50 protein-coding genes and 2 pseudogenes (1 of these 52 running past the window's edge) are annotated in these 56,900 nt (G+C 71.4%); 34 read left to right on the forward strand and 18 right to left on the reverse strand.

Annotated elements, in window-relative coordinates; all coding sequences use genetic code 11:
• Window positions 1–167: pseudogene (locus ACIP94_RS36025) on the reverse strand (aldehyde dehydrogenase); the annotation flags it as partial.
• 304 nt (window positions 168–471) lie between these two features.
• On the opposite strand from ACIP94_RS36025, the gene ligD reads away from it, so the two are divergent.
• The 3 genes from ligD to ACIP94_RS36040 all read left to right on the forward strand — a co-directional run bounded on the left by ligD (window position 472) and on the right by ACIP94_RS36040 (window position 3,733).
• Window positions 472–1,497 (forward strand): non-homologous end-joining DNA ligase, encoded by a 1,026-nt coding sequence (ligD, locus tag ACIP94_RS36030; RefSeq protein ID WP_402435558.1) that lies wholly within the window; start codon window positions 472–474, stop codon window positions 1,495–1,497.
• Between the two features lie 131 nt (window positions 1,498–1,628).
• Window positions 1,629–2,567, forward strand: a complete 939-nt coding sequence (locus ACIP94_RS36035) for a multicopper oxidase domain-containing protein (RefSeq protein WP_402435561.1) — start codon at window positions 1,629–1,631, stop codon at window positions 2,565–2,567.
• A gap of 110 nt (window positions 2,568–2,677) precedes the next feature.
• Entirely contained in the window at window positions 2,678–3,733 is a 1,056-nt protein-coding gene (locus tag ACIP94_RS36040) for a LacI family DNA-binding transcriptional regulator (RefSeq protein WP_402435564.1), read from the forward strand.
• A gap of 60 nt (window positions 3,734–3,793) precedes the next feature.
• Here the strand turns inward: ACIP94_RS36040 and ACIP94_RS36045 are convergent, their stop codons facing one another.
• Together ACIP94_RS36045 and ACIP94_RS36050 are read right to left on the reverse strand one after the other, a co-directional pair.
• Complete coding sequence (locus tag ACIP94_RS36045) at window positions 3,794–5,002, reverse strand: glycoside hydrolase family 64 protein (protein WP_402435567.1); 1,209 nt, start codon at window positions 5,000–5,002, stop codon at window positions 3,794–3,796.
• A 256-nt stretch (window positions 5,003–5,258) separates the two neighbouring features.
• Window positions 5,259–6,053 (reverse strand): VOC family protein, encoded by a 795-nt coding sequence (locus ACIP94_RS36050; RefSeq protein WP_402435570.1) that lies wholly within the window; start codon window positions 6,051–6,053, stop codon window positions 5,259–5,261.
• Between the two features lie 275 nt (window positions 6,054–6,328).
• Between ACIP94_RS36050 and ACIP94_RS36055 the strand changes: the two genes are divergently transcribed.
• Both ACIP94_RS36055 and ACIP94_RS36060 read left to right on the forward strand, forming a co-directional pair.
• Window positions 6,329–6,583, forward strand: a complete 255-nt coding sequence (locus tag ACIP94_RS36055) for a WhiB family transcriptional regulator (RefSeq protein ID WP_402435573.1) — start codon at window positions 6,329–6,331, stop codon at window positions 6,581–6,583.
• Window positions 6,584–6,744: 161 nt separating this feature from the next.
• Window positions 6,745–6,960, forward strand: a complete 216-nt coding sequence (locus ACIP94_RS36060) for a hypothetical protein (protein ID WP_311694183.1) — start codon at window positions 6,745–6,747, stop codon at window positions 6,958–6,960.
• 43 nt (window positions 6,961–7,003) lie between these two features.
• On the opposite strand, the gene ACIP94_RS36065 is transcribed toward ACIP94_RS36060, so the two are convergent.
• The 4 genes from ACIP94_RS36065 to ACIP94_RS36080 all read right to left on the reverse strand — a co-directional run bounded on the left by ACIP94_RS36065 (window position 7,004) and on the right by ACIP94_RS36080 (window position 11,566).
• The gene (locus ACIP94_RS36065) at window positions 7,004–7,471 is read right to left on the reverse strand and encodes a hypothetical protein (protein WP_402435576.1); all 468 of its coding nucleotides are present in this window, start codon (window positions 7,469–7,471) and stop codon (window positions 7,004–7,006) included.
• 189 nt (window positions 7,472–7,660) lie between these two features.
• A complete protein-coding gene (locus tag ACIP94_RS36070) occupies window positions 7,661–8,635 on the reverse strand; it encodes an acyl-ACP desaturase (RefSeq protein ID WP_402435579.1) in 975 nt (324 codons plus the stop codon).
• A 228-nt stretch (window positions 8,636–8,863) separates the two neighbouring features.
• Window positions 8,864–9,640 carry a dimethylargininase gene (gene ddaH, locus ACIP94_RS36075; RefSeq protein WP_402435582.1) on the reverse strand — a complete coding sequence of 259 codons (777 nt, stop codon included), beginning with the start codon at window positions 9,638–9,640 and terminating at the stop codon, window positions 8,864–8,866.
• A 297-nt stretch (window positions 9,641–9,937) separates the two neighbouring features.
• Entirely contained in the window at window positions 9,938–11,566 is a 1,629-nt protein-coding gene (locus tag ACIP94_RS36080; RefSeq protein WP_402435585.1) for an ABC-F family ATP-binding cassette domain-containing protein, read from the reverse strand.
• Between the two features lie 348 nt (window positions 11,567–11,914).
• On the opposite strand from ACIP94_RS36080, the gene ACIP94_RS36085 reads away from it, so the two are divergent.
• Window positions 11,915–12,589 (forward strand): GPP34 family phosphoprotein, encoded by a 675-nt coding sequence (locus tag ACIP94_RS36085; protein ID WP_402435588.1) that lies wholly within the window; start codon window positions 11,915–11,917, stop codon window positions 12,587–12,589.
• A gap of 46 nt (window positions 12,590–12,635) precedes the next feature.
• Here ACIP94_RS36085 and ACIP94_RS36090 read toward each other — a convergent pair whose 3' ends face one another.
• Window positions 12,636–13,391, reverse strand: a complete 756-nt coding sequence (locus tag ACIP94_RS36090; protein ID WP_402435590.1) for a helix-turn-helix domain-containing protein — start codon at window positions 13,389–13,391, stop codon at window positions 12,636–12,638.
• A gap of 173 nt (window positions 13,392–13,564) precedes the next feature.
• Between ACIP94_RS36090 and ACIP94_RS36095 the strand changes: the two genes are divergently transcribed.
• Both ACIP94_RS36095 and ACIP94_RS36100 read left to right on the forward strand, forming a co-directional pair.
• The gene (locus ACIP94_RS36095; RefSeq protein WP_402435595.1) at window positions 13,565–14,821 is read left to right on the forward strand and encodes a prolyl oligopeptidase family serine peptidase; all 1,257 of its coding nucleotides are present in this window, start codon (window positions 13,565–13,567) and stop codon (window positions 14,819–14,821) included.
• Between the two features lie 104 nt (window positions 14,822–14,925).
• Window positions 14,926–15,237, forward strand: a complete 312-nt coding sequence (locus ACIP94_RS36100; protein WP_402435598.1) for a hypothetical protein — start codon at window positions 14,926–14,928, stop codon at window positions 15,235–15,237.
• A gap of 61 nt (window positions 15,238–15,298) precedes the next feature.
• On the opposite strand, the gene ACIP94_RS36105 is transcribed toward ACIP94_RS36100, so the two are convergent.
• Complete coding sequence (locus ACIP94_RS36105) at window positions 15,299–15,712, reverse strand: SsgA family sporulation/cell division regulator (RefSeq protein WP_402435601.1); 414 nt, start codon at window positions 15,710–15,712, stop codon at window positions 15,299–15,301.
• A 265-nt stretch (window positions 15,713–15,977) separates the two neighbouring features.
• On the opposite strand from ACIP94_RS36105, the gene ACIP94_RS36110 reads away from it, so the two are divergent.
• From ACIP94_RS36110 to ACIP94_RS36120, 3 genes are read left to right on the forward strand one after another with little or no spacing between them, the layout of a single operon-like run.
• Window positions 15,978–17,069: a WD40/YVTN/BNR-like repeat-containing protein gene (locus tag ACIP94_RS36110; protein ID WP_402435604.1), complete on the forward strand. Its 1,092-nt coding sequence runs from the start codon at window positions 15,978–15,980 to the stop codon at window positions 17,067–17,069.
• A gap of 55 nt (window positions 17,070–17,124) precedes the next feature.
• Window positions 17,125–17,448 carry a plasmid stabilization protein gene (locus ACIP94_RS36115; RefSeq protein ID WP_402435607.1) on the forward strand — a complete coding sequence of 108 codons (324 nt, stop codon included), beginning with the start codon at window positions 17,125–17,127 and terminating at the stop codon, window positions 17,446–17,448.
• Between the two features lie 32 nt (window positions 17,449–17,480).
• Complete coding sequence (locus ACIP94_RS36120) at window positions 17,481–18,188, forward strand: endonuclease V (protein ID WP_402435610.1); 708 nt, start codon at window positions 17,481–17,483, stop codon at window positions 18,186–18,188.
• 30 nt (window positions 18,189–18,218) lie between these two features.
• Here ACIP94_RS36120 and ACIP94_RS36125 read toward each other — a convergent pair whose 3' ends face one another.
• The gene (locus ACIP94_RS36125; RefSeq protein WP_402435612.1) at window positions 18,219–19,394 is read right to left on the reverse strand and encodes a saccharopine dehydrogenase family protein; all 1,176 of its coding nucleotides are present in this window, start codon (window positions 19,392–19,394) and stop codon (window positions 18,219–18,221) included.
• 247 nt (window positions 19,395–19,641) lie between these two features.
• On the opposite strand from ACIP94_RS36125, the gene ACIP94_RS36130 reads away from it, so the two are divergent.
• From ACIP94_RS36130 to ACIP94_RS36145, 4 genes are read left to right on the forward strand one after another with little or no spacing between them, the layout of a single operon-like run.
• Window positions 19,642–20,781, forward strand: coding sequence for a CaiB/BaiF CoA transferase family protein (locus tag ACIP94_RS36130; RefSeq protein WP_402435615.1), 1,140 nt, complete (start codon window positions 19,642–19,644; stop codon window positions 20,779–20,781).
• Window positions 20,778–20,972, forward strand: coding sequence for a hypothetical protein (locus tag ACIP94_RS36135; RefSeq protein ID WP_402435618.1), 195 nt, complete (start codon window positions 20,778–20,780; stop codon window positions 20,970–20,972). Before ACIP94_RS36130 ends, ACIP94_RS36135 begins: the two co-directional genes overlap by 4 nt.
• Entirely contained in the window at window positions 20,969–22,183 is a 1,215-nt protein-coding gene (locus tag ACIP94_RS36140) for an acetyl-CoA C-acetyltransferase (protein ID WP_402435621.1), read from the forward strand. The genes ACIP94_RS36135 and ACIP94_RS36140 overlap by 4 nt, the downstream gene beginning before the upstream one ends.
• Window positions 22,184–22,225: 42 nt before the next feature.
• Window positions 22,226–24,406, forward strand: coding sequence for a 3-hydroxyacyl-CoA dehydrogenase NAD-binding domain-containing protein (locus tag ACIP94_RS36145; RefSeq protein WP_402435624.1), 2,181 nt, complete (start codon window positions 22,226–22,228; stop codon window positions 24,404–24,406).
• 48 nt (window positions 24,407–24,454) lie between these two features.
• Here ACIP94_RS36145 and ACIP94_RS36150 read toward each other — a convergent pair whose 3' ends face one another.
• Window positions 24,455–25,180 (reverse strand): MerR family transcriptional regulator, encoded by a 726-nt coding sequence (locus ACIP94_RS36150; RefSeq protein WP_402435627.1) that lies wholly within the window; start codon window positions 25,178–25,180, stop codon window positions 24,455–24,457.
• 256 nt (window positions 25,181–25,436) lie between these two features.
• On the opposite strand from ACIP94_RS36150, the gene ACIP94_RS36155 reads away from it, so the two are divergent.
• Entirely contained in the window at window positions 25,437–26,903 is a 1,467-nt protein-coding gene (locus tag ACIP94_RS36155; protein WP_402435630.1) for an amino acid permease, read from the forward strand.
• A 147-nt stretch (window positions 26,904–27,050) separates the two neighbouring features.
• On the opposite strand, the gene ACIP94_RS36160 is transcribed toward ACIP94_RS36155, so the two are convergent.
• Window positions 27,051–28,544, reverse strand: a complete 1,494-nt coding sequence (locus ACIP94_RS36160; RefSeq protein ID WP_402435633.1) for a M1 family metallopeptidase — start codon at window positions 28,542–28,544, stop codon at window positions 27,051–27,053.
• Window positions 28,545–28,759: 215 nt separating this feature from the next.
• Here ACIP94_RS36160 and ACIP94_RS36165 point away from each other — a divergent pair, with 215 nt between their 5' ends.
• Window positions 28,760–30,715: a Xaa-Pro dipeptidyl-peptidase gene (locus ACIP94_RS36165; RefSeq protein WP_402435636.1), complete on the forward strand. Its 1,956-nt coding sequence runs from the start codon at window positions 28,760–28,762 to the stop codon at window positions 30,713–30,715.
• A gap of 287 nt (window positions 30,716–31,002) precedes the next feature.
• The gene (locus tag ACIP94_RS36170; protein WP_402435638.1) at window positions 31,003–32,643 is read left to right on the forward strand and encodes an ABC-F family ATP-binding cassette domain-containing protein; all 1,641 of its coding nucleotides are present in this window, start codon (window positions 31,003–31,005) and stop codon (window positions 32,641–32,643) included.
• Window positions 32,644–32,989: 346 nt separating this feature from the next.
• On the opposite strand, the gene ACIP94_RS36175 is transcribed toward ACIP94_RS36170, so the two are convergent.
• Window positions 32,990–33,856, reverse strand: a complete 867-nt coding sequence (locus tag ACIP94_RS36175; RefSeq protein WP_402435641.1) for a LysR family transcriptional regulator — start codon at window positions 33,854–33,856, stop codon at window positions 32,990–32,992.
• Window positions 33,857–33,963: 107 nt separating this feature from the next.
• Here ACIP94_RS36175 and ACIP94_RS36180 point away from each other — a divergent pair, with 107 nt between their 5' ends.
• The gene (locus ACIP94_RS36180) at window positions 33,964–34,962 is read left to right on the forward strand and encodes a 4,5-dihydroxyphthalate decarboxylase (protein WP_402435644.1); all 999 of its coding nucleotides are present in this window, start codon (window positions 33,964–33,966) and stop codon (window positions 34,960–34,962) included.
• Between the two features lie 208 nt (window positions 34,963–35,170).
• Here ACIP94_RS36180 and ACIP94_RS36185 read toward each other — a convergent pair whose 3' ends face one another.
• On the reverse strand, window positions 35,171–37,555 hold the full coding sequence (locus tag ACIP94_RS36185; protein WP_402435647.1) for a Tex family protein: 2,385 nt from the start codon (window positions 37,553–37,555) through the stop codon (window positions 35,171–35,173).
• A 327-nt stretch (window positions 37,556–37,882) separates the two neighbouring features.
• Window positions 37,883–38,749, reverse strand: a complete 867-nt coding sequence (locus tag ACIP94_RS36190; protein WP_402435652.1) for a hypothetical protein — start codon at window positions 38,747–38,749, stop codon at window positions 37,883–37,885.
• A gap of 214 nt (window positions 38,750–38,963) precedes the next feature.
• Here ACIP94_RS36190 and ACIP94_RS36195 point away from each other — a divergent pair.
• Window positions 38,964–39,598, forward strand: a pseudogene (locus ACIP94_RS36195) (DJ-1/PfpI family protein).
• On the opposite strand, the gene ACIP94_RS36200 reads toward ACIP94_RS36195, so the two are convergent.
• The gene (locus tag ACIP94_RS36200; RefSeq protein ID WP_402435655.1) at window positions 39,585–40,334 is read right to left on the reverse strand and encodes an enoyl-CoA hydratase/isomerase family protein; all 750 of its coding nucleotides are present in this window, start codon (window positions 40,332–40,334) and stop codon (window positions 39,585–39,587) included. The pseudogene ACIP94_RS36195 and the gene ACIP94_RS36200 sit on opposite strands and share 14 nt — an antisense overlap.
• A 291-nt stretch (window positions 40,335–40,625) precedes the next feature.
• Between ACIP94_RS36200 and ACIP94_RS36205 the strand changes: the two genes are divergently transcribed.
• Window positions 40,626–41,135 (forward strand): ATP-binding protein, encoded by a 510-nt coding sequence (locus ACIP94_RS36205; protein ID WP_402435658.1) that lies wholly within the window; start codon window positions 40,626–40,628, stop codon window positions 41,133–41,135.
• A 126-nt stretch (window positions 41,136–41,261) separates the two neighbouring features.
• On the opposite strand, the gene idi is transcribed toward ACIP94_RS36205, so the two are convergent.
• Entirely contained in the window at window positions 41,262–41,855 is a 594-nt protein-coding gene (gene idi / locus ACIP94_RS36210; RefSeq protein WP_402435661.1) for an isopentenyl-diphosphate Delta-isomerase, read from the reverse strand.
• A gap of 369 nt (window positions 41,856–42,224) precedes the next feature.
• Complete coding sequence (gene galE, locus ACIP94_RS36215; RefSeq protein WP_402435664.1) at window positions 42,225–43,205, reverse strand: UDP-glucose 4-epimerase GalE; 981 nt, start codon at window positions 43,203–43,205, stop codon at window positions 42,225–42,227.
• A 348-nt stretch (window positions 43,206–43,553) separates the two neighbouring features.
• Between galE and ACIP94_RS36220 the strand changes: the two genes are divergently transcribed.
• The 13 genes from ACIP94_RS36220 to shc all read left to right on the forward strand — a co-directional run.
• Window positions 43,554–45,434, forward strand: coding sequence for a DUF5941 domain-containing protein (locus ACIP94_RS36220; protein ID WP_402435706.1), 1,881 nt, complete (start codon window positions 43,554–43,556; stop codon window positions 45,432–45,434).
• Window positions 45,431–46,183, forward strand: a complete 753-nt coding sequence (locus tag ACIP94_RS36225; RefSeq protein ID WP_402435666.1) for a sugar phosphate nucleotidyltransferase — start codon at window positions 45,431–45,433, stop codon at window positions 46,181–46,183. The genes ACIP94_RS36220 and ACIP94_RS36225 overlap by 4 nt, the downstream gene beginning before the upstream one ends.
• On the forward strand, window positions 46,171–47,232 hold the full coding sequence (locus tag ACIP94_RS36230) for an iron-containing alcohol dehydrogenase family protein (RefSeq protein WP_402435668.1): 1,062 nt from the start codon (window positions 46,171–46,173) through the stop codon (window positions 47,230–47,232). Before ACIP94_RS36225 ends, ACIP94_RS36230 begins: the two co-directional genes overlap by 13 nt.
• Window positions 47,210–47,989 (forward strand): CDP-alcohol phosphatidyltransferase family protein, encoded by a 780-nt coding sequence (locus ACIP94_RS36235; protein ID WP_402435671.1) that lies wholly within the window; start codon window positions 47,210–47,212, stop codon window positions 47,987–47,989. The genes ACIP94_RS36230 and ACIP94_RS36235 overlap by 23 nt, the downstream gene beginning before the upstream one ends.
• An 8-nt stretch (window positions 47,990–47,997) precedes the next feature.
• Window positions 47,998–48,870, forward strand: a complete 873-nt coding sequence (locus ACIP94_RS36240) for a glycosyltransferase family 2 protein (RefSeq protein ID WP_402435709.1) — start codon at window positions 47,998–48,000, stop codon at window positions 48,868–48,870.
• Window positions 48,871–48,968: 98 nt separating this feature from the next.
• Complete coding sequence (locus tag ACIP94_RS36245; RefSeq protein WP_402435674.1) at window positions 48,969–49,898, forward strand: ABC transporter permease; 930 nt, start codon at window positions 48,969–48,971, stop codon at window positions 49,896–49,898.
• Window positions 49,891–50,679 carry an ABC transporter ATP-binding protein gene (locus ACIP94_RS36250; RefSeq protein ID WP_402435676.1) on the forward strand — a complete coding sequence of 263 codons (789 nt, stop codon included), beginning with the start codon at window positions 49,891–49,893 and terminating at the stop codon, window positions 50,677–50,679. Before ACIP94_RS36245 ends, ACIP94_RS36250 begins: the two co-directional genes overlap by 8 nt.
• Window positions 50,680–51,008: 329 nt before the next feature.
• Window positions 51,009–51,941, forward strand: a complete 933-nt coding sequence (hpnC, locus tag ACIP94_RS36255) for a squalene synthase HpnC (protein ID WP_402435679.1) — start codon at window positions 51,009–51,011, stop codon at window positions 51,939–51,941.
• Window positions 51,938–52,888 carry a presqualene diphosphate synthase HpnD gene (gene hpnD / locus ACIP94_RS36260; RefSeq protein WP_402435682.1) on the forward strand — a complete coding sequence of 317 codons (951 nt, stop codon included), beginning with the start codon at window positions 51,938–51,940 and terminating at the stop codon, window positions 52,886–52,888. Before hpnC ends, hpnD begins: the two co-directional genes overlap by 4 nt.
• A complete protein-coding gene (locus ACIP94_RS36265) occupies window positions 52,888–53,028 on the forward strand; it encodes a DUF6380 family protein (protein ID WP_402435685.1) in 141 nt (46 codons plus the stop codon). The genes hpnD and ACIP94_RS36265 overlap by 1 nt, the downstream gene beginning before the upstream one ends.
• Window positions 53,025–54,470 (forward strand): hydroxysqualene dehydroxylase HpnE, encoded by a 1,446-nt coding sequence (gene hpnE / locus ACIP94_RS36270; RefSeq protein WP_402435688.1) that lies wholly within the window; start codon window positions 53,025–53,027, stop codon window positions 54,468–54,470. The genes ACIP94_RS36265 and hpnE overlap by 4 nt, the downstream gene beginning before the upstream one ends.
• Before the next feature lie 2 nt (window positions 54,471–54,472).
• Complete coding sequence (locus tag ACIP94_RS36275; RefSeq protein WP_402435691.1) at window positions 54,473–55,603, forward strand: polyprenyl synthetase family protein; 1,131 nt, start codon at window positions 54,473–54,475, stop codon at window positions 55,601–55,603.
• A 188-nt stretch (window positions 55,604–55,791) separates the two neighbouring features.
• Window positions 55,792–56,900, forward strand: partial view of a squalene--hopene cyclase gene (gene shc / locus ACIP94_RS36280; protein ID WP_402435693.1) — the 5' portion only. 895 nt of this gene lie beyond the right edge of the window; the window shows 1,109 of its 2,004 coding nt (coding positions 1–1,109); its start codon is at window positions 55,792–55,794; its stop codon lies beyond the right edge, outside the window.

Consider the following 56,900-nt stretch of genomic DNA (forward strand, 5'->3'; position numbering starts at 1 on the left):
GTGCGGCCGGGCTCGAACGAGGTGCGGCCCTCGTACATGTGCAGGTCCGAACCGCAGATGTTGGTGGTGGTGATCTTGACGATGATGTCGCAGGGATGTTCGATCTTCGCGTCCGGTACGTCCTTCACGGCGACCGTTCGCGGGCCTTCATATACCGCTGCCTTCATAATTGCTCCCTTGGGTGCCGCGCGGCATGACCGCAGCGCGGCGGTGATTGGAGACGGCGCGGAGAGCCTGGCTCCCGCGAGTCCGTGCGACGGGGTCCGTGGCTCCGGCATGGTGCTGTGGGCCGTTCACCCGGTTCAGCTCGGGTGGCTCCGCCGCCGGGCCGTCAGGCGGAGCCCGGCGCTCCGGAGGCGTGCCGTCCGAGTCCCCCTCGGCCCCGCCCCCGAAACGACGACGCACCGATCCGGACACCGATACGAGAAGCCCGGTATGCGGGGTGTGTCCCGTGCGCCTACCGTGGCTCGCATGGGTGATGCGGTGGAGCTGGAGGTGGCCGGTCGGACCGTACGGTTGTCCAGTCCGGGCAAGGTCTTCTTCCCGGAGCGCGGCTTCACCAAGCTGGACCTCGCGCAGTACTACCTGGCCGTCGGCCCCGGCATTCTGCGCGCGCTGCGTGACCGGCCCACCACGCTGGAGCGCTACCCGGACGGCGTGACCGGCGAATCCTTCTTCCAGAAGCGGGCGCCCAAGAACATGCCCGACTGGATCCCCACCGCCCACATCACCTTTCCGAGCGGCCGCAGCGCCGACGAGATGTGCCCCACCGAAGTCGCCGCCGTGGTGTGGGCCGCGCAGTACGGCACGCTCACCTTCCATCCGTGGCCGGTGCGCCGCGACGACGTCGACCACCCCGACGAACTCCGCATCGACCTCGACCCGCAGCCCGGCACCGACTACGCCGATGCGGTGCGCGCCGCCCATGAACTGCGCGCCGTCCTCGACGAGTTCGGCGGGCTGCGCGGCTGGCCCAAGACCTCCGGCGGCCGGGGGCTGCACGTTTTCGTGCCCATCGAACCGCGCTGGACCTTCACCGTGGTGCGCCGCGCCGCCATCGCCGTGGGGCGCGAGCTGGAGCGCCGGATGCCCCGGCACGTGACCATCGCCTGGTGGAAGGAGGAGCGGGGCCAGAAGATCTTTCTCGACTACAACCAGACGGCGCGCGACCGCACCATCGCCTCCGCCTATTCCGTACGCCCCCGGCCGCACGCCCCGGTGTCCGCGCCGCTGCGCTGGGAGGAGCTCCCCGACGCGGTGCCCGAGGACTTCGACCTGGCGACCATGCCGGAGCGGTTCGCGCGCCTCGGTGATGTCCACGCGGACATGGACGACCATGCCTTCTCCCTGGAGGCGCTCCTCGATCTGGCCCGCCAGGACGAACACGACCACGGCCTCGGTGATCTGCCCTATCCGCCGGAGTATCCGAAGATGCCGGGCGAGCCGAAGCGGGTCCAGCCGAGCCGGGCCCGGCGGGACGGCACCCAGCCGACATAGGACAAGTGCTGATATGCGGGAAATGCAAGGTATTTGTCCTCAATGAGGATAAGATCCCTTCATGCCGCTACCGTTCAGGTGTGTCCCGGCGGCTCTTCTCCGTGAAATCGGTACAGGATGGGGAGTCCGGCATGGACAGACGCAGCTTCAATCGCCGGATGCTGCTGGGTAGTGCGGCCGTTGCGACATCGCTCTCCGTGACCCCGGAGGCCGCCGGTACGCCGCTGCGTACGGCGTCCCCCGGAGGCAGGGTCAGGCACATCACGCTGTACGCCGAGAGGTTGCCCGACGGGCAGATGGGCTACGGCCTGCAACCGGGGAAGGCCACCATCCCCGGTCCGCTGATCGAGCTGATCGAGGGGGACACGCTGTACATCCACTTCGTGAACACGATGGATGTCTCGGTGAGCCTGCATGTGCACGGCCTGGACTACCAGATCTCCCAGGACGGAACCCGCTGGAGCCGGAGCGCGGTACGGCCGGGCGGCACCCGCACCTATGTCTGGCACACCCACACCCCCGGCCGCCGTGCGGACGGCTCCTGGCGGGAGGGCAGCGCGGGCTACTGGCACTACCACGACCACATCGTCGGCTCGGACCACGGCACCGGCGGTATCCGCAGGGGCCTGTACGGGCCGGTGATCGTGCGCCGCGCGGGCGACATCCTCCCCCTCAGGACGCATACGATCGTCTTCAACGAGACCATGATCAACAACCGCACCTCGCGCTCCGGCCCCGACTTCACGGCGACGCTCGGGGACCGCGTCGAGTTTGTGATGATCACGCACGGCGACGCCTTCCACACCTTCCATATGCACGGCCATCGTTGGGCACACAACCGCACCGGTCTGCTGAACGGACCCAACGATCCGAGCCCGATCATCGACAACAGGGCCGTGGGCCCCGGAGACTCGTTCGGCTTCCAGGTCATCGCGGGGGAGGGCGTCGGGCCGGGGGCGTGGATGTACCACTGCCACGTGCAGCACCACGCCGACAAGGGCATGGCCGGGCTGTTCCTGGTGAAGAACCCGGACGGAACGATTCCGACCTATGAGGAGCACCAGCACTAGAGGGCTCCGGAGGGCTGGGCGGTACCGGCCGTGCCCGGCGAAGAGCGCCCTCAGCGGGCGGAGCGGCGCGGGCTATCCTGATCCGCGACCGCCGAGGGAGGGGGCACCACGTGACCGAGTCCGCGCCGCGTCCCACCCTGGAGGCCGTGGCCGCCCGGGCCGGGGTCTCGCGGGCCACCGTGTCCCGGGTCGTCAACGGCGGGGACGGCGTGCGCCGGCCCCTCGTCGAGCGCGTGCGCCGGGCCGTCGAGGAACTCGGGTATGTTCCGAACCAGGCCGCGCGGAGCCTGGTGACCAGACGGCACGACGCGATCGCCGTCGTGATCGCCGAACCCGAGACCCGGGTCTTCGCCGACCCCTTCTTCGCCCTGCAACTGCGCGGTATCAGCAAGGAGCTGACGGCGCACGACTCCCAGCTCGTGCTGCTGCTGACCGAGGGACGCGCCGACCACGCCCGGGTCGGCCGGTATCTCGCCGGCGGCCATGTCGACGGCGCCCTCGTCTTCTCGCTGCATCTGGAGGACCCGCTGCCCGAGCTGGTCCGGCGTGCCGGGGTCCCGACGGTGTTCGGCGGGCGGCCCGGCTGGGGTGACGGCACGGGCGGCGCCGTGTACGTGGACAGTGACAACCGCGGCGGGGCCCGTGAGGCCGTACGCCATCTCGTGGGCCTCGGCCGACGCCGCATCGCCCACATCACCGGGGCGCTCGACCAGACGTCCGCGGTGGACCGGCTCGACGGGTTCCGGGACGTCATGGTCGACGCCGACCCGCGGCTGATCGCCGAAGGGGACTTCACCCCGGCCGGCGGCGAACGCGCCATGCGCCGGCTGCTGGAGGACTGCCCGGACCTGGACGCCGTGTTCGCCGCGAACGACCTGAGCGCGTCCGGCGCCCTCCGTGTGCTGCGCGCGCGGGGGCGGCGGGTGCCCGACGACGTCGCCGTCATCGGCTTCGACGACATGCTGCCGGTCGCGGAGCATTCCGACCCGCCCCTTACGACGATCCGTCAGGACACAGAGGGGATGGGGCGGCTGATGGCGCGGCTGCTGCTGTGCGCAGTGGACCGGCGCGGTGGCGCGCCGGACCCGGGCGGCGCGCCCGTCGAGGGGGAAACGCCGTCCAGTGTGGTGCTGCCGACGACCCTGGTACGGCGCGCGTCCGCGTGAGGGCGGGCCGGCATCGGCTTGCGGGGGCAGGACGGTTGCGAGCGGCGCGCGGATCGGGCGTCACGCGCCCACGGTCACCGTGAAGCGCCTCGGGTTGCCGTCGTACGCCGCCCCCGACACATCCGGCTGGCCGTCCGGGCGCACGTCGTCGTAGGGGAACGCGTATCCGATCGGAGTGTTCGCGTGCACGACCCGCGCCCAGTGGTTGGTCACCGGGCTCTGGTAGTAGTCGGCGGCGCTCACGCCGCCCGGCTGGTCGGGGTGAGTGAGCATGAGCGAGCGGTTGAAGCCGGCGGCGAGGCGGGCGAGCAGCGCCTTGCGGTCGTCCGGGTCGCCCGGGTTGTTGGCGAAGGGACCGTGATTGCAGGTGAAGATGTCACGCGAGGTGGGCTTGGCGAAGCTGTGCCCGCCGGTGAAGGTGAGGGTGTCCCCGCTGACCCGTCCGGTGAACACGCCCCTGCCGCCCTGCAGATCGATGCGCAGATCGGTGCCGCGGTACTTCTGCCAGACCTGGTCGACGTAGGCGGTCCACAGGTCGCGGAAGGGCATCCTGTCGGGCTGGTCGAAGTACGGCGCCATCAGGCTCTGCGGGGAGATGACCCGGAGCACCTTCCCGTCGGAGCCACGGACCACGAGCCGATCCCAGGGCTGTCCGTCCTTCGCGGCCTGGGCCGTCAGGTCCGAGGCGATCCGGTCCACCGCTCCGTTCGGCAGCGGTGCGACCGTGTGCGTGGCGTCGCCCTCCAGGGTGAGCCCGATCGGGAGCGCGGTGACCAGGTCGACATAGCTGATGTTGGCGTAGAGCTGGCTGGAGTTGAAGGTGAACTCGCAGAACGACCATGTCTTGCCGTAGTTGGGATCCGCGGGCGTCGCGAACGCCGGCTCGACCAGGGCGGGGCCCGGGTTGAGGAAGAAGGTGAGGGTGTCGTCGCGGACGAAGTAGATCCGGGCGCCGTACATCTGAGGCAGGGTCAGCACCTTCGGGGACGAGCCCGCGGGGCCCAGCGGGATGGCGCAGTCGACGGGCAGCGGGGTCCCGGGCGCGGGGGGCGAACTCGGGCGGTAGACACTGCCGTCCGCCCGAAGGAGCAGCCATCCGCCCGTCGACTGCTCGTGCCCGGTCACATAGGCGCGGACGGTGCCCGGCAACGAGGCGTTGCTCAGGGCGAGTTGGCAGGTGGCGGGGGCCGCCTGGGCGGCCTTGGAGGCGAGGACCCCGGAGGCCGCGGCTGTGGCGGCTCCGGTCAGAAACACTCGACGCGATATCACCGGTCGTCTCCCGGAGGTGTGGGGGTGAGGACCGCAGGGACGGTCGGGGGGAGGGGGTCCCTGCGGTGCGCTCCACTGTTCCCAGAGGACGTTGAGGCGTCAAGGGTTATGACTGAGAGCGCTCTCGAAAATTTTATGTGTTCAAGAAGTGATGGCAACTCCCGTGAAACACATGCGGCGTTGGGGCCCCGCCCGTCCCTGGCGCTTGGGCGGTGGTCCCGGGCGTTCACACCCGACCCGGCCCGCCCCGGCAGGATCAGCCCTGCTGTCGAGGGGCGCTCTTCAGCACCGCGAAGTGCGCTCCGTAGGGGTCGGTGAGCCTGGCGACACGGCCCACCCCTTCGAGGTCCGTCGCCGGCATCCGGACCGTGCCGCCGAGCTCCAGGGCCCTGCTCGCCGTCGCGTCCGCGTCCGTGACGGCGAAGTACGGCAGCCAGTGGGCGTCGGACCCCGCTTCCAGGGGATCGTCGGCCAGCGGTACGAGGCCGCCGAACATGGTGTCCGCGTCCGCGCCCTCGGGAGTGATGCAGGTGTAGGTGCCGCCGGGGAAGGGCACGCCCTCGGTCTCCCAGCCGAGCACCCGGTGGTAGAACGCGGCGGCGCGGGCGATGTCCGGGGTGTACAGCTCGACCCAGCACAGCGCCCCGGGGGAACCGGCCACCTCGATGCCCTTGGTCCGCGCCGGCTGCCAGATGCCGAAAGGCACGCCCGCGGGGTCGGCGAGAATGGCCATGTGGCCCTCGCCCATGACATCCATGGGCTGGACACGCACACTCCCACCGGCCTGCTCGGCCGCCTTCACCGTGGCCTCCGCGTCGGAGCTCTGGAAGTAGATGGTCCAGGAGGGCGGCCCCTGCTCCTCGGTGATCTCCATACCGCCGGCCGCCGTCCTGCCGGAGAGCTGGAAGAAGCCGTACTCCCCGGCCTCGGGGCCCGCCGACTCGAACTGCCAGCCGAAGAGGCCGCCGTAGAAGGAGACGGCGCCGTCGATGTCCGGGGTGCCGACATCCAGCCAGTTCGGGACGCCGTCGACGAAGCGGGTGGTGAGCATGACTGCCCTCCTTCGAGGGTCCCCGGTGCCTGCACTGCCGAGTCTTGCACCGCCCACTGACAATTGCCGCCGCAGTTGCGGGTTCGGTCCCGGTGACGGTCGGTGACCGGTAGAGTGGGTTTGCGTGGCGGCCCTTTGCTCGCGCACGATGCCGCGCGCCGCCGTGCGTCGCCCCCTTCGGCGAGGCCACCATGGGAGCCGTGGACGGGGCCCCGGGGACAAGCGTTGATCGCGCGTTGATCAGACGTTTTTCGCGGCGCGACACGCTCTCGGCCATGCACATCGAAGCGAGCACTGCGTCCGACATCGCCTGGCAGGAGCAGGCGCTGTGCGCGCAGACGGGGGCCGATTTCTTCTTCCCGGAGCCGGGCAGTTCGGTGCGGGAGGCCAAGCGGATCTGTGGACTGTGCGCGATCCGTTCCGCGTGTCTCGAGTACGCGCTCGCCCATGACGAGCGGTTCGGAGTCTGGGGCGGGCTGTCCGAGAAGGAGCGGCTGCATCTGCGGCGGGGGCGGGAGAACAACGGTTGAGGGCCGGCCGGACCGTCGTGGGAGACGGCGGACCGGCCCGCCGGGCGGCGCGCGGGTGCCGTCAGGTGCGACGGCGTGGGAGTGTCGTCGGATACGAGCGGCGGTCGTCGCCCGGGGCCCGTCCGGATGCGCGTCCGGGCGCGCGGGACGATGCTGGAGACATGTCCGGACGGGCTCCTGTCATCGTTCATCCACCGTCGGGCACCGGCGGCCGACGAGTGACCGCGCGCGGGGAGAGTCTGGGGCTGGCGTTCTCGGACGAGGACGTGATCGAGTTTCTGGGCCGGGCGGGCCTGCCCGATGCCGAGGACCTGCTCGACGATCCCGCATGGGTGAAGTGGCGCGGAGCGGAGGCGCACCACTACGAGGCCGTGTAGGGATCTTCACCAAGCCGTGCGGGACTCGCCGGCCACCGGTCCGCTAGTCCTCGCCGAGCGGAGTGAGTATCGCGAGCGTCTCGTAGGCCTCGCGCAGCGCCAGTCGCAGCAGGAGCGGCTGATGCAGGGACCCGCACGCGTCCGGGGGAACGATCCACTCCAGGGAGCGGGCCGTCCGGTGCGGCGGGGGCACCGCGACCCACGCCCCCCTGCCCACATGCCGGACCCCCTCCCCGGACCAGTGGCCGGCGGGATCCGGTGGCACGAGGAAGCCCACCCGCTGCGCCGCCGAGTCCACCAGCGTCGGACCGGGGGTGTGCACCGGGTCGTACCACAGGATGTCCAGGGTGATCAGGCCGAGTTGGCGGGGGACGCTCACCAGGTCCCAGTGGTGCCCGGCCTCCATCAGCACCGTTCCGTCACCCGAAAGCCACGCCCGCTCGTCCGCCCGAGGGTCCGGCGTGGCGGTCGCACGCCACTCCACGCCGTGTGTCCACATCGCATTCGTCATGAGCAGCTCCAGGGGCTCACCCGGCCCGACCAGGCGTAGTAAAGGACTGGGCCGGGGTGAATGCCCTCGGGAACACCAACCGGCATATTCATGCTGGGGGATGGTGCTCCCGGGCAAAAGGGTGGCGCGGCCTGGCGTTTGCCGCGGAAACGTCACGGCATCGTGAGCGGCGGGCGCCGGCCACCCGCGCTACGCCCCCGCGCGCGCCGCCATGCGAGCCTTGCGCGCCGCCAGCCGCTCGTCGAACTTCAGGGCCTCGGCGTTGAGCCCGTCCAGGTACAGGCCGAGTTCCTCCTGGGCCCGGCGGCCCTCGGGGCCGAGACCGTCGATCTCCAGCACCTTCAGAAAGCGCAGCACCGGCTGGAGCACGTCGTCGTGGTGGATGCGCAGGTTGTAGACCCCGCCGATCGCCATCTGCGCGGCGGCGCGCTCGAAGCCGGGGATGCCGTGGCCCGGCATGCGGAAGTTGACCACGACATCCCGGACGGCCTGCATGGTGGGGTCCGGCGCTATCTCGAACGCGGCCTTCACCAGGTTCCGGTAGAAGACCATGTGGAGGTTCTCGTCGGTCGCGATACGGGCGAGCATCCGGTCGCAGACCGGGTCGCCGGACTGGTGGCCGGTGTTGCGGTGCGAGATGCGGGTGGCCAGCTCCTGGAAGGCGACGTACGCGACGGAGTGCAGCATCGAGTGCCGGTTGTCCGACTCGAAGCCCTCGCTCATGTGCGCCATGCGGAACCGCTCCAGCTGGTCGGGATCGACCGCGCGCGAGGCGAGCAGATAGTCGCGCATCACGATGCCGTGCCGGCCCTCCTCGGCGGTCCAGCGGTGCACCCAGGTGCCCCAGGCCCCGTCACGTCCGAAGAGGGTGGCGATCTCGTGGTGGTAGCTGGGGAGGTTGTCCTCCGTCAGCAGATTGACGACCAGCGCGATCCGGCCGATGTCGGTGACCTTGGACTGCTCCTTCTCCCAGGCCGTGCCGTCCTCGAAGAGGCCGGGGAAGTTGCGGGCCTCGCTCCACGGCACATACTCGTGTGGCATCCAGTCCTTGGCGACCTGCAGATGGCGGTTCAACTCCTTTTCGACCACTTCCTCCAGGGCGTGCAGCAGCCGGGCGTCGGTCCAGGCGGACGGGCTGCCGAGGTCGGGGGAGGTGATCGTCACGGGAACTCCAGGGGACGCTGAACAATCCGGCGAGGGGCTGCCGGGAACCTACGGGATCGTAGGCTACGAGGCCGTAGGTTACGAACCCGTAGGTTAAGCGCGCTGTAAAATCGTGCTCCGGCGGGGGTCGTCATGAGGCGTCAGACGGGGAACGCGGCTGCCGACGGGCATGCCGGGGACCCGTGGGAGCGGGGACCGCGGGGCCGGGGAGACAGTCTGCTCGGCGGGTCAGCTGTACAACCCCCGCAGGCGTACCGAGAGGCATGTCACACAGCCCTCGAGCTTCTCGAACTCGCTGATGTCCACGAGGACCGGCTCGTGCCCGAGGTCGGCGAGCAACTCGGCCGTCCTCGGGGCGCTGTCCGCCATGAGCAGCTTGCCGCCGCCCAGCAGGACGACATGCGCACCGGACTCCTCCGGCACCGGCAGGAAGCGCGGGAACAGCGCCGGCTTGTCCACGAGCGGCACATGGCCGATGACGGTGCCGTCGGGCAGCGCGGTGACCGCCGACTTCAGGTGCAGCACCCGGGTGACCGGCACGGCGACCACCCGGGCGCCCAGCGGTTCGAAGACCGCGCGCGCCTGCTGGATCGCGGCCCCGTTGGTACGGCCGCTGCGGCCGACGTAGATCGTGTCGTCGACCTTGAGGATGTCGCCTCCGTCGAGGGTGCCCGGCTCCCAGATCCAGTTCACCGAGCAGCCGAGCCGGGCCACGGCCTCCTCGACGCCCGCCGTCTCCCCGCGCCGGGACTCGGCGCCGGGCCGGGCTATCAGTGCCACGTTCTTGTACATCACCACCGCGTCCTCGACGAACACCGAGTCCGGGCAGTCGTCCGCGGGTTCCACCTCCACGGTCTCCCAGCCGTGCGTGCGCAGAGCCTCCGTATACGCCTCCCACTGCTCCAGAGCACGGTCGACGTCGACCTTCTCCCGCTGGACGTGCGTGACCAGCCCCTCGGCGAGGCGGGGGCTCGGTCGGCGGACGAGGGCCTTCTTGCTCGGCACGTGGAACTCCGTCTCGGCTGATGGTGTCGCCCACCATCATGCGGGGCCGTTCCCCGGGCACAAAGCCCCCGGTTCGCACCTCCTCCTGCCCGGCACACCACCCGCACACGCATCGGCTACGCGCCTGCCCACGCGCCCGCGCGCCCTGTGGCGGTGCGTGGGAGGACTCGGAGCCCCGCACACGCCGGGGAGGACTCGGAGCCCCGCACATCCCGGGGAGGTGCGGAGCGCCGCACCCCCGGGGGCTGGGCCCCACGGCCCGGTGTCCCTGCGCACCCGGGCCCGGCGGCCCCGCCCCTACCCCGGTCGCCCGGCGGCCTCCGGCGTGGTCTCCGTGAGTTCGCCGTCGAGCAGCAGCCAGCGCGTGATGCCGATCGACTCCAGGAACGGCATGTCGTGCCCGGCCACGATCAGCGCCCCCTCGTACGACTCCAGGGCCGTGGTGAGCTGCCGCACGCTCGCCATGTCCAGGTTGTTGGTGGGCTCGTCCAGCATCAGCAGTTGCGGCGCCGGCTCGGCGAGCATCAGCGCGGCCAGGGCGGCACGGAAGCGTTCGCCGCCGGACAGGGTCCCGGCCGGCTGGTCGGCCCGCGCGCCACGGAACAGAAAGCGGGCCAGCCGGGCCCGGATCCGGTTGTCGGTGGCGCCCGGCGCGAACCGCGCCACGTTCTGCGCGACCGTCAGCCCGTCGTCGAGGACGTCCAGCCGCTGTGGCAGGAAGCGCAGCGGCACATGCGCCCTCACCTCGCCCGACATCGGCTCAAGCTCGCCGGCGATCGTCCGCAGCAGGGTGGTCTTGCCCGCGCCGTTGCGCCCGATCAGCGCGATCCGCTCGGGACCGTGCAGATCGAGGCTGCCGGCCACCCGCGCGCCGTACGTCAGTTCCAGATCCCTCAGCGTGAGCACCGACCGTCCCGGCGGGACCGCCGTGTACGGCAGGTCGACACGGATCTCGTCGTCGTCCCGTACCGCACCGGCCGCCTCGTCGAGGCGCTCCCTGGCCTCGGCGAGCCGGTCCTCGTGCAGGATGCGGTGCTTGCCCGCGGACTCCTGAGCCGCCCGCTTGCGCGCTCCCATGACGATCTTGGGTTCGCGTTTGCTGTCCCACATCCGCTGGCCGTACCGCTTGCGGCGGGCCAGCTTGACCTGTGCGTCGGCCAGTTCCCGCTTCTGCTTGCGGAAGTCCGCCTCGGCGACACGCACCATGCGCTCGGCCGCCTCCTGCTCGATCGCGAGCGCCTCCTCGTAGGCGGAGAAGGTGCCGCCGAACCAGACGATCTCTCCCGAGCGCAGGTCCGCGATCTGGTCGACCAGGTCCAGGAGTTCACGGTCGTGGCTGACCACGACCATCACCCCCGACCATGCCTCGACCGCCGCGTACAACCGTCGGCGCGCATACAGGTCGAGGTTGTTGGTGGGCTCGTCCAACAGGAGCACCTCGGGGCGGCGCAGCAGCAGCGCGGCCAGCCGCAACAGGACGGACTCGCCGCCGGAGACCTCTCCGATGGTCCGGTCCAGGCCGATGTGACCGAGACCGAGTTCGCCGAGCAGCGCCTCGGCGCGCTCCTCCACGTCCCAGTCGTCGCCTACGGCCGTGAAGTGTTCCTCAGCCACATCGCCCGCCTCGATGGCGTGCAGTGCGGCGCGCTTGGCGGCGATACCGAGCGCCTCGTCCACGCGCAGCGCGGTGTCGAGCGTGACGTTCTGAGGCAGACAGCCGACCTCGCCGGTGACGCGCACCGTGCCGCCGGAGGGGGCGAGTTCACCGGCGATCAGCTTCAGCAGGGTGGACTTGCCCGCTCCGTTGACGCCGACGAGCCCCGTGCGGCCGGAGCCGATGGTGAGCTGGAGGTCGTCGAAGACGGACGTGCCGTCGGGCCAGGAGAAGGACAGGGCGGTGCAGGTGATGGCAGGGGTGTGTGACATGCGGGCCTCGCGACTGCTCGAAGGGGGTGGGGCAACGCGTGTGAGACACCGCAGGGGGACGGCCCGTGGACACGGGAAGGGCCCCGCACCGGATGACGGGACGGCTCGTACGCCGAGGTCGCACGCGACGCACACGGGCGCGAACAGCGCTGTGTGACGCGGTGTCTCAGAACCTCAGACGAGCAACGTCCTTCTCCCATCGACGGCAACAGGACCGTGGTCCACGGTAGGAACGGGCCCCAGGGGTGTCAACGCATTAATGGCGGCCCCGCTCGCGTCCCGGCATTCGTAGGCGCGTCCGAACGGGGCACCCGTATTCCGCATCGAACCCGCGCGCAAGGAGGCCTCGTGTCCGACGGCTCCCCCTCGCTGCCCGCCCGCCTGTATCTGCTCGCCTGGGACCCCGGCCGGCGCAGGCCCGGCCGGGGTCCCGGGCTCGCCCCTGTGGTGCGGGCGGGCGCCCTCACCGAGCTGGCGTGGCGCGGGCTGCTCGTCGACGTGGACGGCGTGGCCACCCCGCGCGATCTCGACGCCCACAGCGGCGATCCCGTCCTGGACGGACTCCTCGAACTCGTCATGGAGTCCCGGCCCCGTCCCTGGGAGTCCTGGGTGACGTGCTACGCCGGCGTCACCCTCGACGCCGTCCCCGCGCAGCTCGCCGCCGCGGGCTTTCTGCGCGCCGACAGCAGGAGGGGGTTCGGGATTTTCCGGCCGGTGAACTACGCGCTGGAGCGGGCGCAGACGGTGGAGGCGCTGCAACGGCAGACGCGGCGGACGCTCACGGGCCCCGAACCCGTCGCCGAGGTCTCCCAGCGGGACGCGGCCCTCGTGGCCCTGGCCGCAGCGGCCGGAGTGCCGACGGTGGTGAGTCCCGCGGACCGCGAACGGCATGGGGAGCGGATCGCGGCCCTGACGCTGCGCGGGAGCGGCGCGGTGCCCGCGCTGGGGAAGGTCCTGCTCGGTGTGCGCACGGCTGGTGACGAGGCGGTCCGGTGGGATCGCGACGGGGTCGGCTCAGGGTGAAGGATCCGGCGCGGGCACGACGGGCCGTGACCGCCGGGACGGCTGTCTATCCGCGATCGGAGCTCGGCGTGGCGGTGCCGCCTGAGGTCGTTTGGGGTTTCGTGTAGAGGATGTCGCGGGCCTGCTCCGCGGCGCGGGCCATGCTCTCGGAGACGAAGTCGACGAAGCGGGCGATGTTCTCGAGGCGGGCGGCGGCCGGGGTGTCGGGGCCGAGGATGGAGACGCCCTGCCGCGCGGTCTCGGCGAGCTGGGCGTTGGACCGGGCGCTGGCGATCATTCCCTGGTACCAGACGTCGTTGTCGACGACGTAGCGCTCGCGGCGGCGCTCGTCGCGTTCCCGGCGGATGAGGCCCTGGCTTTCGAGGAACGTGATCGCCTTGGAGACGGACGCCGGGCTGACCTGGAGGTGCCGGACGAGTTCGGACGCGGTGAGGCTGCCCGCGTCGGTGGTGTAGAGGCAGGTCAGCACCCGGGACATCATCTTGGGCAGGCCCTGTTGCATGAGGAGGGTGGTGAACATCTCCTCGTACTCGCGCACGGCCTCGGCGTCGCGTCCGTGGGCCTGCGGGGGAGTCTGCGGGCCTCGGGGCGCGGCCCGTCTGCGCCGGTGTGCGCGGCGTTCGGTGGCGCGGTGGGCCAGGTCGGCACGGTAGGCGGTGGGCCCGCCGTTGCGCATCACCTCACGCGTGATCGTCGAGGTGGGGCGGTCGAGACGTCTGGCGATCTCCGCGTAGGCGAGCCCGTCGGCCACCCCCAGCGCGATCTGCTGGCGTTCCTGCTGGGTGAGCCTGCCTCCCGGCATCGCGATCTCCCTTCACGCTCCCTTGATGCGTCCAGCATAGCGTTCACTCCCAATCCAATGCAACGAACAGGGTGGCGGACGTTGCGTTGAAATCAAGTCTATTGCAATGAATGTTATGGCTCTACCTGCATCAACCTCAGTCGTGTGCAACGAGTTTGTTGCTGAATCCATGAATGCAACGTAGCGTTTCCCGGGTCAGAAACAAGCCGGACGGCTGGGGCCACCTGTACCGGTACGACCTGCGCACAGGCGCGCTGCTCGGGCAGGTCACCTCCGGGCAGTGGGCGGTGCGGCAGATCCTGCGTGTCGACGAGGCCGAGCGGGCGGTGTACTTCACCGCCTCCGGGCTGGTCGAAGAGGATCCGTACCGGCGTACGGTGTGCCGGGTCGGTCTGGACGGCTCCGGCTTCGTCAAGGTCACCGACGACGAGCTGGACCACGTCGTCACCATGCCGGACGACCCGGAGTACTTCATCGACTCCGCGTCCGCCGTCGACACCCCGCCGGTGACCCGAGTCCGTGACTGGGCCGGGCGGGTGCTGGTCGAGCTGGAGCGCGCCGACACCAGCAAGCTCACCGCCATCGGCTGGACACCGCCGGAACGCTTCCGCGTCAAGGCGGCCGACGGGGTGACGGACATCTACGGGGTGCTGTACCGGCCGCGGGGATTCGACCCCGCCCAGCGCTACCCGGTCGTGGACACCATCTACCCCGGCCCGCAGGTCAACCGGGTCGCCCCGTGCTTCGACCCCGGCGGCATGGGCCTTGACGCGGAACCCATCGCGGCACTGGGCTTCGTGGTGGTGGCGCTGGACGGGCGAGGCACCCCCGGGCGGAGCAAGTCCTTCCACGACGCCTCCTACGGCCGCCTGGCCGACGCGGGCTGCCTTGCCGACCACGCCGCGGCGCTGCGGCAGCTCGCCGAGACCCGGCCGTGGATGGACCTGGGCCGGGTGGGCGCGTTCGGCCATTCCGGAGGCGGGTTCGCCGCGGCACGGGCGATGCTGGACTTCCCCGAGGTGTACCAGGCCGGCGTCGCCCTGTCCGGATACCACGACGCCCGCTTCTTCAACCAGGCCTTCGTGGAGGCCTACGACGGCGCGGACAACCCCGAGGCCTGGGCCCGTACCTCCAACGTGGACATCGCGGACCGACTGGGGGGCAAGCTCCTGCTCATCCACGGCGAACTGGACGACCAGGTCCACCCGGCCCACACACTGCGGCTGGCCGACCGGCTCATCGCCGCCGACAAGGAATTCGAGCTGCTCATCGTGCCGGGGGCGGAGCACATGTTCATCGACTGCCTGGCCTACGTCCGCAAGCGCTGCTGGGATTTCCTGGTGCGCGAGCTGATGGGCGCGCAGCCACCCGCCTACCGCCCCACCCCCATCGCCCTCGGCCCCGAGTTGCTCGGCGAGCTGTTCGGCTGAGCGCGGCACCACGGCCTCACGCTGCTCGGTTACTTCCGGCCGGCCGTGAAGTCCAACCCGGCCCCGAAGTAACCACCAGGACGGCGCGGGCCGCCTCCCGCGCCTTGTCCCGCCCGAGGGCGGCGTACTCCGACACCGCGTCGGCGTACGCCGCTCCGTCGGCGTTCCCGGTCATCCGCCGGGCCGGCCCGCGGACGTCGTCGGCCAAAACTCCCCTGGCGCAGGCCGTCCATGGTCTCGTCCTCCGCGCCGCGCGGGAGCCGCCCGGCACGGGAACCTGCGGGACACCGGCCGGTGAACTCTCCTGCGACGAGCCGAACGAGCCGAAGGAACTGAACGAGCCGAAGGAACTGAACGAGCCGAACGAACTGGACGAACTGGACGAGCTGAACGACCTGCCGGGCACGTGCCGTTGAGCACCGTCCGCGGCACCTCTCCTGGGCGGCACGGGGCGCCCGGTACCGCCGCGGGGTGAGTTCACGCGTCCCGCATCAGTTCCGCCAGGTCGTGGTCCAGGTCCACCTGAAGATGCTCCAGACCGACCGGTACCAGCTCCGTGGTCCGCCGCAGGAAACGCCGGACCTCCTCGGAATGGACGTGCACCACGGCCGTGCCCTCCGGGGCGTGGAACTCCAGGACGGTGCGGTCGTAGCCGTAGGGCCGCACCCGGACGTCGCCGTGTCCCTCGGGGCCCTCCAGGCCGGCCGCGAGCAGCTCGCGGGCGAAGGTCCAGCAGACCTCGACGCCCTCCAGGGTGGCGGGGGCCGGGAAGGTCATACGGACGGCGAACGGGTCACGCCGGTCGTAGTGGAGCATGGCCGGAATGCTGGGCATCCTCGGCGCGGCGGCGACGAGACGGGCCTCCACGGGCTGCTCGATGAGGGTGGTCAACGCCTTGCTCCCTTGTGACGGCTGGACGGACTTGGGCGGATGGGGCCGGGCACCTGGAGAGACGATGGAATCGGCCAATCCGTGCACATGAATAGCGAGTGACCTCTGTCACCGAGACCATGCGCCTGAGGCGGGTGTTGTGATCGAGACGGTCCTGCGGTCCCCGGTACACCGGAAAGGACACCGGGCACGGATGCTCGGTTCCCCGGCGAGGCCATCTGGACGGCACCGGGCCGGTGGGCTAACTTCGCGCGCCATGACGGGCATGGGGAGCAGGGGACGTACGGGCCGGACGGTGGCCGCGGCAGTGTGTGTGTCGGCGCTCGCCGCGTTGTCGGCGGCACCCGCGCAGGCGCACGGGGCACGGCGGCCGGTGCCGCACTGGCAGCTCAAGGACACGGGCACGGACGTCCGCTTCCGCGGGCTGTCGGCGGTCAGCCGGGACACCGCCTGGCTTGCCGGGTCCAAGGGCACCGTGCTGCGCACCACGGACGGCGGCGCGCACTGGCAGAACGTCTCCCCGCCGGGCGGTGTGGATCTGGAGTTCCGTGACGTCGAGGCGTTCGACGCCCGGCACGCGGTGGTGCTGGCCATCGGCGAGGGCGAGGCCTCCCGGCTGCTGCGCACCGACGACGGCGGGCGGACCTGGACCGAGCCGTTCCGCAACACCGACGCCAAGGCCTTCTACGACTGCCTCGCCTTCTTCGACCGGCGCCACGGCCTCGCCGTGAGCGACCCGGTCGACGGCAGGTTCCGTCTCCTGTCCACCAGCGACGGCGGCCGCTCCTGGACGGTGCTGCCCGACGCGGGGATGCCCGCCGCCCAGGACGGCGAGGCCGGCTTCGCGGCCAGTGGCCAGTGTCTGGTCACCTCGGGGCCGCACGATGTGTGGCTCGCCACGGGCGGCGGTGAGCACGCGCGCGTGCTGCACTCCGCGGACCGCGGCGTGACCTGGACGGCCGCGGACACCCCGGTCCCGGCGGGCGATCCGGCACGCGGTGTGTTCGCCCTCGCCTTCCGCGACCGCACCCACGGCCTGGCGGTCGGCGGCGACTACCGCGCCGACCAGCCGTCACCGCGGTCAGCCGCGGTCAGCCGGGACGGCGGCCGCACCTGGACGCCCGCCGCCGAGCCCCCGCCGGCCTACCGCTCCGGTGTCACCTGGCTTCCGCACAGCCGCACGGCCGCGCTCGCCGTCGGCCCGTCCGGCACCGACCTCACCACGGACGGCGGCCGCACCTGGAGGACCGTCGACACGGGTTCGTACGACACGGTGAACTGCGCCGCCGACCGGGCCTGCTGGGCTTCCGGCGAGAAGGGCCGGGCCGCCCGTCTGGAGCCCAGCCCTGAACGGTGACCCCGCAGAACAGGGGTACTCGGCCGGCATCCGCACCGAGAGGAAGTGACCGGTCATGCCACGCGGCTCCAGCCCCAAGCGGGAACGTCAGTACGAGCACATCAAGGAGAGCGCGCTCGACCGGGGGGAGAGCAGAGATCGCGCCGAGGAGATCGCGGCGCGCACCGTGAACAAGGAACGCGCCCGCGCCGGCGAGTCCAAGACCGCGAGCCGCACGTCCCTCGAGGACATGTCGTCCGGCAGGCGAGGCGGACAGCGCTCCGGCCACGGCTCCCAGGGACCGACCTACGACCAGCTCTACGAGGAGGCCAAGCAGCGTAACATCCGAGGGCGTTCGGACATGAACAAGAGCGAACTGAAGCGTGCGCTGGGCAAGTGACACCGAGCCGCGACCGTACGCTCGACACCACCATGACGATCGTACGCATCCCCGCGGGATGGCCCGTGAGCGAAGAGGAAGCCCGGGCCGCACAGGACGAACTGCGCGGCCGGGTGGTCCTCGGCGAGCCGGGGCCGCCGCCCGGAACCGGCCGGGTGACCGGGGTCGATGTCGCCTACGACGACGAGCGCGGCGTCGTCGCGGCGGCGGCCGTCGTGCTGGACGCGGCCACGCTCGCCGTCCTCGCCGAGGCCACCGCCGTCGGCGAGGTCTCCTTCCCCTATGTGCCCGGCCTGCTCGCCTTCCGCGAGGTGCCCACCGTGCTGGCCGCCCTGGAGGCCCTCGACCAGGACCCCGGGCTGGTGGTGTGCGACGGCTACGGCCTCGCCCATCCGCGCCGCTTCGGACTGGCGAGCCACCTCGGCGTGCTCACCGGGCTGCCCACGATCGGCGTGGCCAAGAACCCCTTCGCCTTCACCTGCGAGGAGCCGGACGCGCCGCGCGGCAGCACGAGCCCCCTCCACGCCGGTGCGGAGGAGGTCGGCCGGGCCGTGCGCACCCAGGCGGGCGTCAAACCGGTGTTCGTCTCGGTCGGACACCGCGTCGGCCTCGACCACGCCTGCGCCCACACCCTCGCGCTGGCACCCAGGTACCGCCTCCCCGAGTCCACCCGGCGCGCGGACGCGCTGTGCCGCCGCGCCCTGAAGGAGACGGTGGGCCGAGCGGGCACGCCGGACTGATCGCGCCGCCGGGCTCCCGACGCTCCGGCGCTACTGTCGCGCCGCCACCCGGAAGGTGATGCCCGCCGCGCGGAGGCGCTCGATCAGGGTGTTGCCCAGGGCCTCGGCGGTCGTCACCTGGCCGGAGGTGGGCGGCAGATCGTCGAGCGCGAGCGACAGGGCCGACTCGGCGAACATCTTCGCCGTCTCGTCATAGCCCGGGTCCCCGCCCGCGACCTCCGTGAACACGCGCCGCCCCCCGCCCTCGCCCACGAACCGCACCGTGAACCAGCTCCTGGCCCGCTTCTCGGGATCCGGCCCGTCCCCGGGCCTCAGCCGGGTCGACAGCCACCGCCGGGCGGGCGGCAGCTGCGCGGCCGTGAACAGCGCGCCCACCGCCATGACCCCGCCCAGCGCGTAGGGGAGGGTCTCGACCGCCGCGTAGTGCCGGTAGCGGAAGTCGGGCCCGTACCGCTCCAGCACCCGGGCCGAGCGGCGCACCACCTGGGCGTCGACGGTGGGCAGCGGCAGCGCCCAGGCACCGACCTCCTTCGCGAACCGCGGTGCGCCGAGGGGAGCCTGCGCCCGCCGGCCCAGCAGCCGCGGCTCGTGGCGTCCGCGGTCCCGGGCCGCCGCCAGCAGCTGGGGCCCGCGCGCCATCTGGCCGAGCGCGGAGGCGAATGTGCCGCCCGAGAACATCGCCTCCGCGCGGACGAATCCGTCGACCCTCAGCGGCACCCCCTCGGGGAGTTGCTGGACGGTGAAGTACGCCCCCAGGTCGTGCGGAACGGAGTCGAACCCGCACGAGTGCACAAGGCGTGCCCCCGTCTCCCGCGCGCGTGCGTCGTGCCGCACATAGACGAGGTCGACGAACTCGGCCTCGCCGCTGAGGTCCAGATAGTCGGTGCCCGCGTCGGCGCAGGCGGCCACCAGTTCCTCGCCGTACTCCAGATAGGGCCCGACGGTGGTGGCGACCACGCGCGCGGAGCGGGCGAGTTCCCGCAGGGACTGAGGGTCCGCGACATCCGCCCGCAGCACTCCGGGCTCGGCCGACCCGGCCAGTCGCTCCCGCAGTCGCTCCAGTTTCCCGGTGCTGCGGCCCGCCAGGGCCCAGCGCAGCCCCTCCGGGGCGTGCGCGGCGAGGTAGTACGCGGTGAGCGTACCCACGAACCCCGTGGCGCCGAACAGCACGACGTCGTACGCGCGCTCCGTCTTCAGCCTGCCCATGACACCTCTCCGCCCGTGCCGTTGTCGGTGGCTGAGGCTAGCGTGAGAGCCGAGCCATCGAGCGACGAGGTCGGTGAGAGGCCCGCGACCAGGTGGTTCGCCCATCCGGGTGGCGGCCGGGGCGGCCGGCCGGAGGTTGCGTGATTCCATTCGACTAAGCGCTTGCTCGTCCAGGTATTGCCCGCACTGGAACACGTTCTTAACATCGGTGGTGTCACATCGGTGATGTCACGAGGCTGGGGGCCTGATGGCAGTGGCAGGATCGCCGGGGCAGGGGCCCCTGACCGGCGTGCGTGTCGTCGAGCTGGCGGGCATCGGCCCCGGCCCGTTCGCCGCCATGCTCCTGGCCGACCTCGGCGCGGATGTCGTACGGGTCGAGCGGCCGAACGGCTCGGGCCTCGCGATCAACCCCGACTTCGACGTCACCAACCGCAACAAGCGCTCGGTGATCGTCGACCTCAAATCCGGGCACGGCCGTGACAGCGTCCTCGACCTGGTGGAGCGCGCCGACGTCCTCATCGAGGGCTACCGCCCCGGCGTGGCCGAGCGCCTGGGCGTCGGACCCGAGACCTGCCACGCCCGCAACCCGAGACTCGTCTACGGGCGGATGACCGGCTGGGGCCAGGAGGGCCCACTGGCCCCGCGCGCCGGGCACGACATCGCGTACATCGCGGTCACCGGCACGCTCGGGCTGATCGGCGCCCCGGACGCGCCGCCCGCCATCCCCGCCAACCTCGTCGGTGACTACGCGGGCGGGTCGCTCTATCTGGTCGTCGGTGTCCTCGCCGCCCTCCACCACGCCCGCGCGACGGGCGCCGGACAGGTCGTGGACGCGGCGATCGTCGACGGGGCCGCGCATCTGGCCTCGATGATCCACGGCATGCTCGCGGCCGGTGGTTGGCAGGACCGCCGCGGCGTCAACCTCCTCGACGGCGGCTGCCCCTTCTACGGCACATACGAGACGGCCGACGGCCGGTACATGGCGGTGGGCGCCCTCGAGCCGCAGTTCTACGAGGAGTTCATGGATCTTCTGGGCCTCGGCGACCAGGCGCCGGCGCGCAAGGACGTGGCCCGCTGGGGCGCGCTGCGGGAGGCCGTCGCCGCCCGTTTCAAGACACGCACCCGTGACGAGTGGACCGCCCGCTTCGAGGGCTCCGACGCCTGTGTGGCGCCCGTCCTCTCCCTCCGCGAGGCCCCGGCCCACCCCCATCTCGCCGCCCGCGGCACCTTCACCGACCACGGCGGCATCACCCAGCCGGCGCCGGCACCCCGCTTCTCGGTCACCCCGACGGCGGTACGCGGCGGACCGGCACAGCCCGGCGCCGACACCGAGGAGGTCGCGCGGGACTGGGACGTACCCCGGCTCGTACGGGAGGCCGACGGATGACGCCCTGGAACGAGTCCCTGAGCGAGCCCCCGTACGAGCCCCTGAGTGAATTCCCGTACGAGCCCCTGAGCGAGCCCCCGGCCGGCACCGACGGCCGTATCCCGACCATCCACGACCGGATCACCGGGATCATGACGAGGACCTCCGGTCGTCCCACGCTCGGCCGACCCTCCCGAAAGGCGTACCAGTGAGCACCGAAGCGTATGTGTACGACGCGATCCGCACCCCGCGCGGACGCGGCAAGGCGAACGGCGCCCTGCACGGCACCAAGCCCATCGACCTGGTGACCGGACTCATCCACGAGGTCCGGCGGCGGTTCCCGGACCTCGATCCGGCCGCCATCGACGACATCGTGCTCGGAGTCGTGGGCCCGGTCGGCGACCAGGGCTCCGACATCGCCCGCATCGCCGCGATCGCCGCCGGGCTGCCCGACACCGTGGCCGGCGTCCAGGAGAACCGCTTCTGTGCGTCCGGCCTGGAGGCCGTCAACCTGGCCGCCGCCAAGATCCGCTCGGGCTGGGAGGACCTGGTGCTGGCGGGCGGCGTGGAGTCGATGTCGCGGGTGCCCATGGCCTCCGACGGCGGCGCCTGGTTCGCCGACCCGATGACCAACATGGCCACCAACTTCGTGCCGCAGGGCATCGGCGCCGACCTGATCGCCACCCTCGAGGGCTTCTCCCGGCGGGACGTCGACGAATACGCGGCGCTGTCCCAGGAGCGGGCCGCGGCCGCCTGGAAAGACGGGCGCTTCGAGAAGTCCGTGGTCCCGGTGACGGACCGCAGCGGCCTTGTCGTCCTCGACCACGACGAGCACATGCGGCCGGGCACGACGGCCGACTCGCTCGCCAAGCTGAAGCCGTCCTTCGCGGACATCGGCGAGCTCGGCGGCTTCGACGCGGTGGCGCTGCAGAAGTACCACTGGGTCGAGCAGATCGACCACGTCCACCACGCGGGCAACTCCTCGGGCATCGTGGACGGCGCGGCCCTCGTCGCCATCGGCTCGAAGGAGGTCGGCGAGCGCTACGGCCTGCGGCCCCGGGCCCGGATCGTCTCGGCGGCGGTGTCCGGCTCCGAGCCGACGATCATGCTGACCGGCCCCGCGCCCGCCACCCGCAAGGCGCTCGCCAGGGCCGGGCTGACGATCGACGACATCGACCTGGTCGAGATCAACGAGGCGTTCGCCGCGGTCGTGCTGCGCTTCGCGAAGGACATGGGCCTGTCCCTGGACAAGGTCAACGTCAACGGCGGCGCCATCGCCCTGGGACACCCGCTCGGCGCGACGGGCGCCATGATCCTCGGCACGCTGGTGGACGAGCTGGAGCGACAGGACAAGCGGTACGGGCTGGCCACGCTGTGCGTGGGCGGCGGCATGGGCATCGCCACCATCGTCGAGCGCGTCTGACCTTCCCCCAACGGATCGAACGGATCTTACGGAGCACCCCTGATGAGCACTGAGCCCACCACCATCCGCTGGGAGCAGGACGCCACCGGCGTCGTCACCCTCGTCCTCGACGACCCGAACCAGTCCGCGAACACCATGAACCAGGCGTTCAGGGAGTCGATCGCGGCGGTCGCCGAGCGCGCCGAGGCCGAGAAGGACTCCATCCGCGGCATCATCTACACCTCCGCGAAGAAGACCTTCTTCGCCGGCGGCGATCTCAAGGACATGATCAAGGCCGGCCCGGAGGACGCCCAGCAGGTCTTCGAGACCGGTCTGGCGATCAAGAGTTCCCTGCGCCGTATCGAGACCCTCGGCAAGCCGGTCGTCGCGGCGATCAACGGCGCGGCCCTGGGCGGCGGCTACGAGATCGCGCTCGCCTCCCACCACCGCATCGCCCTCGACGCCCCCGGCTCCAAGATCGGCCTGCCGGAGGTCACGCTCGGCCTGCTCCCGGCGGGCGGCGGCGTCACCCGCACGGTGCGCCTGATGGGTATCACCGACGCGCTGCTCAAGGTGCTGCTCCAGGGCACGCAGTACTCGCCCCGGCGCGCCCTGGAGAACGGGCTCGTCCACGAGGTGGCCGCCACCCCCGAGGAGATGCTGGACAGGGCCCGCGCCTTCATCGACGCCCACCCCGAGTCGCAGCAGCCCTGGGACAAGCCGGGCTACAGGATCCCGGGCGGTACGCCGTCCAACCCGAAGTTCGCCGCCAACCTGCCCGCCTTCCCGGCCAATCTGCGCAAGCAGCTGAACGGCGCCCCCTACCCGGCGCCGCGCAACATCCTCGCGGCGGCCGTCGAGGGATCCCAGGTCGACTTCGAGACCGCCCTGACCATCGAGGCGCGCTACTTCACCGAGCTGGTCACCGGGCAGACCGCCAAGAACATGATCCAGGCGTTCTTCTTCGACCTCCAGGCCGTCAACTCCGGCGCCAACCGCCCGCAGGGGATCGAGCCCCGCCAGGTCCGCAAGGTCGCCGTCCTCGGCGCCGGGATGATGGGCGCGGGCATCGCCTACTCGTGCGCCCGTGCCGGCATCGAGGTCGTCCTCAAGGACGTCTCCCAGGAGGCCGCCGCCAAGGGCAAGGGCTACTCCGAGAAGCTGTGCGCCAAGGCGGTCGCCAAGGGACGTACGACCCAGGAGAAGGCGGACGCCCTGCTCGCCCGGATCACGCCCACCGCCGAGGCAGCCGACCTCGCGGGCTGCGACGCCGTCATCGAGGCCGTGTTCGAGGACCCGGCGCTCAAGCACAAGGTGTTCCAGGAGATCGAGCACATCGTCGAGCCCGACGCGCTGCTGTGCTCCAACACCTCCACCCTGCCGATCACGGTGCTTGCCGAGGGCGTGGAGCGGCAGTCCGACTTCATCGGGCTGCACTTCTTCTCGCCCGTCGACAAGATGCCGCTCGTCGAGATCATCAAGGGCGAGCGGACCGGTGACGAGACGCTGGCTCGCGCCTTCGACCTGGTCCGGCAGATCAACAAGACGCCGATCGTCGTCAACGACTCACGCGGCTTCTTCACCTCCCGGGTCATCGGCCACTTCATCAACGAGGGCGTCGCGATGGTGGGCGAGGGCATCGAGCCCGCCTCCATCGAGCAGGCCGCCGCGCAGGCGGGCTATCCGGCCAAGGTGCTGTCCCTGATGGACGAGCTGACGCTCACCCTGCCGCGCAAGATCCGGGCCGAGTCGAAGCGGGCCGTCGAGGAGGCGGGCGGCACCTGGACCCCGCACCCGGCCGAGGCCGTCATCGACCGGATGGTCGACGAGTTCGGCCGCCCCGGCCGCAGCGGCGGCGCCGGCTTCTACGAGTACGGCGAGGACGGCAAGCGCGGCCGGCTGTGGCCGGGCCTGCGGGAGCACTTCACCAAGCCCGGGCACACGATCCCGTTCGAGGACATGCGGGAGCGCATGCTGTTCTCCGAGGCGCTGGACACGGTCCGGCTCCTGGAGGAGGGCGTGCTGACCTCCGTCGCCGACGCCAACATCGGCTCGATCTTCGGGATCGGCTTCCCCGGCTGGACGGGCGGTGTCCTTCAGTACATCAACGGCTACGAGGGCGGCCTGCCCGGCTTCGTAGCCCGCGCCCGGGAGCTGGCCGACCGCTACGGCGAGCGGTTCACGCCGCCCGCGCTGCTGGTGGAGAAGGCGGAGAGGGGCGAGCGCTTCACCGACGCGCGCTGAGCCGGCCAGGGGACTTCGGGGCCCGGTCGCTGCACCGGGCCCCGCCGTTCAGGACTCCCGCGCCTGCCCCTCGTCCGGGAGCCACTCGCGCAGCTCCTCCCGCAGGGAGCGCTGGAACGTGGTGAGCAGGGCCTCCACCACCAGCGGCTGCATATGGGCCGAGAGCGACTTCACCTCCCTGGAGTCGCGCTCGGCGACCGCGTCACGCAACAGCCGCGACAGCTCGCGCGCCGCCGTACGCGAGTGCTCCATCAGCACACTCCGGGCAGCGAGGACCGTGTCCAGACCGAGGGGCACGTCGAGCAGCTCGACACCGAGCCGCAGCAGCCCCGGATCCACGCGGTACGCGTCCTCGTCCTCGTCCTCATCCGGGACGGCGACGCTCATCGCCGCCAGCCGCTCCAGGTCCTCCTCGCCGAGCGGCCGCCCCGCCTGCCGCTGAAGCTCCTCACGTGTCATCGTCTCGACGGTGTCCGGCGCCCAGGACGCCACCACGGCTCGATGGATGGCGAGGTCCCGCGCGCTCAGGTCCACCGGCAGCCGCCGCAGATGTCGCTCGATCGCGGCCAGGGTCATGCCCTGGCGCTGGAGCTCCTCGATGAGCGCGAGCCGGGCCAGGTGCGTCTGCCCGTAGTGACCCACCCGCCGGGGGCCGATCACAGGCGGCGGAAGCAGCCCCTTGGCGCTGTAGAAGCGGACGGTGCGGACCGTGACGCCCGCACGCGCGGCCAGCTCGTCGACGGTGAGCGTCGGCTCCTCGGACTCGGTCGTCATGTGCAGCAGTATCGCTGTCCCACCACCGCTGTGACACCGGACCGGACACGGCATGGCCATGTGACGAACGGGCGACGGGAACGTGGCGATCATGTGAGAAGTGCCGCTATGTGATGTGCGCCATCGCAAACGGGGCGATCTCTGGGGGAAAGTGGCGCATTGGTCTGTGCCGCGTCAGCGGCGCCCCGGGCCGAGCCCCATCCGGACACCCGCCGCATCATCCCTGCGCCGGGGGCACCAGAGAGTAGATCCACTCGTGAGCAAGGACGCCGTGAACACGGCTGCGGTTGCATCCCACCAGGATGTGGCCCGGACGCCCGCGGACGCGGGCGATGCCGGCTACAGCAAGGACCTCAAGGCCCGCCACGTCAACATGATCGCGATCGGCGGAGCGATCGGTACCGGCCTCTTCCTGGGCGCCGGCGGCCGGCTGCACAACGCCGGGCCCGCCCTCGCGCTGGCCTACCTGGTGTGCGGCGTCTTCGCCTTCTTCGTCGTCCGTGCCCTCGGTGAGCTGGTGCTCTACCGGCCGTCCTCCGGGTCCTTCGTGTCGTACGCGCGCGAGTTCCTGGGCGAGAAGGGCGCCTACGTCGCCGGCTGGATGTACTTCCTCAACTGGTCGACGACCGGCATCGCGGACATCACCGCGATCGCGCTGTACACGCACTACTGGAGTTTCTTCACCTCCATCCCGCAGTGGATGCTCGCCCTGGTCGCCCTCGCGGTCGTGCTGGCCGTGAACCTGATCTCGGTGAAGATCTTCGGTGAGATGGAGTTCTGGTTCGCGATCATCAAGGTCGCCACGCTGGTGAGCTTCATGTTCGTCGGCATCTTCCTGCTGGCCACGCAGCACAAGGTCGACGGTCAGACGCCGGGTCTGAGCGTGATCAGCGACCACGGCGGTGTCTTCCCGCACGGCATGATGCCCGTCGTCCTCGTGATGCAGGGCGTGATCTTCGCCTACGCGGCACTCGAGCTGGTCGGTGTCGCCGCGGGTGAGACCGCCGAGCCGGAGAAGGTCGTCCCGCGCGCGGTGAACTCGATCATGTGGCGTGTGGGTCTCTTCTACGTCGGATCGGTGGTCCTGCTCGCGCTGCTGCTGCCGGGCTCGGTGTACTCCGGGGACGAGAGCCCCTTCGTCACCGTGCTGTCGAAGATCGGCGTCCAGGGCGCCGGCGACGTGATGAACCTGGTCGTCCTGACCGCCGCGATGTCCTCGCTGAACTCCGGCCTCTACTCCACCGGCCGCATCCTGCGCTCGATGGCCATGGCGGGTTCGGCGCCCAAGTTCACGGCGCGGATGAACCGCAGCCAGGTCCCGTACGGCGGCATCCTGCTCACCTGCGCGGTCTGTGTGCTCGGCGTCGGCCTGAACTACCTCGTGCCCAGCCAGGCCTTCGAGATCGTGCTGAACGTGGCGTCCCTCGGCATCATCAGCACCTGGGTCATCATCATGATCTGCCACCTGATCTTCGTCCGCCGCGCCAAGGCGGGCCTGGTCACCCGGCCGTCCTTCCGGCTGCCCGGCAGCCCTGTGACGGAGATCGTGACCGTGGCCTTCCTGGTGGCCGTGCTCGGCCTGATGTGGAACGACCCCGAGGTCGGCCGCAAGACGCTGCTGCTCATCCCGGTGGTGGCCGTGATGCTCGTCGGCGGCTGGTTCGCACTGCGCCGCAGGATCGAGACGGCCACGGACCAGGGGCTGGACAACCTGACGAAGTAGCGGCACGACGGCTGACGGTGCCCCACGGCTGCCCGGGGTCCGGCTCCGCAGGCGGTCGCGGAGCCGGAACCGCAGCGGGCGAGCCGGACCGCGGGGGTGGTCCGGACCGTGGGCGGTCCGGACCCGGTCCCCGGCGGACGCGGCTGATCAGCCCGCGTGGATGCCGTTCGTCGCCTCGATCTGCCTCCACGATCTGGGCCGGACGGGAGCGGTGGCCGTCTGAGGGACCGCCGCGGCGCGCGCCGCGCTCGCGGCCGGCTTGGACGGCTGGAACAGCCAGGTGTCGAAGAGCGCGGCCAGCGGCTTGCCGGACACCTTCTCCGCGTAGGCCTGGAAGTCGGCGACCGACGCGTTTCCGTACGCGTGCTCCTTCGGCCAGCCCTTCAGGATGGCGAAGAACGCGTCGTCACCGACCGCGTTGCGCAGCGCCTGGACGGCGAGCGCTCCCCGGTCGTAGACCGCGCTGTCGAACTGGTTGTCGGGGCCCGGGTCACCCGGCTTGACCGTCCAGAACGCGTCGTCGGCCGGGTGCGAGGCGTACACGTAGTCCGCCAGCTCCTGTGCCGTGCCCTCGCCCTCGTGCTCCGACCACAGCCACTGGGCGTACCGTGCGAAGCCCTCGTTGATCCAGATGTCCTTCCAGCCCTTCAGCGACACGTCGTCGCCGTACCACTGGTGGGCCAGCTCGTGCACGACGACCGACGTGTTCGAGCCGTTCGCGAACTGCTTGGGGCTGTAGTAGACACGGGTCTGCGTCTCCAGCGCGTACCCGGTGGTGGTGTTCGGCACGTATCCGCCGACCGAGTCGAACGGGTACGGCCCGAAATAGCCGGTCAGCCAGTCGACGATCTCCCCGGTCCGTTCCACGCTCGCCCGCGCCGCCCCGTCGTTGTCGCCGAGGTCCTTGCTGTACGCGTTGATGACCGGGACGCCGGCCGACGTCGTCCCGGTGGTGATGTCGAACTTCCCGATCGCGAGCGTGGCCAGATAGGTCGCCTGCGGCTTGGTTGACCGCCAGTTCCAGCGGGTCCAGCCGAGCTTCGAACTCGTCGACTGCAGTGTGCCGTTGGAGATCGCCTGGATGCCGTCCGGCACGGCCACCGACACGTCGTACGTCGCCTTGTCGAGCGGGTGGTCGTTACTCGGGAACCACCACCACGCCGACTCGGGCTCGTCCGCGGCGACCGCGCCGTCCGGGGTGCGGTGCCAGGTGGTGAAGCCGTACGCGCTCTTGGTGGACGGCACCCCGCTGTAGCGGACCACGACCGTGACGGGCGTGCCCTTCGGCAGGGGAGTGGCCGGGGTGATCGCCAGTTCGTGCTGGCCGGAGGTGGTGAAGGCAGCCTTCGCCCCGTTCACCCGCACCTCGCTGACATCGAGCAGGAAGTCCAGGTCGAACCGGGACAGATCCTGCGTCGTCCTCGCGAGGATCGTCGCCGTGCCCTCCAGTTCGTCCGACTGCGGCTGGTACTTCAGCCGCAGGTCGTAGTGGGAGACGTCGTATCCGCCGTTGCCGTAGTACGGGTAATAGGGGTCGCCGATCCCCGGAGCGCCGGGCTGGAAGCCGGCCGCCGATGCCGGGATCGCCAGCAACAGGGAGGCCGCCGCGAGTGCGCCCGGTGCGATGAGTCTGCGGTGCACGAGAGCTCCAAGTCGTAGGGGCACGAGATACGTTCGGAGCCTATTCAGTCCCTGTGCGCCCGAGCATGTCCATGGCACCGCCCGTCACACGATCGCCATCCGGCCGTCGTGAGCGACCCGGCCCCACCATGCATTCCCGGCCATCCTGTCCCGTGTGCCGCGCTGTCGTCAGTTGTGCTCTTCTGCACGGGAGTTGACCGCTGTAGCGTCCGCGCATGCCGAAACGCATGCGCTTCACGATCTGGAGACCGCTCGCGACGGCGGCCACGGCCGCCCTGCTGGCCGCCTTCCTCACCCCGGTGGCGGCCCACGGCGCGCCACGGGAGAGCCGGCCCGTCTACTCGTACGCCGACGCCATCCGCGAATCCGTCTGGGTGGACACCGGCCTGGACGGCGACGGTGACGGAAAGAGCGACCGCGTCGCCGTAGACATCGTGCGCCCGCGCGAACCCGCCGCGCAGGGGCGCCGCATACCCGTGATCATGGAGGCCAGCCCGTACTACTCCTGCTGCGGGCGGGGCAACGAGAGCCAGCTGAAGACCTATGACGCGAGCGGCCACGTGGTCCGGATGCCGCTCTTCTACGACAACTACTTCGTCCTCCGCGGCTATGCCTTCGTCGGGGTCGACCTGGCCGGAACCAATCGCTCCGACGGGTGTGCGGATGTCGGCGGCCGCTCCGACATCCAGTCGGCCAAGGCCGTCATCGACTGGCTGAACGGCCGGGCCAAGGGGTATACGACCCGCACCGGGGACGCACGCGCCAAGGCCACCTGGACCAATGGACGCACCGGCATGATCGGCAAGAGCTGGGACGGTACCATCGCCAACGGCGTCGCCGCCACCGGCGTCAAGGGCCTGAAGACCATCGTGCCGATCAGCGCCATCTCCTCCTGGTACGACTACTACTTCGCCAAGGGCGCGCCCCTGTACGACTCGGGCCCCGACTGGCTCTCCGACTACGTCGACAGCCCCGACGCCCGCGCCAAGTGCGCCGCCGTGCAGCACAAGCTCGTCGACGGGGCGCCGCGCACGGGCGACTGGACGCCGCTGTGGACCGACCGCGACTATGTGAAGGACGCGAGCAAGGTCCGCGCCAGCGTCTTCCTCATCCACGGCATGCAGGACCTCAACGTCCGCACCAAGCACTTCGGCCAGTGGTGGAACGCGCTCGCCAAGAACGGCGCGCACCGCAAGATCTGGCTCTCGCAGACCGGCCATGTCGACCCCTTCGACTACCGGCGCGCCCCGTGGGTGGACACGCTGCACCGCTGGTTCGACCACGAACTCCTCGGCTACGACAACGGCATCGACCGTGAGCCCATGGCCGACATCGAGCGCCACCCCGACCAGTGGGTCACCTCCACCCTCTGGCCGCCCCAGGGCACGGCCACGACCACGCTGCACCCGGGCCGCGGCACCCAGGCCGGCGTCGGCACCCTCGGCCTGCGCACGGGCACGGGCACCGAGACCTTCACCGACGACCCGCGGCTGAGCGAGACCGACTGGGCGGCGCACCTCGACGAGTCCACCGCGAGCAAGGCCGGATTCATCACCCCGCCCCTGTCCCGAGACCTGCGGGTGTCCGGTTCCTCCACGGTCACCGTCACCGTCACCCCGACCACCTCCACCGCCCACCTTTCCGCCGTGCTGGTCGACCTCGGCCCGGACACCATCCGCGACTACGCCGACTCCGGCGAGGGCATCACCACCCTCACCGACCGCACCTGCTGGGGCGCGAGCACGGCCGGCGACAGTGCCTGCTTCAAGATCACCCAGGCCACGAAGACCGACGTGAACGCCACCGTGTTCAGCCGGGGCTGGGGCGATCTCGGCCATTACGCCTCGGACCGGAAAGGCGTGCCGCTCACCCCGGGCACGGCGTACCGGATCACGCTCGACCTGGCCGCGACCGACCATGTCGTCCCGAAGGGCCACCGGCTCGCGCTGATCGTCGCCGGCACCGACAAGGACCTCATCGACCCTCCGTCGACCACCCCCACGCTGACGGCCGACCTGTCCCGTACGGCGGCTCATGTGCCGCTCGTGGGAGGGGCGGCCGCGTTCGCGCGCGCCCTGGCCGGCTCCCCGGCCGCCGCGCCCTCGGCGACCACGGCCGACGGCGTACGGATCCCGCACACCGTCGGCCGGGTGCCGGGGGAGGGCCGATGACGCCACCGCCCCTGCCGACCGCACAGACGACAGCCCCATGACGGCAGGGGGCCGGCAGGGCCGGAATTTCGGTAAAGCGATCCTCTTTGTGACCAAGCGTTCCGTCATGAAGCCCTGCCCAAGGCCCCGCACCCAGGGCCCCGCACCCATTGCCCCGCACCCAGGGCCCCGCACCCAGGGCCCCGCACCCAGGGCCCCGCGCCCAAGGCCCTGCCCGAGACCTCGCCCGGGGCCGGGGCCGTTCCTGTTGGGCCGGGGGTCGCGCGGTCGTTAGGATCGGCGGTCTGATGACTGCCACTCTCGTCGCCAAGGACCTCGCCGCCGGCCACGGCGACCGCTCGCTCTTCTCCGGGCTCGACCTCGTCGTCGCGCCCGGCGATGTGATCGGGCTCGTCGGCGCAAACGGCGCCGGCAAGTCCACCCTGCTGCGGATGCTCGCCGGACTGCTCGGCCCCGAGCAGGGCGAACTGCGCCTGTCGCCGCCGACCGCGACGGTCGGCCATCTGCCGCAGGAGCCGGAGCGCAGGCCCGGCGAGACCGTACGGCAGTTCCTGGCGCGCCGCACGGGTGTGGCCGAGGCACAGCGGCGGATGGACGAGGCCACCCAGGGGCTCGTCGACGGCGTGCCCGGTGCGGATGACGCGTACGCGGTGAGCCTGGAGCGCTGGCTCGGCCTCGGTGGCGCGGACCTCGACGAGCGTGCCGAGGAGGTCGCCGACTCCCTGGGACTGGGCGTCGGCCTGGACCAGCCCATGACGTCCCTGTCCGGCGGCCAGGCGGCCCGCGCGGGTCTCGCCTCGCTGCTGCTGTCGCGCTACGACGTGTTCCTGCTCGACGAGCCGACGAACGACCTTGACCTGGACGGCCTGGAGCGCCTGGAGCGCTTCGTCGGCGGACTGCGGGCCGGCACGGTGGTCGTCAGTCACGACCGGGAGTTCCTCACCCGCACGGTCACCAAGGTCCTCGAACTCGACCTGGCACAACGGCGGATCAACCTCTACGGCGGCGGCTACGAGGCCTATCTGGAGGAGCGCGAGCGGGCGCGCCTCCACGCCCGCGAGGAGTACGAGGAGTACGCCGACAAGAAGGCCGGCCTCCAGGAGCGGGCCCAGATGCAGCGCTCCTGGATGGACAAGGGCGTGAAGAACGCGCGCCGCAAGGCGGGCAACGACAACGACAAGATCGGCCGCAAGTTCCGCAGCGAGGCCAGCGAGAAGCAGGCCGCGAAGGCCCGGCAGACCCAGCGCATGATCGAGCGCCTCGAGGCCGTCGAGGAACCCCGCAAGGAGTGGGAACTGCGCATGGAGATCGCGTCGGCCCCGCGTTCGGGCGCGGTCGTCGCGACGCTCCGGGACGCCGAGGTGCGGCGCGGGGACTTCACCTTCGGACCGGTGTCGTTGCAGATCGACTGGGCGGACCGGGTGGCGGTGACCGGTGCGAACGGCGCGGGCAAGTCCACGCTGCTCGGCGCCCTGCTGGGCCGCACCCCCCTCGACGCGGGCCGGGCGACCCTCGGCTCGGGCGTCCTGATCGGCGAGGTCGACCAGGCCCGCGCCCTCTTCCACGGCTCGGAGACGCTGCTGGACGCGTTCTCCGCGGCGGTCCCGGACACGGAACCGGTCGAGATCCGCACCCTGCTGGCCAAGTTCGGTCTGAAGGCGGACCACGTCCTGCGTCCGGCGGTGACCCTCTCTCCGGGCGAGCGCACCAGGGCCGCCCTCGCCCTGCTCCAGGGCCGGGGCGTCAACCTCCTGGTGCTGGACGAGCCCACCAACCACCTCGACCTGCCGGCCATCGAACAGCTCGAAGCGGCCCTGGACTCCTACGAGGGCACGCTGCTCCTGGTCACCCACGACCGCCGGATGCTGGACGCGGTCCGCGTCACCCGCCGGCTGGAGGTGGCGGACGGCAAGGTGACGGAGCGCTAGAGGGTGAGGGGCTCGGGCGCTCGCGCGACGGGCTGACCACCACGTTGCACCTGGGCGTCGAGCAGGGGCGGAAGCCCATGTCCATCGTGATCACCGCGGGGCAGCGTGGGGACTCCCCGCAGTTCGAGGCCGGCCCGGGTCGCATCAGGACGCCCCGTCCGGGTCGTGCAGGCCGCGCACCCGACCGAGGCGGGTGCGGGCGAACAAGGCGTACACCTCCCGCGAGAATCGCGCCTACCTGCGGCGGCCCGGCATCCGCTGCACCATCCAGGACACGGCCGACCAGGCCCGCAACCGCAAGCGGTGGGGCGCGCGGGGGTCGTCCGCCGAAGTCAAACCCCGAGGTTCACAGGCCCCGGCTGTTCTCGGCCACCTGGACGAAGCTGCGGACCAGCGGGCTCCGCCCGGTCTTCGGCCAGGCCACGACGAGATCGCTCGGCGGACGATCGCTGAGCGGGACGGCGACCAGGCCGGCGGGCAGCGGCTGGTCGACCGGCGCAAGGGCCGACGTCCCGTTCCACAAGGCCGCTTGCAGGCACTCCTGGATCGTTCGCACGGCCGGCGACGCGCCGTCCTGCCCACCACCGTGCCCGCCGCCGGTCCAGTACGCGGTCCACGCGGGATCAGTGCCGTCCGGCAGCCGGACCCATCGGCGGCCGGAGAGTTCGGCCGAGGACACCGAAGCGCGACGGGCGAGCGGGTCGTCGTCACGCATGACCACGCCGACGGCTACCGAGCGCAGGACGTGCGTGCTGATGCCGGTGTCGTCGAAGGGAGTTCGCGTCATCGCCACGTCGACGAGCCCGGCGCCAAGGCCGGCCGTCGGGTCACTGAGGTCCGATTCGCGGATGGTGACGTTCACATGCGGATGTCGCTCCCGGAAGAGCGGGACCAGCCGACCGCCGACCTGTTCGGCCGTGTCCGCCAGCGTGCCGACGGCCAGGGTCGCCGCCCCCGCCGCGTCGGTCACTCGGCTGCGGATCCGGCCGGCCTGCCTCAGCAACGCACCCGTTTCGTCGTACAGGACCGTTCCGGCGGGCGTGAGGGCGACGCCCTTGGGGGTGCGCTCGAACAGGAGGACGCCGAGTTCGTCCTCAAGCTGCCGGATCGCGCGGCTGAGCGGGGGCTGTGTCATGTGCAGCCGCCTCGCCGCCCGGCCGATGTGGCGTTCCTCGGCGACGGCGACGAAGTAGCGGAGCGAACGAAAGTCCACGTCAACACGATACCCGTGCGGTATCGGACGTGCCGAGACGGTCTTGGACAGCAGGTCCGGCGACGGCCGAGGATGAGAAGCCGTAGGGCCGACGAGGAGTGATTTTCATGACCAGCCCCGCACTGACGGTCGGGTGCTTCCCATACGACACGACACGGTCGCTGTTCGACGGGAGCGTGAGCGCCGACGGCATCGACATCACGATGAAGACCGCTGCCACCCTGCCGGAGATCTTCGAGCGGCTGATCCGCGGAAACGAGTTCGACGTCGCCGAACTCGGGCTCACGTTCTACCTGCGGCTGCTGGAGACCGGCCTGCCGTTCGTAGCGTTGCCCATCTTCCCGAATCGCGTGTTCCGGCACTCGTGCGTTTTCGTCAACATCCACAGCGGGATCACCGAGCCGGGTGACCTTGCGGGCAAGGCCATCGGCGAGTTCGGCACCTTCGGCCAGGACTCCGGTGTGTGGGCCAAAGGGATCCTGATGGACGAGTACGGGTTCAAGCCCGATGAGAGCCGTTGGGTGATCGGTGGCCTCGAACACCCCTCGGCCCCCTTCGACTTCATCCCGCATCCGCATCCGGCCGAAGTCGACGTGACCGTCGCGCCCGAGGGAAAGACACTGGGTGCGATGCTCGACGCGGGCGAGATCGACGCCCTGTTCTCGGCGAACGTCCCGCAGTGTGTGCTCGACGGCTCCCCGAACGTCGCCCGGCTGTTCCCCGACTTCGAGCCGCTGGAGCGCGACTACTACCGGCGAACCGGAATTTTCCCGATCATGCACACGATCGTCGTCCGGCGGGATCTCCTGCGGGACCGCCCCGGCCTCGCGCACCACATCTATCGCGCCTTCTCCCAAGCGAAGAACACCGCCGCCGACCGTTACCGCCAAAACCGCAGGCTGTACGAGGTCCCGACCATGATCCCGTGGATGAACGCCCTGGTCCAGCGCAACGACGCACTGTTCCCCGAGGATTGGTGGCCTTACGGCATCGCGGCCAACCGGGCCGCCCTCGACACCTACCTGCGCTACCACTGCGAACAGGGCCTGTCCACCCGGCAGTGGAGGATCGCGGACGTCTTCGCCCCGGAACTGCTCCATACCTAGACAGCGCTGACGGTGCGTCCGGGGACGCTGACAGGGCGCCCGCTCCCGGTGACCAGCACTTGAGAACACGCCCCAGGCGGTACGAGCCTCGCGGGCGCCAGGCCCCTGGACCAGCGGGTCCCGCCAGGCCCTTGGACGAACGGGTCGCCGGCCCCCTGGCCGAACGGGTCCGGCCCCCGTGGCACCACGGGGGCCGGACCCGGACGGTTCAGCGGCGGCCGTTCTTCGAGTCGAGCAGGCCGGCGCGGCGCAGGGCGTCGGCCATCGCGCTGTTGGCCGGCGCGGGCGCCTGGCGGGAGCCGCCGCCCTGCCGGGAGCCGCCGCCCTGGCGGCCCTGCCGCTGCTGCGGGGGCCGCCCGCCACGCTGCCGGCGGCCGCCACCGCCCTGCTCACCCTGGCCGGCGGCTTCGTCGTCCAGCCGCAGCGTCAGCGAGATCCGCTTGCGTGGGATGTCGACGTCCAGCACCTTGACCTTGACGATGTCGCCCGGCTTCACCACGTCGCGCGGGTCCTTGACGAACGTCTTGGACATCGCGGAGACATGCACCAGCCCATCCTGGTGGACGCCGACGTCCACGAAGGCGCCGAAGGCGGCGACATTCGTGACCACGCCCTCCAGGACCATTCCCGAGGACAGGTCGGAGATCTTCTCGACGCCCTCCTTGAAGGTGGCCGTCTTGAACGCGGGGCGCGGGTCGCGTCCCGGCTTCTCCAGCTCCTTCAGGATGTCGCTCACGGTCGGCAGACCGAACGTCTCGTCAACGAAGTCGGACGCCTTCAGTGAGCGCAGCACCGCCGTGTTGCCGATCAGCGAGGCCACCTCCTGGCCCGCGGTCTTCACCATGCGGCGCACCACCGGGTACGCCTCCGGGTGCACGCTGGAGGAGTCCAGCGGGTCGTCGCCGCCACGGATCCGTAGGAAGCCCGCGCACTGCTCGTATGCCTTGGGGCCGAGTCGTGCCACGTTCTTGAGCTGGGAGCGCGAGGTGAACGGGCCGTTGGAGTCGCGGTGGGCCACGATGTTCTCGGCGAGCCCGGAGGAGATGCCGGAGACCCGGGCGAGCAGCGGGGCCGACGCCGTGTTGACGTCCACGCCCACGCCGTTCACACAGTCCTCGACCACCGCGTCCAGGGAGCGCGACAGCTTCACCTCGGACAGGTCGTGCTGGTACTGGCCGACGCCGATGGACTTCGGGTCGATCTTCACCAGCTCGGCGAGCGGGTCCTGGAGCCGGCGGGCGATGGAGACCGCGCCGCGCAGCGACACATCCATGTCCGGCAGCTCCTGCGAGGCGAACGCCGAGGCGGAGTACACCGAGGCGCCCGCCTCGGACACCATCACCTTGGTGAGCTTCAGCTCCGGGTGCTTGGTGATCAGCTCGGCGGCGAGCTTGTCCGTCTCGCGCGACGCCGTGCCGTTGCCGATCGCCACCAGCTCGACCGCGTGCTCCTTGGCGAGGCGTGCCAGCTTGGCGATCGCCTCGTCCCACTTGTTGGCCGGCACATGCGGGTAGATGACATCCGTCGCGACGACCTTGCCGGTCGCGTCCACCACGGCCACCTTCACGCCCGTGCGGAACCCGGGGTCCAGGCCGAGCGTCGCGCGCGTACCGGCCGGGGCGGCGAGCAGCAGGTCGCGCAGGTTCGCCGCGAAGACCGCCACCGCCTCGTCCTCGGCCGCCGTGCGCAGCCGCAGCCGCAGATCGATGCCGAGGTGCACCAGCAGGCGGGTGCGCCAGGCCCAACGGACCGTGTCCACCAGCCACTTGTCGGCCGGGCGGCCCCGGTCGGCGATCCCGAAGCGGCTCGCCACGATGCCCTCGTACGACGACGGGCCCTCCGTGGGCTCCTCCGGCTCCAGGACCAGGTCGAGGACCTCCTCCTTCTCGCCGCGCAGCATGGCGAGGACCCGGTGGGAGGGCAGCTCGGTGAAGGGCTCGGCGAAGTCGAAGTAGTCGGCGAACTTGGCGCCCGCCTCCTCCTTGCCCTCGCGCACCTTGGCGGCGAGGCGCCCACGCACCCACATGCGCTCGCGCAGCTCGCCGATCAGGTCCGCGTCCTCCGAGAAGCGCTCGGTGAGGATCGCCCGTGCGCCGTCGAGAGCGGCCTGGGGGTCGGCCACTCCCTTGTCGGCGTCGACGAACGCGGCGGCCGCCGCGAGCGGCTCCACCGACGGGTCGTCGAGCAGCCCCTCGGCCAGCGGCTCCAGACCGGCCTCCCGTGCGATCTGCGCCTTGGTGCGCCGCTTCGGCTTGTACGGCAGATAGATGTCCTCCAGGCGCGCCTTGGTCTCCGCGCCCCGGATCTGGGCCTCCAGCTCCTCGGTGAGCTTGCCCTGCTCGCGCACCGACTCCAGGATCGCGGCGCGCCGCTCCTCCAGCTCCCGCAGATAGCGCAGCCGCTCCTCGATCGTGCGCAGCTGCGCGTCGTCGAGCATCTCGGTCGCTTCCTTGCGGTAGCGGGCGATGAAGGGCACTGTCGAGCCGCCGTCCAGCAGCTCGACCGCGGCCTTCACCTGCCGCTCCCGTACGCCGAGCTCCTCGGCGATCCTGCCTTCGATGGACCCTACTCCGAGGGACCCGGGTGTCGTCACGATCCCGTACCGCCTTCTTCACTGAGGTTGCGCGGCAATTGTGGCAGGTCGCACCGACAACACGGGGTCAGGGCAGGGGATCCGGAGGCCCCGGGGCGCTCTCCGGGCCCCACCGCCCCGGGGCACGGCCCGCCCGGGTCCGGGCGGGCGCCGCGCCGTACCGCGTCCGCCACTTGGCCGAAGCCCCTGGCCAGAGCACGGAACGGCTCGGTCCGCACCGTGGCGGCGGCCGCGCCGGCCGGGCGCGGCACCGCGACACGCGCACGGCAGGCGGCTGTTCCCCTTCGGCCGCCCCTCGGCGTGTCCGCCAGGGGAGGGGCGGATGCCTCATCCCTTGCCGATCATGTCCTCGGGGAAGGCGCCGGCCTCAAGGGCCCTGGTCAGCAGGGCGCCCGCCAGCTCCGTCAGGCGCGCGACGCCACCGGCGCCGAGGTGCTCGTAAGGGGCCAGGTCGAGGCGGTCTGTCTCCGCCTCGATGTCCCTGCGCAGAGCGGTGCCCGCCTCGGTCAACTCGCCGTCCGCGTCCAGCAGTCCCCGCTCGCGCAGCCGCCCGCACGCCGCGTCCCAGTCCGCCCGGCTCCAGCCGCGGGTGGCGAGGACCCACTTCGAGGACATGCCCTTGCCTGTCGCACCATGCGTCACCAGCGCCTCCATCGGGTCCAGCTCCGCGCGCAGGAGCACCGCGAGATGGCCGTCGCCGCGGTGCTCACGCAGCAGTGTGGCCGCGTGCCAGAGCGCCAGATGCGGTTCCTCCGGCACCGGCAGGTCGGCGTGGGCGGCGTACAGGGGGCGCGCGTGCCGGGTGCATGCCTCGGTGGCGCGCAGCGCCAGCTCCGCCGCCTCGGCCGTCTCCTTGGCGGCGACCGCCTCCTCGCCCAGCAGCCGCCGCAGGGTCGCGTCGACGGCACGCACGCGTGCCGCGAGCACCGCCGCGGGGGAGGCCGTCTCCCACACGCCGGGGACATGCCGTGCCACCAGCTCGGGGCTGAAGTTGTAGAACGTAGCCGTCACCACGCCCGCGCCCACCGCTCCCATCGCGGCGGCTCGCACCGCGAAGTAGCCGGCCCGCTGGTGGTCGATGCCCAAGGCGGCCATTTCCCGATGCAGATCCGGTGAGAAGTAGTGCATCGAGTGAAAAGGATTGATCAGGTTGTGGCAGCGCCGTGCGGCGCGCTCCGGGAGAGCAGTCGTCATGGACGGTACGTTACCGACTGGTTGGTACGTCGGGGCCCTTCGCCGGGGAATGGCAGAAAAGGTGGGCTGTTCGTCATTGCCGCCGCCGCCAGTGGCTACGGCACGCGCCCGAGGCGATGCGCCGCGCCTTCCTGAAGGCACTCGGCGCGGCCCCCGCCCGAGTACCGGCGCCGCTTCCGCCCCCCACCACCGACTGACCGCCGAAGGGAAACCCATGCGGATCGCGATCGTCCTCTTCGACCGTTTCACCGCCCTCGACGCCGTGGGCCCCTACGAGACCCTCGGGCGGCTCCCCGACGCGAGGACCGTGTTCGTCGCCGAGCGGACCGGACCCGTGCGCAGTGACACCGCAGCCCTCGCGCTCACCGCCGACAGGACCCTGGCCGAGGTGCCGGCGCCCGACATCGTGGTCGTGCAGGGGGCCCCGGCCAGACACCGCAGATGGAGAACCAGGTGCTCCTTGACTGGCTGCGCGCCGCCGACGCCACCAGCACCTGGACGACCTCCGTGTGCACCGGCTCGCTGCTGCCGGCCGCCGCCGGACCGCTCACCGGGCGCCGTGCCACCTCGCACTGGCCGGCCCTGGACTTCCTGGAGCGGTTCGGCGCCGAACCCACGGGCGAGCGCGTCGTGTTCGACGGCAAGTACGTCACCGCCGCCGGCGTCTCCTCCGGCATCGACATGGGCCTCACCCTCCTCGGCCGGATCGCGGGCGACGAACACGCGCAGGCCGTACAGCTCGGTATGGAGTACGACCCACAGCCGCCCTACGACGCCGGATCCCCGCACAAGGCGCCCGCGCACATCGTCGAGCGGCTCCGCGCGGCGAGCCGCTTCATCCTGACGTAGTCCAGGTGAACCGGGGCGGTCTGCGCTCCAGGAACGCGGCGACGCCCTCCGCGGTGTCGCCGCCGGCGCGCGCCTGCTCCGCCCAGTGGGCGTCCCGGTCCGTCCGTCCGTTCGCGAACTCCTTGGCCGCCGCCTGCGTCAGCTGGGAGCGCGCGACCAGCACGCGGGTGAACTCCGCCACCCGCTTGTCGAGTGCGCCCTCGGGCAGCACCTCGTCGACCATTCCCGTGCGCAGCGCCCGCTGCGAGTCGATCAACTCACCCGAGAACAGCAGGTACTTGGCGGCGCCGGGACCCACCAGCGCCACCAGCCGCCGGGTGGCGGAGGCCGGGTAGACGATCCCCAGCCTGGCCGGTGTCACCCCGAAGAGCGCGCCCTCTTGCGCGAACCGCAGATCGCAGGCCGCCGCGAGCTGCGCCCCGCCGCCCACGCAGTGGCCGCGGATCGCCGCCAGCGTCGGCTTCGGGAAGGCGGCCAGCGCCTCCTCGGCCAGCACGGCCAGGCTCTGGGCCCGCTCCGGCGACCCCACCAGTGTCGAGATGTCGGCCCCCGCGCAGAAGGTCCCGCCCTCGCCGGTGATCACCAGCGCCCGGACGGCGGGATCGGCGGCGAGTTCGCCGAGCAGCGGTGGCAGCGCCTCCCACATGCCGGCCGTCATGGCGTTCCGCTTGGCCGGGTGGTGGATGACGACGGTCGCGACCGAGTCGGTGACGCGGTGCAGCAGCTGCGGCTCCATGGAGCGGATGCTATCCGCGCCTCCCGGACGCCCGGTCACCGAGGGTCCGCGGCCGGCCGGCATCGCCGCCCGGGCCGGCCGGAGTCCCGCAGCCGGAACCCGTACAACCCGAAGAGTTCGGAAGTCGGTGCGGGGCAGGACAGGAGCGGTCACGCAAACGACCGTGTCATACGCCAACGGTCAAAATGTCGTCGATACCCGCTGACTTGTGTTCAGTCATTCGGGACGGACCAGCGCATTCCCAACACTCGACGCGTGGTGACAATCGAGCGCGAGGGTGGCGACCGGGCTATGGAGAACAGAGGGCGGGGGGCCGACCCGCGCCCTGACCGCGGCGCGAACGAGCCGGACGGTCCACGGCCGCCGGCGCCGCTGCCGTATGAGGGGGTCTGGCGGTTCACGGCAGCCGCCGTGGAGGCCTCGGTGCCACAGGCCAGGCACGCCGTCCGGGATCTGCTCGCCCGCCAGGGCGTGCCCGTCTCGGACGACACCGTGCACGCCCTGCTGCTGATCGTCTCCGAACTGGTCACCAACGCGGTACGGCACGCGGCGCTGCTGTCGCCGATGCTCGCCGTCGAGGTCGCCGTGGGCCCGGAGTGGGTGCGGGTCTCGGTGGAGGACGAGCACCCCTACCGCCCGAGCGCGCTGGAGGCCGACCACGGGCAGACAGGCGGCCGGGGGCTGCTCCTGGTCCGCGAGATCACCAGGGAGGCCGGCGGGGTGTGCGACGTCGAGCACACGGCGAGCGGCGGCAAGGTGATCTGGGCCGCGCTCCCCCTCAAACCCACACGGTTCCTGTGAGCCGCCACCTCGCCGCCACGGCTCCGTCCGCCCCGGGGTGCGCTTCCGCCCCGGGACGCGCTTCCGCCCCGGGGTGTCCGTCCGCCCCGGGATGTTCCGGGCGCGCGGGCCGGACGGCCCCTCGGGTCACCAGCCCGCGGACGGTCCCGTCAGCTCTCTGACCGCCGGCCGCGCCGCGTCCAGGACCGTCGGGAACCACGACGAGAACGGGTCCTCCGCGTGCCGCTGGGCAAGCTCCCCGGGGGTCACGAAGGCCGTTGCCCCGACCTCCTCCGGATCCGGGCGCACCGGGGACTGCACGAGCCCGACGAAGAGGTGGTTGTACTCCTGCTCCACCAGGCCGGAGTCCGGGTCCGGGTGGTTGTAGCGCACCGTGCCCGCCTCGGCCAGCAGCGACGGGGAGACCCCCAGCTCCTCGTACGTTCGCCGGGCCGCCGCCGCGAAGGGCGCCTCGTTCGGGTAGGGGTGGCCGCAGCAGGTGTTCGACCAGACACCGGGGGAGTGGTACTTGCCGAGGGCCCGCTGCTGGAGCAGCAGCCGGCCGCGCTCGTCGAAGAGGAACACCGAGAACGCGCGGTGCAGCTGCCCGGGCGGCTGATGGGCGGCGAGCTTCTCCGCCGTGCCGATCGTGGTGCCGTTCTCGTCGACCAGCTCCAGCAGGATCGCGTCAGCGGTGCCGTTCGACGAGCGGTGCGTCGCGGTGGCAGGTGTGATCGGCATACCCATCCTTCGCATTCGTTGTCCAGTCCCCAGTCTGCCGTACGAATCCGGCACTCCCGGCACTTCCCCGACTCCCCGCATGTCCCCACCGGCCCCTTTGGACGGGCCCTGCGGTGCCCATGGAAACAGACGCCGGACGGGGCCGGATGCCTGATCGTGATCGTGCCCGGTGCCACGGAGCGGGAACCGCCCCACCGTGCGCTCCGGGTGGCCGGCGCCCGGGTGCGCGCCGTACATCGGGCGCGCGCGCCCGCCCCGCGCGCGTGTGGCTCGCCTCACGGCTGCCTGCGCTCAGCCATGGCTCGCCGCACGGCGGGTGGCCGCCTGCGCTCAGCCGTGGCTCGCCGCACGGCGGATGGCCGCCTCAGCTCAGCCGCGGCCCGCCTCCGGGTGGTGCAGCAGCCAGCCCCGCCACGCCGACTCCACCATCTCCGGCACCCCCCGCCGGGCGCTCCAGCCCAGCTCCCGCTCGGCCAGCGCGGCCGACGCGACCGCGCGGGGCGCGTCACCGGGGCGGCGCGGGGCGACGACCGGCACCGTGGTGTCGCCCGTCACCTCGCCGATGAGCGTGACCAGCTCACGCACCGAGACCCCCTCACCGCGGCCGACGTTCACGGTCAGGTCGCCCGGCGCGCCCCCGGCCAGCCGCCGGGCCGCCGCCAGATGCGCGTCGGCGAGGTCGGCGACATGGATGTAGTCGCGTACGCAGGTGCCGTCCGGGGTCGGATAGTCGTCACCGAAGATCCGCGGCGCCTCGCCCCGGGTCAGCCGGTCGAAGACCATCGGCACGATGTTGAACACGCCCGTGTCGGCCAGTTCCGGCTCGGCCGCCCCGGCCACATTGAAGTAGCGCAGACACACGGTCGCCATGCCGTGCGCCCGGCCCGCCGCCCGCACCAGCCACTCGCCCGCGAGCTTTGTCTCGCCGTAGGGGCTCATCGGGGCGCAGGGCGTGTCCTCCGTGATGAGGTCCACATCGGGGTTGCCGTAGACGGCCGCCGACGAGGAGAACAGAAACCGCTTGATCCCCGCCTCGGCCACCGCCTCAAGCAGCGTCGCGAGACCGCCCACGTTCTCCTGGTAGTAGCGCGTCGGCTGGGCCACGGACTCCGCGACCTGCTTGCGCGCCGCCAGGTGCACCACACCGGTGACCGTGTGCTCGGCGAGGACCCGCTTCAGCAGCCGACCGTCCAGCGAGGAGCCCTGCACCAGCGAAATGCTCTCCGGGAGCCGCGCCGGCACACCGGTGGAGAGATCGTCCAGCACGAGGACGCGCTCGCCTTCCGCGGTCATCGCCCGCGCCACATGCGCCCCGATATAACCGGCTCCACCGGTGATCAGCCATGTCATGGGCCCTCACCCTATGCCTGCCCGGTGAACCCGCCCCATGCCCCGGTCATCGGGTGTGGTTGTATTCCGGGTAAAAGCGTCATGCGCTGTATGTCCGTATAAGGGGAGGATGTGATGCCGGGAATGGGAGGGTCTGTACCCGCGGTTTGTTGCGTGCCCCACCGATCCCCGATGATGATCGCGGCGGCGGGCATACAGACCGGGTTGATCAGCCCATGAACGGCCGGTGAACACGGGCTTCCAGGCATCCGATAGCCTCTGCCGACATGCCGTCCGGCCCCGCCCCGGGCGCCCCACACCACACACGACCGGCGCCCGTACGCGTCGGGCCTCAGGGAGTGAGTTCGTCTGTCGACCGCCATCCTCACCGGACAGCCGGTTCCCGGATCGTCGCTCGAGGGCGATCTGCGGTCCCTCGGCTTCGACGTGCGGGTCGCCACCGACGCCGGTGACGCCGAGACGCTCCTCGCCGCCGTGCCGGCGGACCAGCGGGTCGCGATCGTCGACAGCCGCTTCGTGGGTCATCTGCACGCGCTGCGGCTCGGTCTGACCGACCCCCGCTTCCCCGCCGCCGCCGTGCCCGGTGCCGTCACGGCACAGCCCGCCGCCCGGCAGGCGCTGACCCGAGCCCTCGCCCGTGAGAACTCCGCGGCGGCCGACGGCGCCTACTCCGCGGTGCCGGCTCCCGCCCCGCTCCCGGCGCCGTCCGCACAGGGGGACCTGCCCGAGCGGGGAGGCGCCCCCACCGTCACCGACAACCTCGCCGAGCGCCTCACCGAGGCCCTCGACTCCGAGGGCGTGCCGGTCCACCGCCCCGAGCTGGGCACGCTGGTCGCCGCCGTCCCCGTCGACCCGCAGACCCGCAATGAGGCACGGCAGGCCGTCGCCTCCGTCGATGACGAGGCCGTACGCCTGCGCAGCGCCGTCAAGGCCCGCGACGGCTTCTTCACCACGCACTTCATCAGCCCGTACTCGCGCCACCTCGCCCGCTGGTGCGCCCACCGGGGCCTGACCCCCAACCAGGTCACCACCGCCTCGCTGCTCACCGCCCTGATCGCGGCGGGCTGCGCGGCCACCGGCAGCCGCGGCGGCTTCGTCGCCGCGGGCATCCTGCTCATCCTGTCCTTCGTCCTCGACTGCACCGACGGCCAGCTCGCCCGCTACTCCCTGCAGTACTCCACGCTCGGCGCCTGGCTCGACGCCACCTTCGACCGCGCCAAGGAGTACGCCTACTACGCGGGCCTCGCCCTCGGCGCCGCCCGCGGCGGCGACGACGTATGGGCGCTGGCCCTCGGCGCGATGGTCCTGCAGACGTGCCGGCACGTCGTCGACTTCGCCTTCAACGAGGCGAACCACGACGCCACCGCCAACACCAGCCCCACCGCCGCCCTCTCGGACCGCCTCGACAGTGTCGGCTGGACGGTCTGGGTGCGCCGGATGATCGTCCTGCCGATCGGTGAGCGCTGGGCGCTGATCGCCGTCCTGACGGCGGCCACCACTCCCCGCACCACCTTCACCGTGCTGCTCATCGGCTGTGCCTTCGCCGCCACCTACACCACGGCGGGCCGGGTGCTGCGCTCGCTCACACGCAAGGCGAAGCGGACCGACCGGGCCGCGCGGGCGCTCGCCGACCTCGCCGACAGCGGCCCCCTCGTCGAACTGCTGGTGCGCTCCGCCCGCGGCGCCACCCACCGCGCGGCGCCGTACCTCGCCCTCGCCGGCGGGCTCCTGGCCGTGTGCCCGATCGCGCTGTGGGGTGCAGGCTGGCAGAGCGTCCTGGGCGCCGTCGGCTATGCGGTCATGTCCGCCCTCGCCGTGGTGCGGCCCCTCAAGGGCCCCCTCGACTGGCTGGTCCCGCCCCTCTTCCGGGCCGCCGAATACGGCACGGTCCTCATGCTGGCGGCCAAATCCGGGGTGAACGGCGTGCTACCGGCGGCTTTCGGGCTGGTGGCGGCCGTCGCCTACCATCACTACGACACGGTGTACCGCATCCGCGGCGACGCCGACGCGCCGCCGCGCCGGCTGGTCCGCGCGGTCGGGGGACACGAAGGCCGGACCCTGGTGGTCACGGTCCTGGCCGCGCTGCTCACCGCCGCGCAGTTCAAGGTCGCCCTCACGGTCCTCGCCGTCTATGTCGCCCTGGTGGTGCTCGTGGAGAGCATCCGCTTCTGGGTGGCCGCCCACAAGGGTGGCGCACCCGCCGTACACGATGAAGGAGAACCCGCATGATCGGCCTCGTGCTGGCGGCAGGCGCCGGACGGCGCCTGCGCCCCTACACCGACACCCTGCCCAAGGCTCTGGTGCCGGTGGGGCCCGCGGGCAGAGAGGACGGCCTCACGGTCCTCGACCTCACCCTCGGCAACTTCGCCGAGGTCGGCCTGACCGAGGCCGCGATCATCGTCGGCTACCGCAAGGAGGCCGTCTATGAGCGCAGGGAAGCCCTGGAGCGCAAGTACGGCCTGAAGCTCACCCTCATCGACAACGACAAGGCCGAGGAGTGGAACAACGCCTACTCCCTGTGGTGCGGCCGTGACGCCCTCAGCGACGGGGTGATCCTCGCCAACGGCGACACCGTCCATCCGGTCTCCGTCGAGAAGACGCTGCTCGCCGCCCGTGGCGAGGACAAGCGGATCATCCTCGCCCTCGACACGGTGAAGCAGCTCGCGGACGAGGAGATGAAGGTCGTCGTGGACCCCGACAAGGGCGTCCGCAAGATCACCAAGCTGATGGAGCCGTCCGAGGCGACCGGCGAGTACATCGGCGTCACCCTCATCGAGGGTGAGGCGGCCGGGGAGCTGGCCGACGCCCTGAAGACCGTGTGGGAGACCGACCCGCAGCAGTTCTACGAGCACGGCTACCAGGAACTGGTCAACCGCGGCTTCAAGATCGACGTGGCTCCGATCGGCGATGTGCCGTGGGTCGAGATCGACAACCACGACGACCTGGCCAGGGGGCGGGAGATCGCGTGCCGGTACTGACGAGGCTCATTCCCTCGCCCGTAGTCGTCGACATCCGCCCGGGTGCCCTCGACGACCTGGCGAGCGTGCTCGCGGACGAGCGGATCTCGCACTCGGGCAAGCTGGCCGTCGCCGTCAGCGACGGCTCCGGCGCCCGGCTGCGCGAGCGGCTCGCCCCCAGCCTGCCCGGCGCCACCTGGTACGAGGTCGGCGGCGGCACCCTCGACGACGCGGTCCGGCTGGCCGGCGACATGAAGGCGGGCCACTACGACGCGCTCGTGGGCCTGGGCGGCGGCAAGATCATCGACTGCGCCAAGTTCGCCGCGGCGCGTGTCGGCCTGCCACTGGTCGCCGTCCCCACGAACCTCGCCCACGACGGTCTGTGCTCGCCCGTCGCGACCCTCGACAACGACGCGGGCCGCGGCTCCTACGGCGTGCCGAACCCCATCGCGGTCGTCATCGACCTCCATGTGATCCGCGAGGCCCCGGTGCGCTTCGTGCGCGCGGGCATCGGCGACGCCGTGTCGAACATCTCCGCGATCGCGGACTGGGAGCTGGCCAACCGCGTCACGGGCGAGAAGATCGACGGCCTCGCCGCGGCGATGGCCCGGCAGGCCGGCGAGGCGGTGTTGCGCCACCCCGGCGGCATCGGCGAGAACGAATTCCTCCAGGTGCTGGCCGAGGCGCTGGTCCTCAGCGGTATCGCCATGTCGGTGTCGGGGGACTCCCGCCCGTCCTCCGGCGCGTGCCACGAGATCAACCACGCCTTCGACCTGCTGTACCCCCGGCGCGCCGCCGCCCACGGCGAGCAGTGCGGGCTGGGCGCGGCCTTCGCGATGTATCTGCGCGGGGCGCACGAGGAGTCGGCGTACATGGCCCAGGTGCTGCGCCGGCACGGGCTGCCCGTACTGCCGGACGAGATCGGCTTCACGGTGGACGAGTTCGTCCGGGTCGTGGAGTTCGCCCCGCAGACCCGGCCCGGCCGCTACACGATCCTCGAACACCTCGACCTGAAGACCGACCAGATCAAGGACATCTACGCCGACTATGTCAAGGCCATCGGTAGCTGAACTCCGGCCCGTCGTCCACCCCGCCGGGGTGAAGGACCGGCGCAGCGGTGAACACTGGGCGGGACGCCTCTACATGCGTGAGGTCTCGCTGCGGATCGACCGCTACCTGGTCAACACCAGGGTCACGCCCAACCAGCTGACCTACCTGATGACGGTCTTCGGCGTGCTCGCCGCTCCGGCGCTGCTGGTGCCGGGCATCGCGGGCGCCGTGCTCGGCGTGGTGATGGTCCAGCTCTACCTGCTCCTCGACTGCGTTGACGGCGAGATAGCGCGCTGGAAGAAGCAGTTCTCGCTCGGCGGGGTGTACCTGGACCGGGTCGGCGCGTATCTGTGCGACGCGGCGGTGCTGGTCGGCTTCGGCCTGCGTGCCGCCGATCCGTGGGGCCCGGGCCGGATCGACTGGCTGTGGGCCTTCCTCGGCACCCTCGCCGCCCTCGGCGCCGTCCTGATCAAGGCCGAGACCGACCTCGTCGGTGTCGCCCGGCACCAGGGTGGGCTGCCGCCGGTCAAGGAGGCCGCCGCCGAGCCGCGGTCGTCGGGCCTCGCGCTCGCCCGCCGGGCGGCCTCGGCGCTGAAGTTCCACCGCCTGGTCCTCGGGATCGAGGCGTCGCTGCTGATCCTGGTCCTGGCGATCGTGGACACGGTCAGGGGCGACCTGTTCTTCTCCCGGCTCGGCGTCGCCGTGCTGGCCGGCATCGCGCTTGTGCAGACCCTGCTGCATCTCGTGTCCATCCTCGCCTCCAGCAGGCTCAAGTGAGCGGCGGCATAAGGGTCGGGGCGGTCGTCATCACGATGGGCAACCGCCCCGCCGAGCTGCGCGCCCTCCTCGACTCGGTCGCCAAGCAGGACGGCGACCCGGTCGACGTGGTCGTGGTCGGCAACGGCTCGCCCGTTCCGGACGTCCCCGACGGCGTGCGCACCATCGAACTGCCCGAGAACCTCGGCATCCCCGGCGGCCGCAACGTCGGCATCGAGGCGTTCGGGCCCGCGGGCACCGATGTGGACGTCCTGCTCTTCCTTGACGACGACGGCCTGCTCGCCCGCCACGACACCGCCGCGCTGTGCCGCCAGGCCTTTGCCGCGGACCCGGACCTCGGCATCATCAGCTTCCGCATCGCCGACCCCGACACCGGTGAGACCCAGCGCCGCCACGTGCCGCGCCTGCGCGCCTCGGACCCGATGCGCTCCTCCCGGGTCACCACCTTCCTGGGCGGCGCCAACGCGGTCCGTACGAAGGTCTTCGCCGAGGTCGGCGGGCTGCCGGACGAGTTCTTCTACGCCCATGAGGAGACCGACCTGGCGTGGCGGGCCCTCGACGCGGGCTGGATGATCGACTACCGGTCGGACATGGTCCTGTACCACCCCACGACCGCGCCCTCCCGGCACGCGGTCTACCACCGGATGGTCGCCCGCAACCGGGTCTGGCTGGCCCGCCGCAACCTCCCCGCCGTCCTCGCCCCGGCCTACCTGGGCGTCTGGATGCTGCTGACGCTGCTGCGCCGGCCCTCGCGGGCCGCTCTGAGGGCGTGGTTCGGCGGCTTCTGGGAGGGCTGGACGACGCCGTGCGGTCCGCGGCGCCCCATGAAGTGGCGTACCGTGTGGCGGCTGACCCGATTGGGCCGGCCTCCGGTCATCTGACAGGCTCGACAGTCGGAAACAGCGGGTGGGACCCATGTCCAGGCTCCCACCCGTGCGCGGGCAGGCCGCGCATCCCGAAACGGAGAGTTCGCCTATCTGTGAGTGAGACAACGAATGACGGCGGTGTCGCGGTGAGCGACCGCCCGTCCCCAGATGACGGACTGACCCCGGCCGAGCTGGCCGCCAAGTACGGGCTCTCCGTCAGTGGCGCCCGGCCCGGACTCGTCAGTTACGTCCGCCAGCTGTGGGGACGGCGTCACTTCATCCTCGCCTTCTCGCAGGCGAAGCTCACCGCCCAGTACAGCCAGGCCAAGCTGGGTCAGCTGTGGCAGGTCGCCACCCCGCTGCTGAACGCGTTCGTGTACTACCTGATCTTCGGGCTGATCCTGAAGGCCAGCCGGGGCATGCCGCACGGCACGTACATCCCCTTCCTGGTGACCGGTGTCTTCGTCTTCACCTTCACCCAGAGCTCGATCATGGCCGGTGTCCGGGCGATCTCCGGCAATCTGGGCCTGGTGCGCGCCCTGCACTTCCCCCGCGCCTCGCTGCCCGTCTCCTTCGCGCTCCAGCAGCTCCAGCAGCTGCTCTTCTCGATGATCGTGCTGTTCGCCGTGGCCGTCGGATTCGGCAGCTATCCGAGCCTGTCCTGGCTGCTGATCGTCCCGGTCCTGGTGCTCCAGTTCCTCTTCAACACGGGCCTCGCGCTGATCGTGGCCCGGATGGGCGCCCAGACCCCGGACCTCGCCCAGCTGATGCCGTTCATCCTGCGCACGTGGATGTACATGTCCGGCGTCATGTTCTCCATCCACAACATGCTCGTCGGCCGCCCCGAATGGGTGATCCGCGCGTTGCAGGTCAACCCCGCCGCCGTCTTCATGGACCTGATGCGCTTCGCGCTCATCAGGAACTACGGTGCCGAGAACCTCCCGCCGCACGTCTGGGCCCTCGCGCTGTTCTGGGCGGTGGTCGTCTTCGCCGGCGGGTTCGTGTACTTCTGGAAGGCGGAGGAGCGGTACGGCCGTGGCTGAGCAGAACACCGGGGCCAGGATCCCCACCGTCATCGCGGACGAGCTGCACATCGTCTACCGCGTCAACGGCGCCAAGACCGGCAAGGGCAGCGCGACCGCCGCGCTCAGCCGCATCCTCGGACGAGGCTCCGACGACGCGGCGCGCGGGGTGCGCAAGGTGCACGCGGTCCGCGGTGTGTCGTTCGTCGCCTACCGCGGCGAGGCCATCGGGCTGATCGGGTCGAACGGCTCCGGCAAGTCCACCTTGCTGCGCGCCATCGCCGGACTGCTGCCCCCGGAGCGCGGGAAGGTCTACACCGACGGCCAGCCCTCCCTGCTCGGCGTGAACGCGGCTCTGATGAACGACCTGACGGGCGAGCGCAACGTGATCCTGGGCGGTCTCGCCATGGGCATGTCCCGCGAACAGATCAAGGAGCGCTACCAGGAGATCGTCGACTTCTCCGGCATCAACGAGAAGGGCGACTTCATCACGCTGCCGATGCGGACCTACTCCTCCGGCATGGCCGCCCGGCTGCGCTTCTCCATCGCGGCCGCCAAGGACCACGACGTCCTCATGATCGACGAGGCCCTGGCCACCGGGGACCGCAAGTTCCAGAAGCGCTCCGAGGACCGCATCCGGGAGCTGCGTAAGGAGGCGGGCACGGTGTTCCTGGTCAGTCACAACAACAAGTCGATCCGTGACACCTGCGACCGCGTCCTGTGGCTGGAGCGCGGCGAGCTGCGGATGGACGGCCCGACCGAAGAGGTCCTCAAGGAGTACGAGAAGTTCACGGGCAAGTAACCCCCGTGACCGAGGGCCCGGCCGGAATGCTCCGGCCGGGCCCCACGACTGCAAAGGAAAGGCCAACTCTGTTTGGCCTTAGGAATCTTGACGCCAATCGGTGTGTTGTTGTGATCTGCGGGACACCCCGCCGGAGCTCCGTTAGTTGTACAACGTAAGCTGTACCGGTGCTGATTCGCGGCAACTGGGGCGATAATGCCCTACACCCCCTACCTGCCGCGCTGCGTGGACAGCCGGGCGGCGTGTCCGAAATAGGATGTATTGGGTCGGCAGTGTAGAACGGGAGATGTGACGGCAATGGCTACGGAAAGTCTCCAGCTCCGCGAGGCATGTGCCGTCTCCGCGCCGGGCGGCGAGCGGTGACCGAAGCCGGGACGGCGCGCACCGGCGACCCGGAGCGCGCCACCCTAGACAAGGCCGCGGGCGAGAACTTCCCCGTGGCGCCGTTCTTCCTGCCCCGGGCCTGGCGCGCCGACCTGATGGCCGTCTACGGCTTCGCGCGCCTCGTCGACGACATCGGCGACGGCGATCTCGCCCCCGGCGGCGCCGACGCCCGTCTCCTCGGCGTGTCGCCCGAGGAGGCCGAGGACCGCCTCACCCTTCTGGACGCCTTCGAGGCCGATCTGCGCCGGGTCTTCGACTCGACCCCGCGCCATCCCCTGCTGCGCCGCCTCCAGCCGACGGTCCGGCGCGCCGGCCTCACCCCCGAGCCGTTCCTCGGCCTGATCGCCGCCAACCGCCAGGACCAGCTCGTCAAGCGGTACGAGACCTACGACGACCTCGTCGGCTACTGCGAACTGTCCGCCAATCCCGTCGGCCGGCTCGTTCTGGCCGTCACCGGAACCTCCACCCCCGAGCGCATCCGCCGCTCCGACGCGATCTGCACGGCTCTCCAGATCGTCGAGCACCTCCAGGACGTCGCCGAGGACCTCGACCGTGACCGGATCTATCTGCCCGCCGTGGACAGGAAGCGCTTTCATGTCCAGGAGGCGGATCTCGCCGGGAGCACGGCGAGCGCGTCTGTACGTGCACTGATCGCGTACGAGGCGGAACGCGCACGCGATCTCCTGAATGAAGGCGCCCCCCTCGTGGGTAGCGTGCACGGCAGGCTGAGGCTGCTGCTCGCGGGCTTCGTGGCGGGGGGAAGGGCGGCGATCGGCGCGATCGCCGCCGCCGAATACGACGTACTTTCCGGCCCGCCGAAGCCCGGCAAGCTCCGGTTGCTGCGTGAGGTGGGCGTGACTCTGCGAGGAGAGGGGTGATCCGGACTGTGGAGTCGGAACAGCACGTGTCCCCGCCGGTTCTCGCCGCGTACAGCTACTGCGAGGCCGTGACCGGGCAGCAGGCCCGGAACTTCGCCTACGGCATCCGGCTGCTGCCGACGCCCAAGCGCCGTGCGATGTCGGCGCTCTACGCGTTCTCCCGGCGTGTCGACGACATCGGCGACGGCGCGCTGGCGGCCGAGGTCAAGACCGCACGGCTGGAGGAGACCCGGGCGCTGCTGGACCGCATCCGGGACGGAAAGGTGGCCGAGGACGACACCGACCCGGTCGCCGTCGCCCTCACCCACTCCGCCTCGCACTTCCCGATCCCGCTCGGCGGTCTCGACGAGCTCATCGACGGCGTGCTCATGGACGTGCGCGGTGAGACCTATGAGACCTGGGACGATCTGAAGGTCTACTGCCGCTGTGTGGCGGGGGCCATCGGCCGCCTCTCGCTCGGTGTGTTCGGCACGGAGCCAGGGGCGCGCGGCGCCGAGCGCGCGCCGGAGTATGCCGACACGCTCGGGCTCGCGCTTCAACTCACCAACATCCTGCGGGACATCCGGGAGGACGCCGAGGGCGGGCGCGTCTACCTTCCCGCCGACGACCTCGCCAAGTTCGGCTGCTCGGCCGGCTTCTCCGGATCGACCCCGCCCGAGGGGGCCGACTTCGCCGGCCTCGTGCACTTCGAGGTGCGCCGGGCCCGTGCGCTCTTCGCCGAGGGCTACCGGCTGCTGCCCATGCTCGATCGGCGCAGCGGCGCCTGTGTCGCCGCCATGGCCGGCATCTACCGCAGGCTCCTCGACCGCATCGAGCGCGAGCCCGAGGCCGTGCTGCGCGGCCGGGTCTCGCTGCCCGGACGCGAGAAGGCGTACGTCGCCGTGCGCGGGCTCTCGGGCCTCGACGCCCGGAATGTCTCCCGGCGCACGGTCAGGAGGCGCGGCTGATGGGCGGTCCCCTCCACGGTGAGTCCACCGGCGAAAAACGGCAGGCAACCCTCCGGTGCGGTGTGGCGTCCCTGACTGAGACGGTCCGCCGTGCATCGTTCAAACAGCACGGCGAACCGGCAGGGGAGGAAGCACGATGAGCGACGGCACACAGCCGGAGGGCCCGGCCGCCGACATCCCGGGCCACCGCGGGACGCCGTCCGTCTCGGGTGCGTCCGCCGTGGTGGTCGGCGGGGGACTCGCCGGGATCACGGCCGCGCTGGCGCTCGCCGACGCCGGAGTGCGGGTCACCCTGCTGGAGGGACGGCCTCGGCTGGGCGGTCTCGCCTTCTCGTTCCACCGAGGCGAGCTGACCGTCGACAACGGCCAGCATGTCTATCTGCGCTGCTGCACCGCCTATCGCTGGTTCCTCGACCGCATCGACGCGTCCGCGCTGGCTCCGTTGCAGGATCGTCTCGACGTGCCCGTTCTCGACGCCGACGCCGCTCCGGGCCGACGGCTCGGCAGACTACGGCGCGACGCGCTGCCCGTGCCATTGCACCTCGGGCGCAGCCTGGCCACCTACCCCCATCTCTCGCTCGCCGAGCGCGCCAGAGTCGGGCGTGCCGCACTGGCGCTCCGCGCGCTCGACCTCGCGGATCCCGCGCTCGACACGCAGGACTTCGGCAGCTGGCTGACCGCGCACGGTCAGTCCGCGCGTGCCGTCGAGGCACTGTGGGACCTGGTCGGGGTCGCCACCCTCAACGCGGTGGCCGGCGATGCCTCGCTCGGACTCGCCGCGATGGTGTTCAAGACGGGTCTGCTGTCCGACCCGGGCGCGGCCGACATCGGCTGGGCACGCGTCCCGCTGGGCGAACTGCACGACCGGCTGGCCCGCAAGGCGCTCGACTCCGCGGGCGTCCGTACCGAGGTCCGTACACGCGTCACCTCCATCTCCCCTAACGAAAACGGCGGCTGGAGCGTTCAGGTTCCCGGCGAGCGCATCGAGACCGACACGGTGGTCCTCGCCGTACCGCAGCGCGAGGCGCACGACCTGTTGCCGGCCGGAGCCCTCGACGCCCCCGAACGGCTGCTCGACATCGGCACGGCGCCGATCCTCAACGTCCACGTCGTCTACGACCGCAAGGTGCTCGGCTGCCCCTTCTTCGCGGCGCTCGGCTCCCCGGTGCAGTGGGTCTTCGACCGCACCGAGGCCTCCGGGCTGCGGGAGGGCCAGTACCTCGCGCTGTCCCAGTCGGCCGCCCGCGACGAGATCGACGACCCGGTGTCGGTGCTGCGGGAGCGCTATCTCCCCGAACTCGAGCGACTGTTGCCGGCCGCGCGCGGCGCCGAGGTGAAGGACTTCTTCGTGACCCGGGAGCGCACGGCCACGTTCGCCCCCCGCCCCGGCGTCGGGCGGCTGCGGCCCGGCGCCCGCACCAAGGCCCCCGGCCTCTACCTGGCCGGAGCGTGGACCGCCACCGGGTGGCCCGCGACCATGGAGAGTGCGGTCCGCAGCGGTGTCAGCGCGGCGGGCGCCGCGCTGGACGCCCTGGGCCGGTCCGGCGCTCACCTCCCCGACCTCTTCGAGGAGGCGGCATAACCATGAGCGTCCCCACGCATACCACCGGTTCCCGCACCCCCGGTACCGCAACAAGAGGAGAGACTGTGCCCACTGTGCCCCCGGCCGAGACGGCTGCCGACGCGGTGGACGTGTCCGCGCTCCTGGAGCGCGGCCGGACCCTGGCCACCCCGGTGCTGCGGGAGGCAGTGGACCGCCTGGCACCGCCCATGGACACCGTCGCCGCCTACCACTTCGGCTGGATCGACGCCGAGGGCAACCCCGCGGACGGCGATGGCGGCAAGGCCGTGCGTCCGGCCCTCGCCCTGCTCTCCGCGCAGGCGGCGGGCCAGGCGCCCGAGGTCGGCGTGCCCGGCGCGGTCGCGGTGGAGCTGGTGCACAACTTCTCGCTCCTGCACGACGACCTGATGGACGGCGACGAACAGCGCCGCCACCGCGACACCGTGTGGAAGGTGCACGGCCCCGCCCAGGCCATCCTCGTCGGCGACGCCCTGTTCGCGCTGGCGAACGAGGTGCTGCTGGAGCTGGGCACCGTGGAGGCCGGACGCGCCGCCCGGCGTCTGACCACGGCCACCCGCGCCCTGATCGACGGTCAGGCGCAGGACATCTCCTACGAGCACCGCGAGCGCGTCAGCGTCCCGGAGTGCCTCGAGATGGAGGGCAACAAGACCGGCGCCCTGCTCGCCTGCGCCTCCTCCATCGGCGCGGTCCTCGGCGGCGCCGACGACGCGACCGCCGACACCCTGGAGAAGTACGGCTACCACCTCGGCCTCGCCTTCCAGGCCGTCGACGACCTTCTCGGCATCTGGGGCGACCCGGAGGCCACGGGAAAGCAGACCTGGAGCGATCTGCGCCAGCGCAAGAAGTCCCTGCCGGTCGTGGCCGCGCTGGCGGCCGGCGGCCCCGCCTCCGAGCGGCTCGGCCGGCTGCTCGCGGAGGACGCCAAGAGCAGCGACTTCGAGAACTTCTCCGAGGAGGAGTTCGCCGCGCGCGCCGCGCTCATCGAGGAGGCGGGCGGCCGCGAGTGGACCGCCCAGGAGGCGCGCCGCCAGCACACGATCGCGGTCGAGGCGCTTGCCTCGGTGCGGATGCCCCAGGAGGTGCGGGCCCAGTTCACGGCGCTCGCCGACTTCGTCGTCGTACGAAAGAGATGATCAGTATCGGTCGAATACACCTCGCGTAGTCGCCGGCCGGTGCCTTCCCTCACTCTCCACCTTCCCCCACTCCCGACTTCGCCCGGGCGGGGGGACGGCATGAGCGAGGGGACCCCCACCGCGTAGACCCACCGGCCGACGGCGGACCCACAGCAGCACGACTCGCACGACTGCACGAAGGGGAAGCCATGACAGCGACGACCGACGGAAGCACCGGAGCCCTGCCGCCCCGCGCTGCCTCGGCCAGCGACACCGACGTACCGCTCCCGGAGGCGGCCGGGACGGTCGGAATCCGAGACGCCGCCGAGCGCGCCATGCGGCGCGCGACCGACTTCCTGCTCGCGAGGCAGGACGCCGAGGGCTGGTGGAAGGGCGACCTCGAGACGAACGTCACGATGGACGCCGAGGACCTGCTGCTCCGTCAGTTCCTGGGCATCTCCGACGAGAAGACCACTCGAGCAGCCGCTTTGTTCATCCGCGGCGAGCAGCGCGAGGACGGCACCTGGGCCACCTTCTACGGCGGACCCGGCGAACTGTCCACCACCATAGAGGCGTATGTCGCCCTGCGCCTGGCCGGGGACGCGCCGGACGAACCCCATATGGCGAAGGCCGCCGCCTGGGTCCGCGCGCAGGGCGGCATCGCCGCCTCCCGCGTCTTCACCCGGATCTGGCTCGCCCTCTTCGGCTGGTGGAAGTGGGAGGACCTCCCGGAACTGCCGCCGGAACTCATCTACTTCCCCAAGTGGATGCCGCTCAACATCTACGACTTCGGATGCTGGGCCCGCCAGACCATCGTGCCGCTCACCATCGTCTCCGCGAAACGCCCGGTGCGGCCCGCGCCGTTCCCGCTCGACGAACTGCACACCGACCCCGACGACCCCAACCCGGCCCGGGATCTCGCCCCGGTGGTGAGCTGGGACGGCGTCTTCCAGCGGCTCGACAAGGCGCTCCACCGGTTCCGCAAGGTCGCCCCGCGCCGGCTGCGCAGGGCCGCGATGAACACCGCCGCCCGCTGGATCATCGAGCGGCAGGAGAACGACGGCTGCTGGGGCGGGATCCAGCCGCCCGCGGTGTACTCGATCATCGCCCTGCACCTGCTCGGCTACGACCTCCAGCACCCCGTGATGCGCGAGGGCCTCGCCTCACTGGACCGTTTCGCGGTGTGGCGCGAGGACGGGGCCCGGATGATCGAGGCGTGCCAGTCCCCGGTATGGGACACCTGCCTCGCGACCATCGCGCTCGCCGACGCGGGCCTGCCCGCCGACCATCCGCAGCTGGTGAAGGCCGCGGACTGGAT

This window comes from Streptomyces sp. NPDC093261, assembly GCF_044753645.1.
Taxonomy (GTDB): domain Bacteria; phylum Actinomycetota; class Actinomycetes; order Streptomycetales; family Streptomycetaceae; genus Streptomyces.

Bases quoted from the DNA above. Each gene is read 5' to 3' on its own strand.
- ACIP94_RS36125 (WP_402435612.1), bottom strand. From the start codon at position 19,394: ATGGGCAGGCTGAAGACGGAGCGCGCGTACGACGTCGTGCTGTTCGGC.
- ACIP94_RS36235 (WP_402435671.1), top strand. From the start codon at position 47,210: ATGTCAAGGCCATCGGTAGCTGAACTCCGGCCCGTCGTCCACCCCGCC.
- ACIP94_RS36090 (WP_402435590.1), bottom strand. From the start codon at position 13,391: ATGCCGGGAGGCAGGCTCACCCAGCAGGAACGCCAGCAGATCGCGCTG.
- ACIP94_RS36095 (WP_402435595.1), top strand. From the start codon at position 13,565: ATGCAACGTAGCGTTTCCCGGGTCAGAAACAAGCCGGACGGCTGGGGC.
- hpnE (WP_402435688.1), top strand. From the start codon at position 53,025: ATGAGCGACGGCACACAGCCGGAGGGCCCGGCCGCCGACATCCCGGGC.
- ACIP94_RS36050 (WP_402435570.1), bottom strand. From the start codon at position 6,053: ATGCTCACCACCCGCTTCGTCGACGGCGTCCCGAACTGGCTGGATGTC.
- idi (WP_402435661.1), bottom strand. From the start codon at position 41,855: ATGCCGATCACACCTGCCACCGCGACGCACCGCTCGTCGAACGGCACC.
- ACIP94_RS36225 (WP_402435666.1), top strand. From the start codon at position 45,431: ATGATCGGCCTCGTGCTGGCGGCAGGCGCCGGACGGCGCCTGCGCCCC.
- ACIP94_RS36180 (WP_402435644.1), top strand. From the start codon at position 33,964: ATGACCAGCCCCGCACTGACGGTCGGGTGCTTCCCATACGACACGACA.
- ACIP94_RS36165 (WP_402435636.1), top strand. From the start codon at position 28,760: ATGCCGAAACGCATGCGCTTCACGATCTGGAGACCGCTCGCGACGGCG.
- galE (WP_402435664.1), bottom strand. From the start codon at position 43,205: ATGACATGGCTGATCACCGGTGGAGCCGGTTATATCGGGGCGCATGTG.
- ACIP94_RS36275 (WP_402435691.1), top strand. From the start codon at position 54,473: ATGAGCGTCCCCACGCATACCACCGGTTCCCGCACCCCCGGTACCGCA.
- ACIP94_RS36150 (WP_402435627.1), bottom strand. From the start codon at position 25,180: ATGACGACCGAGTCCGAGGAGCCGACGCTCACCGTCGACGAGCTGGCC.
- ACIP94_RS36115 (WP_402435607.1), top strand. From the start codon at position 17,125: ATGCCACGCGGCTCCAGCCCCAAGCGGGAACGTCAGTACGAGCACATC.
- ACIP94_RS36060 (WP_311694183.1), top strand. From the start codon at position 6,745: ATGTCCGGACGGGCTCCTGTCATCGTTCATCCACCGTCGGGCACCGGC.
- ACIP94_RS36145 (WP_402435624.1), top strand. From the start codon at position 22,226: ATGAGCACTGAGCCCACCACCATCCGCTGGGAGCAGGACGCCACCGGC.
- ACIP94_RS36205 (WP_402435658.1), top strand. From the start codon at position 40,626: ATGGAGAACAGAGGGCGGGGGGCCGACCCGCGCCCTGACCGCGGCGCG.
- ACIP94_RS36265 (WP_402435685.1), top strand. From the start codon at position 52,888: ATGGGCGGTCCCCTCCACGGTGAGTCCACCGGCGAAAAACGGCAGGCA.
- ACIP94_RS36055 (WP_402435573.1), top strand. From the start codon at position 6,329: ATGCACATCGAAGCGAGCACTGCGTCCGACATCGCCTGGCAGGAGCAG.
- ACIP94_RS36190 (WP_402435652.1), bottom strand. From the start codon at position 38,749: ATGACGACTGCTCTCCCGGAGCGCGCCGCACGGCGCTGCCACAACCTG.
- ACIP94_RS36135 (WP_402435618.1), top strand. From the start codon at position 20,778: ATGACGCCCTGGAACGAGTCCCTGAGCGAGCCCCCGTACGAGCCCCTG.
- ligD (WP_402435558.1), top strand. From the start codon at position 472: ATGGGTGATGCGGTGGAGCTGGAGGTGGCCGGTCGGACCGTACGGTTG.
- ACIP94_RS36170 (WP_402435638.1), top strand. From the start codon at position 31,003: ATGACTGCCACTCTCGTCGCCAAGGACCTCGCCGCCGGCCACGGCGAC.
- ACIP94_RS36200 (WP_402435655.1), bottom strand. From the start codon at position 40,334: ATGGAGCCGCAGCTGCTGCACCGCGTCACCGACTCGGTCGCGACCGTC.
- ACIP94_RS36065 (WP_402435576.1), bottom strand. From the start codon at position 7,471: ATGACGAATGCGATGTGGACACACGGCGTGGAGTGGCGTGCGACCGCC.
- ACIP94_RS36130 (WP_402435615.1), top strand. From the start codon at position 19,642: ATGGCAGTGGCAGGATCGCCGGGGCAGGGGCCCCTGACCGGCGTGCGT.
- ACIP94_RS36035 (WP_402435561.1), top strand. From the start codon at position 1,629: ATGGACAGACGCAGCTTCAATCGCCGGATGCTGCTGGGTAGTGCGGCC.
- hpnC (WP_402435679.1), top strand. From the start codon at position 51,009: ATGTGCCGTCTCCGCGCCGGGCGGCGAGCGGTGACCGAAGCCGGGACG.
- ACIP94_RS36080 (WP_402435585.1), bottom strand. From the start codon at position 11,566: ATGTCACACACCCCTGCCATCACCTGCACCGCCCTGTCCTTCTCCTGG.
- ACIP94_RS36110 (WP_402435604.1), top strand. From the start codon at position 15,978: ATGGGGAGCAGGGGACGTACGGGCCGGACGGTGGCCGCGGCAGTGTGT.
- ACIP94_RS36120 (WP_402435610.1), top strand. From the start codon at position 17,481: ATGACGATCGTACGCATCCCCGCGGGATGGCCCGTGAGCGAAGAGGAA.